The following is a 55520-nucleotide window of genomic DNA, read 5'->3' on the forward strand; positions in this document are numbered from 1 at the left end:
GTTACCTGAGCACCGAGGAATTCCTCGGCGCGCTGGACGTCAACCTGGCTCGTGCTCTGAAGTGATGTAGCCCCGGTTCGCAACCGCGAATCTGCACGGCTGTGAAAGCGCTCGCATCGAATCCGATGCGGGCGCTTTCTGCGTCTGTACCCGGCGGTTGTTCCCACGGTGGGGTAACTCACGCTCTGCTCGGGTAGCGAACGGGTACCCGTGCCCGTTGCATGGAAGCGTGACTTCTTCCATCGCAGCCCCCGATCGTCTCGACGTGCCACGCACCAGCTGGCATGTCCCGGCGATGCTCGCGTTGGCGCTGGGTGGATTCGGGATCGGCACCACCGAGTTCGTGACCATGGGGTTGCTGCCCGACATCGCGCGGGCTTTCGATATCTCCGAGCCATCGGCCGGGCACGCGGTGTCGGCGTACGCGCTGGGTGTCGTTGTCGGTGCGCCGCTGATCGCCGCGTTGTGTGCCCGGGTGGCGCGCAAGAAATTGCTCATCGTGTTGATGGTCGCGTTCACCATCGGCAATATCGGGACCGTGCTCGCGCCGACCTTCGGCACGCTCGTGCTCGCCCGCTTCGTGTCCGGTCTGCCGCACGGCGCGTACTTCGGTGTCGCCTCGCTGGCGGCGGCCACCCTCGCGCCCGTCGGGCAGCGAGCCAAGGCGGTCGCCGCGGTGATGCTCGGGCTCAGCGTGGCGAATGTGATCGGTGTGCCCGGCGCGACCTGGCTCGGTCAGCACCTGGGTTGGCGTGACGCCTATGTGGTCGTCGCCGTGATCGGGGTGGCGACAGTCGCCGCCCTGTGGCGCTACGTTCCCGCACTGACCAGCATGAAGATCACCAACCCGATGACCGAACTCGGTGCGCTGCGTCGCCCGCAGGTGCTGCTCACCCTGGCCGTCGGCGCGATCGGCTTCGGCGGCATGTTCGCCGTCTACACCTACATCGCCACCACCATGACCGATGTCGCGGGGATGCCCATCGGCGCGGTGCCGATCGTGCTCGCACTGTTCGGCCTGGGCATGATCGTGGGCAATATCGGCGGCGGCATCCTCGCCGACCGCGGCGTCGACCGCTCGATCTTCGTCGCCATGATCGCGATGGTGGTGATCCTGGCCGGCTTCGTCCTCGCTGCCCACAACCCGATCACCGCCTCGATCGGCGCCTTCCTCGTCGGCGCCTCCGGCGCGGCTCTGGCACCCGGCCTGCAGACCCGCCTGATGGACGTGGCGGCCGACGCCCAGACTCTCGCCGCCGCCCTCAACCACGCCGCCTTGAACATGGCCAATGCCGCGGGCGCCTGGCTCGGCGGCCTCGTGATCGCCGCGGGCCTCGGCTACACCGCCCCGGCCATGGTCGGCGCCGTCCTCGCCGTAGCCGGTGTGCTCCTGTTCACGCTGACCGTCTTCCTCCAGCGCCGCTCCGTGCACGACGCGCCATAGCGATCGGGATCCCCGCGTCGCTAGCCCCCGGCGGGCCTGGCCCAGCCGACGCTGAGTTGGACGGCTCGCTGCCAGCGTTCGTATTCGTCGTCGCGGACTCGGCGATCCGGGGAAGGGGTCCACTGGGCGGCGACCTTCCAATTGCGGCGCAGACCTTGAAGATCCGGCCAGTAGCCCACGGCCAGCCCCGCCGCGTAGGCAGCGCCGAGAGAGACCGTCTCGGTGACGAGGGGGCGCATGACCGGAGTGTCGAGGACATCGGCGATGACCTGCATCAGCAGGTTGTTGGACGCCATGCCGCCTGCCACTCGGAGGGATTTCGCTCGGAGACCGGCGTCGGCGTTCATGGCTTCGACCACGTCGCGGGTCTGCCAGGCGGTGGCCTCCAGGACCGCGCGGGCCAGGTGGCCTTTGGTGACATAGGAGGTCAGGCCGATGAGCAAGCCGCGTGCGTCGCTGCGCCAATGGGGGGCGTAGAGGCCGGAGAAGGCGGGGACGAAGTAGCAGCCGCCGTTGTCGTCGACGGTGTTCGCGAGAGTTTCGATTTCGGGGGCGGTGGCGATCAGGCCGACGATGTCGCGCAGCCATTGGACCAGGGACCCGGTCACCGCGATCGGGCCTTCCAGCGCGTAGACCGGTTCGGAGCCGACCTGGTAGCCGATGGTGGTGAGCAGGCCGTGTTCGGAGCGGATCAGTTCGGTGCCGGTGTTCATCATGAGGAAACCGCCGGTGCCGTAGGTGCATTCGGTTTCCCCTGGGGCGAAGCAGGTTTGGCCGAACAGGGCCGCGTGCTGGTCGCCGAGAGCGGCGCCGATCCGCACGCCCGGCACGATGGTGGCGGCGGTGCCGAAATCGCCGGTCGACGGTTCGATGCGGGGGAGCATGGCGGGCGGAATATCGAAGAACCGCAACAGTTCCGCGTCCCACTGGCGGGTGGCGAGGTTCATCAGCAGGGTTCGGCCGGCGTTGGTCACGTCGGTGACATGCTCGGCGCCGCCGGTCAGGTTCCAGATGAGCCAGGATTCCATGGTGCCGAACAGCACGTCGCCGCGTTCGGCTCTGGCGCGAAGGCCGTCGACATGGTCGAGCAGCCAACGCAGGCGTGGTGCGGCGAAGTACGTGGCCAGGGGCAGCCCGCTCAACTCGGGAATACGCTGTGCCCCGGGCAATTCCTTCATCCGATCGACCAGCTCTTCGGTGCGCACGTCCTGCCAGACGATGGCCAGTCGCACCGGCAGTCCGGTGCGCCGATCCCACACCACGGTGGTCTCGCGCTGATTGGCGATGCCGATCGCGGCCACCTGGTCCACGGTGATTCCGGCATCGCGCAGCGCCGCGGGCACGATCCGCTCGACCGTCCGCCAGATCTCGAGCGCGTCTTGCTCCACCCATCCCGACCTGGGGTAATGCTGGCGATGAGTCCGCTGTGCCAGGCCGGCCAGCCGGGCATGCTGATCGAAGACGATGCACCGGCTCGAGGTGGTGCCCTGATCGATAGCGAGCACGAAACGTTGGGTCATCGTCGTCTGCTCTCGTTGTCGGCCGATGCCGCGGCGGCGGGAATACCGGCCCAGCTCATTGCGCTGCCGTCAGGTCGCGGTGCACGGCGAGAGCAGCGGCGCGAACCTGCTCGACCGCGGCCGGACGCACCTGTAAGCGGTTGTCGCACAGCTGATCCGTCGGCCCGGTGATGCCGATAGCCGCGACGACCAGCCCGCCTCTGGCTCGAATGGGCGCGGCGATTCCCGCTTCGCCCGAGCGGTGCTCCTCGACTTCGTCCGCCCAACCCCGCCGCCGAACCTCGGCGATCGCAAGGTCGAGCCTGTCGCGTTCGGTGATCGTCCGCTGGGTGAACCCTTGGAGCGCACCGACTTCCGCCGCGGCGTCGTAGGCCAGCAGTACCTTGCCGAGCGCGGTCGCGTGAGCGGGAAGTATTTCGCCGACCGTCAAAGCTTGAACGCTGTTGTCGGGCCGGAAGACGTGATGGATGACCGTGATCCCGGTGTCCCGCGCCACTGCGATGCGCACCGATTCCCCGGAACGGGAGGCGAGGGCGTCGGCTCGGTGGATCGCCCGCGAACGCAACTCGTTCACATCGAGCCGATCGGTCCCGAGTTCACCGATCGCGGGGCCGAGTAGGTACTTGCCGGTGAGTGCGTCCTGACCGACGAACCCGACCCCGAGCAGTGTCCGCAGGATGCCGTGCGCGGTGGGTTTGGCCAGGTCGAGCGCGGTCGCGATCTCGCCGACGCCCAGCGGTCCCGATCCGCGCGCGAGCAGCCGGAGCACGGCGGCGGCGCGTTCGATCGACTGGATCGGCCCAGGCATGGCCCCGAACCTACCACCGTTCAGCATTGTCGAACGGGGCGTGTGGTGTCCGCGTCCGCGCGTTCCTAGCGTGGGTTCCGGGCCCAGGTGCCCGATCGACGGACTCGATGGCGAGATCCGGGAAGGACGACAAATGAACCGGTATGTGGGCGCGATCGACCAGGGTACGACTTCGACGCGATTCATGGTTTTCGACCACAGAGGCACCGTTGTGGCCCGCCATCAGCTCGAACACTCCCAGATCATGCCGCAGCCGGGCTGGGTCGAACACAATCCGGACGAGATCTGGGAACGCACCCGCACCGTCGTCAAGACCGCCCTCTCGCTCGCCGATCTCACGGCCGACGACCTCGCCGCCATCGGCGTCACCAACCAGCGCGAGACCACGGTCGTGTGGAACCGCCACACCGGCCGCCCCTATGCCAACGCCATCGTCTGGCAGGACACCCGCACCGACCGCATCATCGCCGACCTCGACGCCGCCGGGCACAGTGCGCTCATCCGCGAGAAGACCGGCCTGCCACCCGCGCCGTACTTCTCCGGCGGCAAGCTGAAGTGGATCCTGGACAATGTCGCGGGCGTGCGCGCCGACGCCGAGCGCGGTGACGCCCTGTTCGGCACTCTCGACAGCTGGCTGATCTGGAATCTCACCGGCGGTGTGCACGTCACCGACCCCACCAATGCCTCGCGAACCATGCTGATGGATCTCGAAACCCTCGACTGGGACGACGAACTCCTCGCGGTCTTCGGCATCCCACGCGCCATGCTGCCGACCATCGCCCCGTCGGCGAACCCGGAACTGTTCGGGACCACGAAACCCGACGGCCCGTTCAAAGGGTCGGTGCCCATCGCCGGCGTGCTCGGCGACCAGCAGGCCGCGGGTGTCGGGCAGGTGTGCTTCCGGCCCGGCGAGGCCAAGAACACCTATGGCACAGGCAATTTCCTGATGCTCAACACCGGCACGGAGATCGTCCGCTCGAACCACGGCTTGATCACCACCGTCGCCTACCAGTTCGGCGACGACAAGCCCGCCTACGCGCTGGAGGGTTCGATCGCGGTCACCGGCTCCGCGGTGCAGTGGTTGCGCGACCAGATGGGCATCATCGCCGGCGCCGCGCAGATCGAGGACCTCGCCGGTCAGGTGGCCGATTCCGGCGGCGTGTACTTCGTGCCCGCGTTCTCCGGTCTGTTCGCGCCGTACTGGCGACCCGATGCCCGCGGCGCGGTCGTCGGGCTGTCGCGCTACAGCAACAACGCCCACTTGGCCAGGGCCACCCTGGAATCCATCGCCTACCAGACCCGCGATGTGGTCGAGGCCATGCAGCGCGACGCGGGCGTGCGACTGGCGACGCTGCGGGTGGACGGCGGCGTCACCGTGAACCAGCTGGCCATGCAGATCCAAGCCGATCTACTCGGCGTCCCGGTCTCGCGACCGGTCGTCGCCGAGACCACCGCGCTCGGCGCCGCCTACGCCGCGGGACTGGCCGTGGGTTTCTGGAGCGGCACCGACGAACTGCTCGACAACTGGTCCGAAGATGTCCGCTGGTATCCGAGCTGGTCCGACGAGCAACGCGAACACGGCTACCGCCGCTGGCTCAAAGCCGTCGAGCGCACCCTCGACTGGGCCGAAATCTGAGTAAGCACAATACTTTCGAGAAGGAGATCATCGTGTCTGTGCAACTGGACCCCACCTACCGTGAGAAGGCTGTCGGCACGCTCGACACCGCCGAGGTCGATGTCCTGGTCATCGGCGGTGGCGTGACCGGCGCCGGTGCCGCGCTCGACGCCGCATCGCGCGGCCTGTCGGTCACCCTGGTCGAGGCACGTGATTTCGCCGCGGGCACCTCTAGCCGCTCGTCCAAGCTCATCCACGGTGGCCTTCGGTACCTGGAGCAGCTGGACTTCGCGCTGGTGCGCGAGGCACTCAAAGAGCGTGGGCTGCTGCTCAATACGCTCGCGCCGCACCTGGTGCATCCGGTGCCGTTCCTGTTTCCGCTCCAGCACCGCGTGTGGGAGCGCGCCTACATCGGGGCCGGCATCGCGCTGTACGACACCCTCGGCGGCGCGCGCACCGTTCCGATGCACAAGCACCTGACCCGTTCCGGCGCACTGGAACTCGCGCCCGCGCTGCGTGCGGACGCGATGACCGGCGCCATCCGTTACTACGACGCGCAGCTCGACGACGCCCGCCACACGATGATGATCGCCAGGACCGCCGCCGAACACGGTGCCACGGTGCTGACCCGGACCAAGGTGATCGGGCTGGAACGCGACGGCGACAAGGTCGTCGGCGCGCGCGTGGAAGACCTGGAAACCGGCCTGACGCATACCATTCGGGCCCGTACCGTGATCAGCGCGACCGGTGTGTGGACCGACGACATGATCAAGATGACCGGCGTGGACTTCCCGTTCCACGTCCAGATGTCGAAGGGCGTGCACATCCTCGTGCCGCGCGACCGGCTGAACCTGCACACCGGCATGATCATGCGCACCGAGAAGTCGGTCCTGTTCGTGATTCCGTGGGCCGAACACTGGATCATCGGCACCACCGACACCGAATGGGCCCTGGACAAGAACCACCCGACGGCCACCGCCGCCGACGTGCAATACATCCTCGACCACGTCAACGCGCTGCTGCGCGAGCCGTTGACCAGGGCAGACATCGTCGGCACCTACGCGGGCCTGCGCCCACTGATGACCGGTGCCACGAAGGAGACCGCGAAACTCTCGCGCGAACACGCCGTCGCCGAACCCGCGCCGGGTCTGTTCGTGATCGCGGGCGGTAAGTACACGACCTACCGGGTGATGGCCGCCGATGTCGTCGACGCGGCCGTCGCGCGCCTGGGTGGGGATATCCCCGCCTCGTCGACCGCGCAGTTGCCTATCGTCGGCGCGGCGGGCTACTTCGACATGCTCGCCGAGGTGACCGACCTGTCGGTGTCACAGCGACTACCCGTCGACGTGGTCGAACACCTGCTCGGCCGGTACGGTTCGCTGAGCACCGACATCTTCGGCCTCATCGCCGCGGATCCCACCCTGCGCCATCCGATTCCGGGTGCCTCGGAGTACATCGCCGCCGAGATCGTCTACGCCGTCACCAACGAGGGCGCCCTGCACCTCGACGACATCCTCACTCGCCGCACCCGCATCTCCATCGAGGTGCCCGATCGCGGCCTCGCCGCCGCACCGGAGGTCGCGCGCCTGATCGCGCCCCTGCTCGGCTGGAACGAGCAGACCACCGACGCCGAGATCAACCGGTACTACGACCGGGTCCACGCCGAACTCGCCGCCAACGAGGCGGGCGACGACGCGGCGGCCAACGCGGCGAGGCTGCTCGCGGCCCGCTGAACTCCGCCGACAGCACCGCGGCCGCGACATCGTCGCCGATCCTCGACCACCACGGCCGCGCGATGGTTAGCGTGGGCACATGGAATCGCGAATCACCCCCCGACGAACCCCGGCGCTGTCGTGAGCCGGGGCACCATCCTGATCACCGGCGCCAGCTCCGGACTCGGCGCCGAGATGGCCCGCCAGTTCGCCGCGCTCGGGTACGACCTCGGCCTGTGTGCTCGCCGGACCGAGCGTCTCGACGAACTACGCACGCAGATCCTCGCCGCACACGCCGACCGCGTCGTCTCGGTGAAGCAACTCGATGTCACCGACGACGCGGCGGTGTTCACCGTCTTCGACGAGTTCGCCGAGGAATTCGGCACCATCGACCGGGTGATCGTCAACGCCGGCCTCGGTAAGGGCGCGCCGCTGGGCACCGGGTCCCACAAGGCCAACCGCCAGACCGCGATGGTGAATTTCGTTGCCGCCCTGGCGCAAAGCGAGGCGGCGCTGCAGATCTTCCGCGCGCAGGGCCGCGGCCATCTGGTGATGATCTCCTCGATCTCGGGCCTGCGCGGCATGCCCAAGACGCTCACCACCTACGCGGCCACCAAAGCGGGCGTCGCGGCGCTCGCCGAAGGTGTTCGCGCGGAAGCGATTCCGGGTGTCGACGTCTCGGTGATCTACCCCGGTTACATCCGCTCGGAGATGAACGACCGAGTCAAGCATCAGCCGAAGTTCATGGTGGACACCGAAACCGGCGTCCGCGCGATGATCGCCGCGATCGAGAAGCGTCGCGCCAATGCCTACGTGCCCGCTTGGCCGTGGGTACCGATGGGCTTCGCGCTGCGCACCCTGCCGCTACCGCTGGTCCGCAAACTGATCTGAACACGACGAAGGCCGTGCCATCGGGCACGGCCTTCGCGGGGGATCTCAGTGCTGACGGGGCAGCAGGTGTCTGCCGTCCTTGTCCGTGGACAGTGCCAGCGAGCTGATGTACTGGATCTCGCCTTCGGGACCCGGCACCGCCGAGGCGATCATGTCCGGGCGCTCGAAGTCCATGCCGGTGACGTGGCAGGTGAGCAGGTCACCCGAGGGGTTGCCGTGTTCGTCGAACATCGGTGCCTCGATGCCGTCGTCGGCGCGTCGCAGGTAGTACTTGCCCTTGGTGGCGATCGCGGTGAGCGGGGTCGCGATAAAGGCGACCAGCACCGCGACCAGCGGCGAGTACGGCTTCAGCAGCTCGCCGAACAGGCCGAAGAAGGTCATGATCGACAGCACCGCCGACAGCCCGAAACCGACCAGGCCCACCGGGTTGAAGTCGTAGAGCATGCCGCGCCGGAACTCCGGCACCTTCGGCGAGATCTTCAGCAGGTACTTGTTCACCGCGATATCGGTGGCCACGGTGACGATCCAGGCGATGCCGCAGTTGGCGTAGAAGCCGAGGATGTTGTTGAGGAAGTCGAACATGTTCGCTTCCATCAGCACCAGCGCCACACCGAGGTTGACCACCAGGAACACCAGCCGACCGGGGTAGGTCTTGGTGACACGGGTGTAGGAGTTGGTCCAGGCCAGCGAGCCCGAGTAGGCGTTGGTCACGTTGATCTTGACCTGGCTGATGACCACCAGCACCACTGCCAGCGTCATGGCCAGCCAACCCGGCACCATGTCCTTGTAGATCTCCAGGAACTGGTGCACCGGCTGGTTGGCGATGCCCTGCGCGGCGGGCAGATTCGCGATCAGGTACACCGCGAGGAACAGGCCGACGACCTGCTTGGCCGCACCGAACAGCACCCAGCCCGGACCTGCGAGCAGCATCCAGCCCCACCACTTGGCCCGGTTCTCCGGGGTACGCGGCGGCATGAAGCGCAGGTAGTCGATCTGCTCGGCGATCTGAGCGATCAGCGACAGACACACGCCGGCGGCCAGCAGCGCCCCCGAAACGCTCACGCCCTCACCGTTCTCCCCGCCGTAGGCGAAGAACGAACCCACCGAATCGGGGTGGCGCACCAGCAGGAAGCCGAACGGCGCCACCATCAGCAGCAGCCACAGGGGAGTGGTCCACACCTGGAGTTTGGCCAGGGTGTTCATCCCGTAGATGACCAGCGGGAAGATGATGATCGTGGAGGCCAGATAGCCGAGCCACAGGGGAATTCCGAGGCCCAATAACAGGCCCTGGGCCATGATCGAACCTTCGAGCGCGAAGAAGATGAAAGTGAACGACGCGAACACGATATTGGTGATCACGGATCCGTAGTAACCGAATCCGCTTCCGCGCGTGATCAGGTCGAGATCGATGTTGTAGCGCGCCGCGTAATAGGCGAGCGGAAATCCGGTGAGCATCACGACCACGGCGAAGATACCGATGCCGATCAGGGCGTTTCCGGTGCCGTGGGCGATGCCGATATTCGCGCCGATCGCGAAATCGGCCAGATAGGCGATGCCGCCGAGCGCGGAGATGCCGACGACCGCGGGGCTCCATTTGCGGTAGCTCCGCGGGGCGAAACGCAGCGTGTAGTCCTCGAGTGTTTCTTTGGCGGCAGTATCTGCTCCGGCCATTTCCCTCTCTCCTTCATCCGCTGCCGCCCGTAACCGGCGACTCACAGACGGTCCTGCATAGATGTAGACACGAATTTTCCGATCCGTTACGCCGCTGTTACGCGGCTGGATGGTGACCGGGGTCACCGAAACCGTCGCGCAAAAACAAGCACGCGTGTATGTTTTTGGGCGGAGCGAGCGTCAGGAGACGAGAGTGTTCGAATGGTCCGAGACCGATCTGATGATCCGCGACGCCGTACGGGCGTTCATCGACAAGGAGGTCCGGCCGAATCTGGACGCCCTCGACAGCGGTGAGATGCTGCCGTATCCGATCCTGCGCAAGCTGTTCAGCCAGTTCGGCATCGATGCGATGGGCGAGGACGCCGTCGCGAAGATGCTCGCCAAGGAAGCGGCAGGTCCGCGCGAGGACGGCAAGAAGCCGGGCAGTCCGTTCGGTGATCAACAGTCGATGATGGCCGTACTGATCAGCGAATTGTCCGGCGTCTGTATGGGTTTGGTGTCCGCACTGGGGGTGAGCATCGGACTCGGTGCCACCACCATCATGTCGCGGGGCACCCTGGCCCAGAAGCAGCGTTGGCTGGCCGACATCGTCACCCTGCGCAAGGTGGCCTCCTGGGCGATCACCGAACCCGACTCCGGCTCGGATGCGTTCGGCGGCATGAAGACTCGCGTCGAACGCGACGGCGAGGACTACATCCTCAACGGCCAGAAGACCTTCATCACCAACGGCCCGTGCGCCGACGTGATGATCGTCTACGCCAAGCTCGACGAGCGCGACGGCACCGACAAACGCGACCGCAAGGTGCTCACCTTCGTACTCGACAAGGGCATGGAGGGCCTCACCCAGGGCAAACCGTTCAAGAAGATGGGTCTGCACTCCTCGCCGACCGGCGAGTTGTTCTTCGACAATGTCCGGCTCGGCAAGGATCGGTTGCTCGGCGAGACCGAAGAACACAAGGGCGGCGACGGAAGAGAAAGCGCCAGAGCCAGTTTCACCGCCGAGCGGATCGGCGTCGGGTTCATGGCGCTCGGCGTGATCGACGAATGTCACCGGCTCTGTGTGAATTACGCCCGCGAACGCACGCTGTGGGGCCAGGAGATCGGCCGCTTCCAGCTGATCCAGCTCAAGCTGGCCAAGATGGAAGTCGCGCGAATCAATGTGCGGAACATGGTGTTCAATGTGCTCGAGCGTGGTCGCGCGGGTAAGCCGCCGAGCCTGGCCGAGGCCTCGGCGATGAAGCTGTACTGCTCAGAGGCCGCGACCGAGGTGGCGATGGAGGCCGTGCAATTGTTCGGCGGCAACGGCTATATGAGCGAATACCGGGTCGAGCAGCTGGCCCGCGACGCGAAGTCGCTGATGATCTACGCGGGCAGCAACGAGATCCAGGTGACCCACATCGCCAAGGGTCTACTCGGGAAGTGAAGCGGACCCGGCCGCGAACATGTCGTCGCGGCCGGGATCTCGTCACACCGCGCGCAGGTGTCCGCGGCTGGCGTAGATGTGCTCGGCGATCAGCGTGGCGATCCGGTCCGGTGCCTCCAGCATCGGCACATGCCCCACTCCGTGCACCAGGATCCGATCCGCCGACTCGGGGAGTTCGCGCAGGTAGCGGGTGGCGTAGACGCTGTTGGGGATGATCCGGTCGTATTCGGCGAGCAGCATCCGCACCGGGGTACTCAGCTCACCCAGGTCGTCCATGCCCGGCGCCCGCAGGCTGCCCAGGATCAGCGGGATCATCGCGTCACAGTGCAGGACCGCGGTGAGCGTCGTCGCGAGATCACGGCGGGCGACGGCACCGGTGTGCTTGGTGACCAGCATCGCGGCCACCTGCTGCACGAGCGGGTTGTTGATCGCCACACCGCCGAGGCGCTTGCCGATCTCGATGAAGGGAATCATCGACGCGAACTTGATGCCGACCCTGACCTGGCTCAGCGACGGCGACGCCCAACCCCCGGCCGCGGCGATCGTGGTGAGCGTGCGTGCCCTGCCGCGTCGAGCGAGCTCGAGTCCCACCCAGCCGCCGAGCGAATTGCCCGCGATGTGACAGGTGCGCCAGCCCAGCTCGTCGAGCTGGTCTTCGATCTGATCGGCCAGGGCGTACACATCCAGTGCCCAGCCCTCGACCTTCGGGCCACCCCAGTGCCCGGCGAACGCGGGCGCGTACACCTCGCAATGGGCCGACATTCGCTGTGCGACCTGCTCCCAGCAATGTGGCGAGAGCAGGAACCCGTGCAACAACAACACCGGGTCGCCGGACCCGATGTGCAGCGCCGCGACGGGCGCGGGGCGGGCGGTGGACTTGGCGGTGCGTGACGTCATCGTCAATCACCCCTTCCTGGACGACAGTGTCCGGGGGAGCATCCCTGCCTGCATTGTACGGTCGTACGGTGCCGATAATCCTCTCGACTGTGAACGTTAACGGGGTCCGTGCCGCATCGACCAAGGGCATGTTGGCCTGGTTGGCGGCGACCGAAGCCGACATCGTCTGCCTACAGGAGACCAGAGCGACCGACGCGCAGACCGCCGCGGCGTTGGCTCCCGCACTCGACGCGGGTTGGGTGCTCTCACATGCCGAGCCCGAATCCAAGGGCCGCGCCGGGGTGGGGATTCTGTCGCGGCGCGCACCCGATGCCGTGCGCGTCGGGTTCGGCAGCACCGAGTTCGCGGCGTCGGGCCGCTATATCGAGGCCGATTTCGACGACATCACCGCGGCGAGCGTCTATGTGCACTCAGGGGAGGAGAACACCCCCAAGCAGGACGAGAAGTACCGGTTCATGGCCGAGCTCGGCGCGTACCTGAAGGCGCGCACCGGCGAGTTCGTGGTGAGCGGCGACTGGAATATCGCCCCCGCCGAGGTCGACCTGAAGAACTGGAAGGGCAACCAGAAGTCGGCGGGCTTCCTGCCCGAGGAACGCGCCTGGATCGCCGAACTGCTCGCCGCGGGCTACGTCGACGTGGTCCGCGCCCTGCACCCCGACGTCGCGGGCCCTTACAGCTGGTGGTCCTACCGCGGCCGCGCCTTCGACAACGATTCCGGGTGGCGGATCGACTACCAGCTGGCACTGGGCGAGCTGACCGGTCGCGCCAAGCAGGCCGTCGTCGAACGCGCTGATGCCTACGACCAGCGCTGGTCCGACCACGCGCCGGTTACTGTCCAATATCGATGAAACTCTCACGCAAGACTCTCAGCCTGCTCGGTGGACTCGTTCTCGTCCTGGCGGCCATCGGGCTCACCCTGTTCGGCGGGAGTGGTACCGACAGCACCACCACGACCACCAGTACGCGTGCCGTCGCAGGGGTCACCACCACCGCGAACGCGCCGAAACCGGGTCCGCCCGTCGGGAATTCGTCGGCCTCGCCGGTCACCAAGACCGCCGGTGTGCCCGATCGCGCCTACGTGACCCTCGTCGAAATCGATGCGGGTCGCTGGCCCGGCTCGGCGAACGCGCAGGGCACCAAGGGCGGCGAGCAGTTCATGAACCGCGGAACCAAACTGCCGCCCAAGGATTCGGCGGGCAAAGCGGTGAAATACCAGGAGTGGGATGTGAATCCCAAGCAGCCCAACCGCGGTCGTGACGCCGAACGCATCGTCACCGGCAGCGACGGCTCCGCCTGGTACACCGGCGACCACTACGAAACCTTCACAAGGATGCGCTGATGACTCCGCGAATGACGCTGTCGCAGTTCCTCGCTCGTCCCAGCGCCGAGGCGCCGGCCGCCACCACGGCACCGGTACTCGGCGCATTGGCGGTGGATGCCAACCAGTTCAGCGGCGTCCGCTACGACGCCCCCGCCGACTACCGCGTCCGCGAACTCCGCGGCGCCAAGATGCGCACCATGGCCGAGCTGTTCGACGAATTCGCCGCGGCCTTCCAGTTCCCGTACTACTTCGGCGCCAACAAGGACGCCTTCGACGAATGCCTGCGCGACCTGGACGATTTCGTCGGCGACGCCCCCGGCTACGTGGTGATGGTGCGCACCGCGGACGACCTGCTCGCCGAGGACCCCACCGAACGCGCCTGGTTCGACAGCGCCATGCGCGACTGCGCCGCCTACTGGACCCGCCGCGACGTCGCCTTCCGCGTTGTCCTGCAGGGAGACCCGGAAACCTTCGGCGCGGTCGCCCTGTCCGCCTGACCCGATTCCGGTGCCACCGGAATTCGCGGCTGCCGCACCGTGATCAGGCCGCCTAGCGTCCTCGACTGTGCGGCCATCCATGGCCTCACGGCGAGGAGACACGATGAAGCGAGTACTGGTCGGCGCGGGTATTTTCACCGCGATCATGGCGGCGGCCACCGGCATGAGCGCGGCCGATGCGGGCCCGGCACCGCAAACTTATGCCCAGCAGGCGAATGTGGGGCTGATCGAGGAACCGGCTTCGGGATCGAGCGCGATCATCGACGGGATTCTCCTCGACATCGTCGAGATAGCCTCCGGCTCCTCCGCGAAGTGCCCCGGCCCGCTCGCTGTCTGCACGCCGTACTGACGTCAACTGCACAGGTGTAGCCGATCGCGGTGGGTCGGGGTCGGGCTGCCCTGAGCTCGGTGTTCCGGCCCGAGCTCAGCGGTGGCGGCGTTCGGTGCGATGGCTCAGATCGACGCGAGTTCCTGTCCGTAAGGTTCCCTATCCGTAACTCGCGTGGCTAGGGTCGATTGCTGGTGCGTCGAGATGCGGCGGATCGGAACGGAGTTCGGCCCGCGTGATGCGTTGTGCGAAGATGATCGGCCTCGGCGCGGTGGCAGTGATCGGCCTGCTGCCGCTGACGGTTCCCGCGCAGGCCGCGCCGACAGCTGCCCGATACGCGCCGACCATGCTGGTACTCGACGCCTCCGGTTCGATGCTCGCCGCCGATCCCGGTGGTGGCACCAAGATGGACGCGGCGAAGACCGCGGTTCGCAGTTTCGTGCAGACCGCGCCCGCTGAAGCGAAGGTCGGACTGTCGGTCTACGGCACCGGCACCGGGTCCACCGAAGCCGAAAAAGCCGTGGGCTGCCGCGATGTCTCGGTGCTCGAACCGGCCGAAACCATCGACAGGTCCGCACTCACCACAGCCGTCGACGCCATCACACCCAGCGGGTTCACCCCGATCGGCGCCGCACTACGCACAGCGGCGAGCGCCCTGCCGACCGAGGGTCCGCGCTCGATCGTGCTGGTCTCCGACGGACTCGACACCTGTGCACCGCCCGACCCGTGCGAGGTCGCGCGTGAACTCAGCAGCCAGGGCGCCGATATCGTCGTGCACACCATCGGTTTCGGTGTCGACGATGCCTCCCGTGCCCAGCTGACCTGCGTCGCGGAAACCACCGGCGGCACCTACACCGACGCCGCCGACGGCAAAAAGCTCGAGCAGGTGCTACCCCGCGTGAGCACCGCGGCGCTGCGCGAATACGCGTCGGCGGGCACACCGGTCGAAGGTGGCCAGGTCTACCAGAACGCACCGGTGGTAGCGCCGGGGCAATACCTCGACACCATCGGCCACAAGAAGCCGCGCTACTACGCCGTCGACGTTCCCGAGGGGGCCACCGCCTACTTCAGCGGCACGGTGTCCTTTCCGCTCGGCGAAGACGCGGTGCGTGCGAACAACAGCTTGTACATGCGGGTATTCGGCGCAGAAGGCAAGGACTGCAACGTCTTCGAACACGAGAGCGCCGTGCGATCCACTGATGGTGTGGCGCTCACGGTCAACTCGACATGGACCGGCGCGACCGAACCGAAGGACAGCACGGAGCGCACCGAACAGTGCAAGGGCGGCGGCCGGTACTACTTCACCGTGGAATGGGCCGGCGTCGCAGACAGCGCACCGGCGACGTTGCCGCTGGAACTGAATGTCGCGGTCGAACCGGGTGTCACCGACGCGGGCCCGGCGGCGCAACCCGAACCGGTGTCGTTCACCTTGCCGAGCAGTCCGGTCGTACCGGTGGCAGGCGGCGGCTCGTTCAACGTGGCGACCGCGCTCGACGGGCCCGGTGTCTACAGCGACACCGTGCAGCGCGGCGAATTCGTGTTCTACAAGGTGAAACTCGACTGGGGTCAGGGCTTGGCCTATCGGGTGCGGTTCCTCGAGTCGCCGGGTCGGGGCCTGGACAATGTCTCGGCCGTCACCACCACGCTGTACACGCCGTACCGCAAGGAGGTCGACTACGAGTTCTCGTCCTACAACGGTTCGCCCGATATCGTGCCCAACAGCAAGGAAGCCTTGGCCATCCCCGAGGTCCGCTACCGAAATCGCGAATCCTCGGAAAAAGAGGTGTCGGAGAACGCCATGGCCGGCTGGTACTACATCGCCGTGCAGGCCGCCCCGACCGTGCACGACCGCGGTGCCGTCCGTCCCGTTCCCATCGAGCTGGACCTGGCAGTGACCGGAACGCCGGAGCCCGGCCCCACTTATCAGACGGTGCCGGGGTCCACTGGTAGCTCCGCCGGGAACGTACCGGACACCGCACAGGCCACCGACTCCGACGACGACAACTCCCCTGCGCTGCTCGGTACCGGCATCGCCGTTGTCGCGTTCGTGCTCGTCGTCGGCGGCATCATCACGTTCATCCTGCTGCGTAGGCGTCGCCGCCGATAGCCACACATTCGATGCCACTGGAATTGGCGGCTGCCACCGCGTGATCAGCCCGCTTAACGTTCTCACCGCGCGGCTGCGGAGGCCGCCGATGAGGAGAACTTGAAACGATGAAGCGAGTATTGGCGAGCGCGGGCATTGCCGCCGCGATCATGATGTCGGGTGCCGCGATGGCCTCGGCCGATGCGGTGCCGGCTCCGGTCGCGGGGCCCACGACCGGATCGTCCGGCGGTGCCCTGATCGAGGCTCTCCTGCGGCAGATCGGGCTCGGTTCCTCCCAGCCGTGCGACGGCATCATGCTCGATACGTGCATCCCCGTCGGCGCCGCGAGCGCGCCGCAGGCGGTGCCGGTGGCCGACAGCGGATCGGCGCTGCTGACACCGGAGGTCGTGTCGAGCATCGATTACGCGCTCGCCTGGTTGTCCAACGGATCGTCGGGGCCCTGCGTCAGCCCGCTCTGCGGGATGGAATGAGCAGTACCTCGCGCTCGGTTCCGCGCAACCTGTGACGGGACATGCTCGACACGGTGCATCCCGATCAGCTAGGAGTCGAGTGCTCTCAGCGGTGGCGGTCGGCCAGGTCGTCGCCGAGTAACACGAAGACGTCGGTGATCTGGTCGATCAGCTCTTCGCGCGTGAGGTCGAGATCGCCGGCCAGCCAGGTCGTGAGGGCCTGGGTCAGGCCGCCGACCAGGTAGATCGCCCGGAAGTCGACCAGTTTCTGTGGGACGTCACCGCCATAGAATCCGGTACCTTCGGCGGCGACCAGACGGGCGAAGGCGCGCACCGTTCGGGCGGTGCGCGCGCGCAATTCCGGGGTCGCCATCCCGGCGATCAGGGCGGCGTGTGCCTTGCGTGGATCGTCGGTGAGCACTGAGATGCCCGCGTCGATCGCGGCATGGGCCTGGGTGCGGCTGTCGGGGGCAGCGGTCGCCAGTGCTGTCGCGATCGCCGTGGTGAGTTCCTCGGCGATCCGGTCGAGTAGTGCTTCCAGCACGCCGTCGCGCGTTTCGAAGCTCTCGTAGTAGTAGCGCTCGTTGAGACCGGCGCGGGCGCACAGCCCGGCGACGGTGAGTTTGGCCTGCCCGTCCTCGGCGACGATGTCGAGCGCCGCGTCCAACAGTGCGGTGCGCCGCTGCGCCTGCCGCTGCGGCGCCGAGACGCCGCCGTATGTCCGTTGTGCTGCCACGGCTTCCATTCTGCGCGCCGCCGTCCTCCGCTGTTGTTCTGGTAGAAGCTCTTGCCAGAATACCAATTCTGGGGGATTCTATTGCCAGATGCACTCTTGCCTCGACCAAGAAGAGGAGGCGCAGCATGGCTGTACGACAGGGCGAACCCGGATATTTCGCCGACGATTCGATGATCCGGCGGGTGATGAGCAAGCGCGCGGTCGGTCTGACCTACGGCGTGCGGGCGCTGGTGATCGGTGCGGTGCACCCGCTGCTGTTCGTCGGCACCAGCGAACACACCGCGCACCGGGAGACCCCCTACACCCGGCTGGCCATCACCGGTGCCCTGTTCGAAGCGGTGTTCCTCGGCAGCAAGGCTGAGGCAGATCGCGCGCTGGCCTTCACCAGGCGCAAGCACGACGCGGTGGTCGGCGCCCTGCCCGAAGACGCGGGCGCCCACCATCCCGCGGGCACCGCCTACGCGGCCCATGACCCGCACCTGATGTTCATGACCATGGCCTTCACCTTCGATTCGGCCGAGGTGATGTACGACCGGCTCGTGCGCGAACTCACCGCCACCGAACGCGAAGACCTCTACCAGGACTACGTCCGCTGGGGCGAGCTGTTCGGCATGCCGCGCGACGCCGCGCCCGCCGACTACCCGGCCTTCCGCCGCTACTTCGACACCTATCTGAACTCCACCGAACTGTTCCTCACCGACGAGGCGGCCCTGGTCGGTTCCTTCCTGGCAGGCCACCGCAAGGCCTACCGGCAGCGTCCGCCCGCCGAGCAGGTCGGCACGGCGCTGTATCTGCTCGTGCAGGGCAGCCTCCCGGCCCGGATCCGACAGATGTACGGCATCGAGTGGGGCATCGCCGACGAACTCGCCCACCGCGCGCTGTGCACCGGCATCCGCACCGCCCACCTCGCCCCACCGTTGGCGCCCCGGGTGCTCGCGAGCACCCTCGCCGGACCGAGCGCCCCCTCCTACCAGCTGCTGGCCCGTCGCGAACAGCACATGGTGAAGACGGGGCACCCGAGCATGCCCGGCGTCGATCCGCGTAACTGGGTGCAGAGAAATTCCGCTTGATGCCCATGGAAAGATTGGGGCATGTCCAGTCCTGCCCCGGCCGCGACGGCCGAACGTAAGCAGCGGGTGCTGTCGGGCATCCAGCCCACCAGCGACTCCTTCCACCTCGGCAACTACCTGGGTGCGCTGCAGTACTGGGTGACGATGCAGGACGAGTACGACGCGCTGTACTTCATTCCGGATATGCACGCGATCACCGTCAGCCAGGACCCCAAGGCACTGCGCGCGCGCACCAAGTCCGCCGCGGCCCAGCTGCTCGCGCTCGGCATCGACCCGGCCAAGTCCACCCTGTTCGTGCAGAGTCAGGTGCCCGAGCACGCCGAGCTGTCGTGGGTGCTCAGCTGTATCACCGGTTTCGGTGAGGCAGGTCGGATGACCCAGTTCAAGGACAAGTCGGTCAAGCAGGGCGCCGAGAACGCGACCGTCGGCCTGTTCACCTACCCGGTGCTGATGGCCGCCGACATCCTGCTCTACCGCCCGCATCAGGTGCCGGTCGGCGAGGACCAGCGCCAGCATCTCGAGCTGACCCGAAACCTGGCCCAGCGCTTCAACACTCGCTACAAGAAGACCTTCGTGGTGCCCGAACCGCACATCGTCAAGGGCACCGCGAAGATCTTCGATCTGCAGGACCCCACCGCGAAGATGAGCAAGTCGGCGTCCAGCGACGCCGGGCTCATCAACCTGCTCGACGACCCGAAGGTCACCGCCAAGAAGGTGCGTTCGGCGGTCACCGACACCGAGCGCGAGATCCGCTACGACCCGGCGAACAAGGCGGGCGTCAGCAATCTGCTGGTGATCCTGAGCTCGCTGCGCGAAACCCCGATCGTTGACCTCGAGGTGAATTTCGAGGGTAAGGGCTACGGTGATCTCAAGGCCGAGGTGGCCGACGCGCTGGTCGAATTCGTCACGCCCGTACAGAAGAAGGTCCAGGACTACCTGTCCGATCAGACAGAACTGGACCGGATTCTGGCCGCGGGTGCCGAACGGGCGCGTGAGATCGCAGGCAACACACTTGCTCAGGTGTACGACCGGGTTGGCTTCCTCGCTCGCTGACCCGTTGCGCACCTGAGGTTTTCGCTGAAGGGGCGCGTGTCATGCAGTTGATCGACAACATCTCGGCAACCGTCGAGAAGCACATCGGGCGCAGGCCCTGGCTGGATCATCTGGTCAGGGCCGGTGGGCGGTTCCAGAGCCAGCGTGGCGACTTCTTCGCCGCGGGCATCACGTATTTCACTGTGCTGTCGCTGTTTCCGCTGCTGATGGTGGCCTTCTCGGTGGCCGGTTTCATCCTGGCCGGGCAACCGGAACTGTTGACCGAGCTGCAGGAGAAGGTCGTCGAGAAGGTTCCCAGCTCCTTCGGTACCCAGATCAACGACCTCATCGAACAGGCGATGAATTCCCGCGGCACGGTCGGCGTCATCGGCCTGCTGGTCGGGCTCTACACCGGGCTCGGCTGGATCGCGAACCTGCGGGCCGCGCTCACCGAGCAGTGGGACACCCAGAGTCCCGACAAGCCGTGGTGGCTGGCCAAACTGTCGGATATCGGTGCGCTGGTCGGTCTCGGGCTCGCCTTCGTGGTGTCGCTCGGTCTGTCGGCGGTCTCCGCGAGCGGGTTGGGCAAGGGGGTGCTCGAATTCCTGGGGACCGACCATCTGCCCGGCGCCTCGCTGGTGTTGCGGTTGGTATCGATCGCGCTCGGTTTGCTCGCGTCGTGGGCGGTGTTCGCGTGGATGATCGCGCGGCTGCCGCGCGAGCCGGTGTCGTTGCGCAGCGCGGTGCGGGCGGCGATGCTGGCCGCGGTGGCCTTCGAGATCTTCAAGATCATCGCTGCGATCTACCTGCGCGTGGTGCTGTCCAGCCCGGTGGGGGCGACGTTCGGTTCGATCATCGGTCTGATGGTGTTCAGCTACATGTCCTATCGGATTCTGCTGTTCGCGACCGCGTGGGCGGCGACCTCGCGCGACAACGAGCCTGCTGTGACGATCGCGCCGCCGAACGCGGTGGTCATCCGGCCGCGCGTGGTCGAGCACGGGATGTCGACAGGGGCGGGCGCCGCCTATTTCGGAGCAGGCGCGGTCGCGGCGCTCGCGCTGTTGCTGGTCGGTAGGCGCAAGTAGCGCCCGGTCAGCGCCTGCGCCGGAATGCCCGGCGCGCCAACAGCAACAGCACCACGACAAACACCGGACCGCCGATCAAGGTGGCGATGCGTGCGCCCTGATGGGTGGACCGCTCCGGCTCGGCTTGGGAACCGTCGGCGCGCGGCGGTGGGGAGGCCAGCGGCACACTGGGTTGTATCGCCTCGCTGCCTGTTTCGGGCAGCTTGCCGATCCTGGCGTCGGTGTCGAGGGCGAAACCGTAGTCCAGCAGGCGCGCGGCCTGTTCCCACGGCCGGATCGGGCGTACATCGGCCTTGAGCAGGGTGACGACCAGACGATGTCCGTCGCGTTCGGCGGCGGCGACGAAGGTCTGGCGAGCATCGTCGGTGAAACCGGTCTTGCCGCCGATCGCGCCCTCGTAGTTGTAGAGCAGCTGGTTGTCGTTGGCGATCGGGAAGCCGGGGTGATCCTTGTCGCCGGGGATCTCGGGGTCGGCGGGAAAGCCGGGGAAGTCGACCTGTTCGGTGTGGATCAGTTCGGCGAACAGCGGGATGTTCATCGCCTCGCGGAACAGCACCGACAGGTCGTAGGCCGAGGTGCTCATGCCGGGCCCGTCGAGGCCGGACGGGGTCGCCGCGCGAGTGTCCAACGCGCGCAACGACTTCGCCACCTCGTTCATCTTCGCCACGGTGGCCTTGTCGCCGCCGAGCTGGGTGGCGATGGCGTGGGCGGCGTCGTTGCCCGAGCACATGATCAGGGCCTGCATGAGCTGGCGGTTGGTGTAGCGCCCGCCGGGGCCGATGCCGACCTTGGTGCCGTCGACGTCGGCGTCGGCCTGCGTCCCGATCACCACCTTGTCCAGATCCAGGCTGCGCAGCGCCACGATGGCGAGGGCGACCTTGATGGTGCTGGCGGGGCGGTAGCGGCCGTGCGGGTCCTTGGCGGCGAGTACGCGACCGGTGTCGAGGTCGGAGACCATCCACGCGGTGGCCGAGATCTCGGCGGGCACCGGGGGCGTGCCGTCGGGCGTGACCACCCCGCAGTCTCCCATCCGCTGACCACCGATAGCGGGGGAGGGAACAGGTATCCGGCTCGGTGTCGGTTCGCCGGGGGCAGGCACCTCCGAGGTGTCGATCGGTGCGGGCGGCTGCGTCTTCTGTGGGCAGTCGTCGGTGTTCGGCGTGGTGAACGGGGGCGTGGTCGTCGCGCCCGGTGCGGGGGCGCTGGTCGGCGGCCCGGCGGTGTCGGGTACGGCGACGGCGGGAGCGCCTGCGAGGGCGGTGACGGTGACGGCAGCGCCGAGAAAGCATGCGGCGCGCAGGCCGACTTCGCGAATCCTCATCGCCTCGCAGCCTAATAGTCGCTGCCGCGCGGCGTTCCTCGACCCACGCATCTATTGACACTCACTAGCAAATGAGAGTTACTATCAAAAAGTAGACACTCTCATTTTGGAGGAGATATGCGGACGGAAGAAACCCGCCGCTGGCTCGCGCTCGGCGCGCTTGCCGTGGCGATGCTCACCATCGGACTCGACGTCACCGTGCTCACCGTCGCCATCCCGACGCTCGCGGTCGACCTGGACGCGAATACCGCTGCGCTGCAATGGTTCAGCAGCGCCTACACCCTTGCCCTCGCCGCGCTGATGCTGCCCGCGGGCGCGCTCGGCGACCGCTACGGCCGGAAGAAGGTGCTGCTCGCCGCGCTGGTGCTGTTCGGTGTGGCCTCGCTGGCCTGCGCGTTCGCGGGCTCGTCGGGTCAGCTGATCGCGGCACGAGTGGTGCTCGGCATCGCCGCCGCCGCCCTGGTGCCGCTGTCGATGTCGGTGCTGCCGGTGTTGTTCACCGACCCCGTCGAGCGGCAACGCGCGCTGACGATCTGGGTCACCTCGACCGCCATCGGCCTGCCGCTCGGCCCGATCCTCGGGGGTTGGCTGCTGCAGCACTTCTGGTGGGGTTCGGTGTTCCTGATCAATGTGCCGCTGGTCGTCATCGGCGCACTGGCCGTCGCCACTCTGGTGCCGGAATCGCGCAGTGACACCATTTTCCGCGTCGATCTCCTCGGCGCGCTGCTCTCCGCGGCAGGCATGCTCGGGCTGACCTACGGCTTCATCCGCATCGGTGAACGCGGCTGGGACGATCCGATCGGCTGGCTCGTCGTCGGTGCCGGGGCGGCGACGCTCGCGGTGTTCCTGTGGTGGCAGCGCCGCGCCGAGTATCCGCTGATCGACCTCGCGCTGTTCGCCGCGCCCGGCTTCCGGTGGGGCACGGCGATTTCGATCCTGGTCAGCTTCGCCATGTTCGGCATGTTCTTCACCGTCCCGCAGTACTTCCAGGCCGTGCTCGGCGTCGACGCGCTCGGCAGTGGGCTGCGACTGCTGCCGTTGATCGGCGGACTCGTCGTCGGCAGCAGACTGGTCGACCTGCTGCTGCCTCGGCTCGGCGTGCGGGTGGTGATCACCGCCGGACTGCTCGTGCTCGCCGGTGGCCTCGGACTCGGCGCGTTCACCACGGTCGACAGCGGCTACGGGCTGACCGCACTGTGGACGACGGTGCTCGGCGCCGGTCTCGGCATGGTGATGCCGGCGGCGGTCGGCCTGGGGATGGGTGAACTGACCGCCGAACGTTCGGGCTCGGGTTCAGCACTGCTGCAAGCACTTCGGCAGGCGGGTGGCACCATCGGCGTCGCCGTGCTCGGCACCGTGCTGGCCACCCGGTACCGGGCCGACCTCGGTGCGCTCGACCGTGCGCCGATCTCCGACGGCGTCAATGCGGGCGTCGCGGTGGCGGGGGAGACCGGCGATCCGGCGATACTGGCGCAGGTGCAGCAGGCCTTCGTGGCGGGCATGGACACCATGCTCGGACTGTGTGCGGCGCTGTGTCTGGTCGCCGCACTCGTGACCGCAGTGTGGCTGCGGCGACCGACAGCACCGGTTACCGCCTCGGATGCGGCAGAATCGATACATGTCGGTTGAGATGTCGCTACGCGAGCGGAAGAAGGAGCGGACCCGCCGAACCATCAGGGTCGAGGCGTTCCGGCTGTTCCGGGAACAGGGCTACACCGAGACCACGGTGGAGCAGATCGCGGCGGCGGCCGAGATCTCGCCCAGCACCTTCTTCCGCTACTTCCCGACCAAGGAACAGCTGGTCATCGCCGACGACCAGGACCCGGTGATGATCGAGGAGCTGGCCACGCTTCCGCGCGGCCTGAATCCGATCACCGCCATCCGCACCGCGACCGCGGCGGTGTTCGGCAGGATGTCGCCCGCCGACCTCGCCTTCGAGCAGGAACGGCAGGCGCTGCTGTTCCACGTGCCGGAACTACGCTCGGCGATCGGTTTGGAATTTCTGCGCAGTATCGAACTCGCCGCCCAGATGCTGGCCGACTACACGGGTCGGTCCGCGGACGATTTCGACGTGCGGGTAGCCGCGGGCGCGATGATCGGCTCCATGCTCGCCATCGCGCCCGCCACTCCGATGAATGTCACCAACGTCAGTGCCGCCCTGACATTCCTGCAGGCCGGCCTGCCGTTCGACGATCCGGCCTGATTACTCCGACTTGCCGTGCTGCACAGGGCAGCCGTGTGCCAGCGGGCCCAACAGTTGGTTGTTGTCGTAGAAGTGTTCCAGCTCGAGGATGCGCAGATCCTCGCTGACGCGGGCGATGGTCACACCGAACATCTCGATCTGCTCACCGGTGGGCTGGTGGCCCTTGTACTCGCCCTCGAACTTGCCCCAGTGTCGCCAGCGGAAGCTCACCGACGGCGGGCCCGACAGCACTTCCTGGACCTCCCAGAAGAACCCGCCGGGGAAGGCGGTGTGGAAGATGTGGTGCGAGGAATCGAAGGTCTCGTTCGCGGCGTCGTAATACGGGTTGTCGCCGATCAGAATGTTGTAGCTGCCGATACGAGCGAACTCCTCGGCGTCCTGCCACGTCCCACCGTTGACCCGGCCGCGGTAGTGCTCGGCCACCACCGACAGCCAGGTGGCGGGGTCGGCCTTGTGCGAGACCTCCATTTCGAAGACCTTCACCAGGTCTTCGACGATCGCCTCCAGGGATCCGGGCGCGTGCTCGACGCTGCGCTCGCGCGGGATCACCTCGTGGCTCAGTTCGTAGTCGGGAACGTTGCCGCGCCATTCCTCCGGCGCTGCGGCGGCGATCACGGCTTCCCGGCCCTGCAGCCACAGGGGCGCCTCCGGTTCCGGGTTCTGCTCGGCCTGCGTATCTGTCACGTCCACAGTCATTTTCGGTCTACCCGACCCTTTCAAAAAGCTCGAAGAACGGGTCGAAGGTAACAGTCGCGCATCGGTCGCGCGTGTCGGGTCCCAACAAGTGAGAAACACGAAATGTTGAACTGTGTTCTGTAGCAAGGTTTTCGAGGATAGCTAGGATACCGGCTGGGTGGGGTGGCCGAGCCTGGCCGGTGTCTCGTCGTCCATGGTCGCGAAGAATTCGCCGAGCACGCCGACTATCTGATCCACCGAATCCGCGCAGTACAGCACCGGTTGGTAGTGGGTGATGTCGTAGGCGATGGCGCCCATCTCCGCGACGTCGAGCGGCCGCAGGCGCGCGTGCCGGAACTCGTCGATCTCGCCGTAGGACGACAGCAGTCCGGCCCCGTAGCAACGAATTTCGTCGTTCTCGCGGACCACACCGAACTCGAGCGAGAACCAGAAGACATCGGCGAGGAATTTCAGCGCGATGTCGGTCTCCAGCCGGGCCACCGCGGCGCCGACCGTCTCGTACAGTGCCGCGAAACGTGGGCTGGCGATCTGGCTGGCGTGGCCGATGATCTCGTGGATCGCATCGGGTTCCGGGGTGTAGAGCGGCGCGGAGTGGTGACGGATGTACTGGGTGGAGTGGAAGGTGCGCTCGGCGAAGGAACCGAAGAACTCGCGCAGCGGAACCAGGCCGGCGGCGGGCACGTACCGGAAGCCGGTGAGGGGGGTGAGCAGCCGCGATACCTCGTCGAGTTGCGGGATGTGATCGTGCGGAAGGGCAAGGTTTCTCGCTGCCTCCCGCACCTCACGGCAGGCATAGATCTCGTGTTTGCGCGCCAGCTCCGCCGACGCGATCCGCCACACCTGTTGCTCGTCGTCGGTGTAGTCGATGTGCGGTGCGGGGGCGCCGGGGGAGTGGTCGAGTGCGAGCGCGGCGATGGCGTTGCGGCGCGCGCGGTAGTGCTCGTCGTGCACGCCGGGGTGGTCATCGCTCAGGTGCACTGTCACGTCGCCGTCACGCTCGCGCGTCACCGGCGAGTAGAGCTGGGCCTCGGTGAACATGACTCCAGGCAAGCACCGCATTTCCGTCGCGACAACAACCACGCCGACAACTACGCAAACTGCACAGTTGCAGGGTGCGTCGCGGTCGGATTCCGGCGGTGAACTGTGTTTTCTGTGTGCTTGCTGACGTTGTCGCGCAGTGCTGTGCGGACTTGCGAACACGCGGCTTCGGTAACGACGCGGTGAATTAGCGGACGAGCCGAGCGGCCATCGCGCAAAATTGCGATCGTAGAAGAGGAGGTTGTGTGCGCACCCTGCGAATAGATCTCGATCAGCGCCTGCTGGCCGCTGCCGCCGACATCATGGGCACCGCCGACAGCAATGCCACCGTCAACGAGGCGCTGCGCCGCATCGTGGTGCACGAACGTCAGCTACGGAATTTGGAACGCCTGATGGCAGATTCGGTATTCAGCACAGATCCGCCTACCGACCGGGGCAGTGCCCTTGATCCAGATTCGGTATTCAGCACAGATCCGCCTACCGACCGGGGCAGTGCCCTTGATCCAGATTCGGTATTCAGCACAGATCCGGCTGCCGATTCCGTTCTCATCGCGGAGTCGACCTAGGGGGACAGGTCCAGGTTCGGGTTCGTCACCGAGGTGGTGGCCGAGGGGTAGCCCGAGTCTGTCGGTACCCCCTGCGATCATCGGAGTCAGTCACCGATCCGCAGGGGGATACGATGTCGGTTCCGATCGCGAGTTTGCCTGTCGCCCAACGTCCGCGCGAACGATTGCTCATGCTCGGCCCACACGCGCTCAGCGACGGCGAGTTGCTGGCGCTGCTGCTCGGCCAGGGCACACGTGGCCGATCCGCACTGGAAGTCGCCGCCCAATTGATCGGCGATTACGGCGGTTTGGCCGAACTCGCCGCCGCCCGACCGGAAGAACTGGCCGTCCACGCCGGCATCGGCCCAGCCAAAGCCGCCACGGTCGTCGCCGCCTTCCACCTCGGTACCCGCTCGCGTGCCCCTACCGAGTCGCTACCCCAGCTCACCACCCCCGAAGACATCGCGGCCGTAGCGATCCCGCTGTTCGCGGGTGCCCGCGTAGAGCGCTTGCTCGTCCTCATCTGTGACACCCAAAACCGCCTACGCCACCGGGCTTTCGTCGCCGAAGGCGCCATCGACCACGTCGCCGTCCCCGTCCGCGAAATCCTCAACACCGTCCTCCGTCACGACGGCCGAGCCTTCGCGCTGGTACACAATCACCCCTCCGGCGACCCGACCCCGAGCCCCGACGACCGCCGAGCCAGCACCCTGCTCCACCAAGCCGCCCGCACGGTGGGCCTGCGCTACCTCGACCACCTCGTCGTAGCGGGCGAAACCTGGTCCACCGCCGCACCTTTCCCGTGACCGAGGGGAGGTTCTCTCAGCCGGCGAAACCTGTGGTGCGGGCGAGGTCGGCGAGCATGGCGTCGAACATGATCTCCGGGTCGGCCAGGGGGATCGGGTAGTTGCCGAACACCTCGAGGGTGACGTGGCCGAACAGGCGGGCCCAGATCTGCACCATCAGATACGTCACCCCGAGGTCGAGTTTCTCGGCGGGGAACTTCTGTCCGGATTCGGAGAGCATGGCGAGCAGGTCGGTCTGGAAGCCGACGAGGTCGTCGCGGAGCGCGGCCGGGATGGTCTCCCCCGGTGGGGTGGCGATCTCGAAGTTCGCCAGGAGTCCGCCCGCGGCGGCGAGGAAGATCCGGCCGAAGGGTTCGTCGAAGCGGTGCATCATCGACCGTTGCGAGGTGGGCGAGGCGAACACCAGCGTGAATTCCCTCGGGTTCGCCAGCGCCCAGTGCCGGAAACCCCGGCAGATGGCAAGGAACCGCACCGCGCCGTCATCGGGCAGCGGCTCGATCTCGGTCGAGAGGAACTGGGCGAGATCGGCGCAGAACTCCACCCGCATCCGCTCGATCAACTCGTCGCGCGACGAATAGTGCCGATACAGCGCGGGCGCGGTGACGCCGAGTTCGCGCGCGATCGCCCGCAGGGTGACCGCGTCCGCGCCCTGCTCGGACAGCAACGCCCGGGTGACCCGCCGAATATCGGCATCGGTCACCACCGGCGCACGGCCACGTGCCTTGCCCGTCACCCGGCCACCCCCTCGATCACACGTCGGTTCAAGCGTATTCGACCTCCCAGCGCTTGATGCCGTTGAGCCAGCCGCTGCGCAGCCGCACCGGCTCGGCGACCTGGCGCAGGTTCGGCATCGCGTCGGCAATGGCATTGAACATCAGGTCGATCTCCAGGCGGGCCAGATTCGCGCCGACGCAGTAGTGGGTGCCGGTGCCGCCGAAGCCGACGTGCGGGTTGGGGTTGCGCAAGATGTCGAACCGGAACGGGTCGACGAAGGCCTGCTCGTCGAAATTGGCCGAGCTGTAGAACAAGCCGATGCGCTGGCCCTTCGCGATCCGCTGCCCGCCGAGTTCCAGGTCGCGCGTAGCGGTGCGCTGGAAGGCGGTCACCGGCGTCGCCCACCGCACGATCTCGTCGGGCGCGGTGCGCGGACGCTGCTCCTTGTAGAGCTCCCACTGATCCGGGTTGTCCACGAAGGCCTTCATGCCGTGGGTGATCGAATTGCGGGTGGTCTCGTTGCCCGCTACCGCGAGCAGGATGACGAAGAACGCGAACTCGTCCGAGCCGAGGTGCTCGCCGTCGACGTCGGCGTTCACCAGCTGGGTGACGATGTCGGCCGCCGGACACCCGCGGCGCTGTTCGGCCATGTTCCAGGCGTAGCCCATCACCTCGGCGGTCGCGGTGTGGTGGTTGCCCTCGAACTCCGGATCGTCGTAGGAGATCATCTGATTGGTCCAGTCGAACAGCTTCATGCGGTCCTCCTGCGGCACGCCGATCAGCTCGGCGATGGCCTGCAGCGGCAGCTCGCACGCGATCTGCTCCACGAAGTCGCCGCGACCGACCTTCTTGGCCTCCCACACGATCCGCTCGGCCCGCTCGGTGAGTGCGGCCCGCAGGTTCTCCACCGCGCGTGGGGTGAAGCCCTTCGACACGATCCGCCGGATCTTGGTGTGCTGCGGCGGGTCCAGATTCAGCATCAGCATGTTGCCGAGCATGTCGATCTGCTCGCGCGTGGTCTCCTCGTTGAACCGGATGATCGCGGTGTTCTCGTGCGAGGAGAAGTCCTCCGGATTCTTCGAGATCTCCTTGATGTCGGCCAGCGTCGACACCACCCAGTACCCGCCGTCGTCGAAGCCGCTGGCGCGGTCCGGCTGCGCGCACCACCAGACCGGTGCGGTGCGCCGCAGTTCGGCGAACTCTTCGATCGGCAATCGGCTGGCGAGGAGATCGGGATCGGTGAAATCGAATCCCGCGGGGATGTTTGTGCTGGTCACGGCAGTCTCCTTCGATCCGGTGCGCGGATGTCGCACCGTGATGTGGAACACGTTCTCCATGAATGAAACCACGCCGATGCTGTTTATGAACAGTGTTTAGTAATACCTGTTCACAAACTGGTCCGATCGATTCGGGACACGCGGTCCGGGCCTGGGATCTCTCGATTCGCCGACCGCCGCTGGCCGTCCTGGGCAAGATGGCGGCGTGGACCTGCCGTTTCTGCGTGCGAACCCGCACCTGTTGCCGACGTTTCTCGCTCATCAGCGGCTACGGACGACGCCTGTCGCGGGTGGGTCGATCAGTGTCGCCGAGCGGATCGCGCTCGACGATGGAACGCATCTCTTCCTGAAGACCTGGCCCGGCGGGGTATCCGCCGCCCCGACCGTCGAGCCCGCGCCCGCTCCGCCCGGGCTTTTCGCGGCGGAAGCGCAAGGGCTTCAATGGCTGCGAGAGGCGGGTGGGGTCGCGGTCCCGGAGTTGTACGCGCAGACCGACGAACTGCTGTTGATGCAGTGGATCGACCACGCCGAGCCGAGCGCCGTTGCCGCCGAACGGTTCGGTGCCGGACTGGCGGTCACCCATGATGCGGGCGCCCCCGAATTCGGCGCTGCCACCGAGGGTTTCCTCGCGGGACTACCCCTCGACAACACCCCCGGCCACGACTGGCCGACCTGGTATCGCGAGCGCCGAATCCTGCCGTACCTGAAACTAGCCGTCGACGCGGGCGCCCTCGACCCCGCCGACGCCACCTACATCGAATCGATCCACATCGAAGCCCCCATCGAACCCCCCGCCCGAATCCACGGCGACCTCTGGCCGGGAAACATCCTCTGGGGCCCCTCCGGCATCCCCTGGCTGATCGACCCCGCCGCCCACGGAGGCCACCCCGAAACCGACCTATCCACCCTGTCCCTCTTCGGCGGCGCCCCCTACCTCCCCCGAATCATCGCCGCCTACAACGAAGTCCACCCCCTGGCCCCCGACTGGCAAACCCGAATCCCCCTCCACCAACTCCACCTACTACTGGCCCACGCCGTCCTCTTCGGCCGCTCCTACCGAACCGCCGTTATGGACGCGGCTTCCCATTACCGCTAGTCCATTGCGACGGCAGCGGGACTTGTTGTGTCAGAACGAGATGGGCGCACTGGTACGTGAATAACAAAGGCCACCAACATCATTCGATGGTGATGGCCTTTGTCGGATCTGTGTTCAGATTGTCGACGGTTCCTGCTGTCGCACTGCGGGCAGGACGCGAGGTGCCGAACGGGTGGCCCAGATCGCGAAGCCGATATACAGCACCTGTTCCGGGATCCGCTGCCACAGGGGTGAGGCCGGCTCTCCCGCGAAGGGGATGTCGTTGAGGGCGGCGTAGATGTTGGCGGGCAGTAGCAGGAGGAACAGGGGGACCAGGGCCCAGCCCGCGAGCCAGCGGGTGCGGGTGAGGATCAGGCCGATCGCGGCGAGCAGTTCCAGGATGCCGCTGGCCAGGACCGTGAAACCGGGGAACGGCACGAAGGGCGGGATCATGGCGACCATGTCGGCGTAGTTCGGCATCACAGTGACGCTCGCGGGCATGAAATGCGCGGTTCCCGTCATCACCAGCATGACGGCCAGCGCGTGGGCGGCGCTGACGGACCACGAGGCGAATCGGGTCACGCCGAGTGCTCCGAGCGTGCGGAAGACGACGAGCGAGCCGATCAGAGAGACGAGGGTGATCATAGGTACTCCCAGAATGGATACTGATACTATCTACTATGGATAGTAATACTATCCGTCCTGCTGAGATTCCCGCAAGTGTCGACGAACGACAAAGGCCGCCCACACCTTTCGGTGTAGACGGCCTGTGCCGAGCGGGAAAGATCAGCGGGTGAAGAGCAGGGCCCGCTTGACTTCCTGGATCGCCTTGGTGACCTCGATGCCACGAGGGCACGCGTCGGTGCAGTTGAAGGTGGTGCGGCAGCGCCAGACACCTTCGACGTCGTTTAGGATGTCGAGGCGCTCGCGGGCGCCTTCGTCACGGCTGTCGAAGATGAAGCGGTGCGCGTTCACGATCGCGGCCGGGCCGAAGTAGCTGCCGTCGGTCCAGTACACGGGGCACGACGTGGTGCAGCAGGCGCACAGGATGCACTTGGTGGTGTCATCGAAGCGGGCCCGGTCGGCCTGGCTCTGGATCTGTTCGCGGGTGGGCTCGTTACCCGAGGTCATCAGGTAGGGCTTCACCGCGCGGAACGCGTCGAAGAACGGCTCCATGTCGACCACGAGGTCCTTCTCCACGGGCAGGCCGCGGATCGGCTCGACGGTCATGGTGAGGGTCTTGTCGCCCTTGGGCAGCAGGTCCTTCATCAGCACCTTGCACGCCAGGCGGTTCACATTGTTGATCCGCATGGCGTCGGAGCCGCACACACCATGGGCGCAGGAGCGCCGGAAGGTGAGGGTGCCGTCCAGGTAGGACTTGATGTAGATGAGCACGTTGAGGAAGCGGTCGGTCGGCAGGACCGGCACCTGGAACGAATCCCAGTAGGCGCCCTCGCCGTTCTCCGGGTTGAAGCGGGCCACCTTGACGGTGACCATGACCGAGCCCTCGGGCACGGGCGCCGGCTTCTGCTTTGCGGTATCGACTGCAGCAGTCATCAGTACTTACGCTCCATCGGCTCGTAGCGGGTCTGCACCACCGGCTTGAAGTCGAGGCGGATCTCGGAGATGAGCTCCGGCCCCTCCTTGTACGCCATCGTGTGCCGCATGAAGTTCACGTCGTCGCGGTCCGGGTAGTCCTCGCGAGCGTGGCCGCCACGCGATTCCTTGCGGTTGAGCGCGCCGACGACGGTGACCTCGGCCAGCTCGAGCAGGAAGCCCAGCTCGACGGCCTCGAGCAGGTCGCTGTTGTAGCGCTTGCCCTTGTCCTGCACCGTGATCCGGGTGTAACGCTCCTTGAGCGTGTGGATGTCGGTGAGGACCTTCTTGAGGGTTTCCTCGGTGCGGAACACGCCCGCGTTGGCATCCATCGTGGCCTGCAGCTCGCTGCGGATGTCGGCCACGCGCTCGTTACCGTGATCGGACAGGATCAGCGCGAGCCAATCCATCACCATCTGCGACGGGTTCTCCGGCATCTCGACGAACTCGGTGCGGTTGGCGTACTCGGCGGCCGCGATGCCGGCGCGACGGCCGAACACGTTGATGTCGAGCAGCGAGTTGGTGCCGAGACGGTTCGCGCCGTGCACCGACACACAGGCGCACTCACCGGCGGCGTAGAGGCCGGGGACCACGTCGGTGTTGTTGCGCAGGACCTCGCCACGGATGCGGGTGGGGATACCGCCCATCACGTAGTGGCAGGTCGGCATGACGGGTACGAGCTCGGAGACCGGGTCGACGCCGAGGTAGGTGCGCGCGAACTCGGTGATGTCGGGCAGCTTCTCCTCGAGCACGTCGGCACCGAGGTGGGTCACGTCGATGTAGACGTAGTCCTTGTTCGGGCCGGCGCCACGGCCTTCGGCCACCTCGAGCACCATCGAGCGGGCGACGATGTCGCGCGGCGCGAGGTCCTTGATGGTGGGGGCGTAGCGCTCCATGAAGCGCTCGCCGGAAGCGTTGCGCAGGATGCCACCCTCACCACGAACAGCCTCGGAGATGAGGATGCCGAGGCCGGCGAGGCCTGTCGGGTGGAACTGGTGGAACTCCATGTCCTCGAGCGGCAGGCCCTTGCGGAACACGATCGCCATGCCGTCACCGGTCAGCGTGTGCGCGTTCGAGGTGGTCTTGTACATGCGGCCCGAGCCGCCGGTGGCGAACACGATCGACTTCGCGTGGAAGATGTGGATCTCGCCGGTCGACAGCTCGTAGGCGACGACGCCGGTGGCGACGGGGCCACGATCGGACTCGGTCATCACCAGGTCGAGCACGTAGAACTCGTTGTAGAACTCGACGTCGTGCTTGACGCAGTTCTGGTAGAGCGTCTGCAGGATCATGTGACCGGTGCGGTCGGCGGCATAACACGCGCGACGCACGGGCGCCTTGCCGTGGTCACGGGTGTGGCCACCGAAACGACGCTGGTCGATCTTGCCCTCGGGCGTGCGGTTGAACGGCAGACCCATCTTCTCCAGGTCCATGACCGCGTCGATGGCCTCTTTGGCCATGATCTCCGCGGCGTCCTGGTCGACGAGGTAGTCGCCACCCTTGACGGTGTCGAAGGTGTGCCATTCCCAGTTGTCTTCTTCGACGTTGGCCAGCGCGGCGCACATGCCGCCCTGGGCCGCGCCGGTGTGGCTGCGGGTCGGGTACAGCTTGGTCAGGACCGCGGTACGAGCGCGCGGGCCGGCCTCGATCGCCGCGCGCATGCCCGCGCCACCGGCGCCGACGATGACCACGTCGTAGCGATGCTCCTGAATCGGACGGGATTCACTCATGCGAGGTGGCCTGTTCCTAACCTGTGATGTTGGGGTCGAAGGTGAAGATGACGTACGTGCCGACAGCGACGACCAGGACCATCGAAACCACGAGAATGGTCTTGAGCCAGAACCGGGTGGAGTCCTTGCGCGAGTAGTCGTCGATGATGACGCGCAGACCGTTGCCGCCGTGCAGCTGAGCCAGCCACAGCATGGACAGGTCCCAGAACTGCCAGAACGGACTGGACCAGCGACCGGCCACGAACGCGAAGTTCAGGCGGTTCACGCCACCGTCGATCATCAGCATGATGAACATGTGGCCGAGCACCAGCACGATCAGGAACAGGCCCGAGATGCGCATGAACAGCCATGCGTACTTCTCGAAGTTGCCGTTCGACTTGCCACGCGGCGAGCGCGGGGAGTCGAGGCTGGCCGGGCGATCGTAGGACTTGCCGAGGACAGGTGCAGACATATCAGTGCTCCGTCAGCAGGTAGAAGAACTGGCGGCCGATGCCGGCGGCGGAGACCAGAATCCAGATGGCGAGCACTACCCACAGCATCTGCTTCTGGAATCGCGGACCCTGTGACCAGAAGTCGACCAGGATGACCCGGACGCCGTTGAGGGCGTGGAACAGGACGGCGACGACGAGACCCATCTCCATCAACGCCACGATCGGGTTCTTGTAGATCGCGATCGAGTGGTCGTAGGTGTCCGGGTTGACCCGGACCAATGCCGTGTCCAGCACGTGCACGAAGAGGAAGAAGAACAGCGTGACACCGGTGATCCGGTGCAGCGCCCAGGACCACATGCCGGGGTCGCCGCGGTACAGCGTCTTCCGCTTCGGCTGGGCCGGAGCCGGAGCTTCTATCGTGGTCATAGAGTGCGGTGCCTCCAACGTCGTTGATGGACCCGGTCACAGATCCGACGCCGGCATGCGTGGAGAGGCAAATGCCCAGGTGGCTGCGCTGTATTCTCGAGCGCTAGCCCGCCGCCGGGAACCTGAACCGATCTTCGCTGAACTCTAATCCCCTCTGTTTCGCGGAACTAATTCGGCGTGCCGCGCGTTGCGCGTAAAACAGGCGAGTTAGGTTTACCTTTCCCAATGCCGAATACTGGTGTTTCGGCCCCTGTTTCCCTGTGTTCGGCGGGATCCGCTGGAGGTTTTCGATGCCCGAAATCGACTGGAATACGTTGCATGACATGGCAATTCGAGCTATGGGGTCGGCGTATGCCCCGTACTCGGGTTTCCCGGTCGGCGCCGCTGCTCTCAGCGCGGATGGCCGAATTGTGAGCGGATGCAATGTGGAAAATGTCTCATATGGGCTAACCCTGTGTGCTGAATGTGTACTCGTCGGTAACTTATTCGTGTCGGGTGGCGGGCGTCTCCTCGCCGTCTCCGTGACCGATTCCCGCGGCGAAATCCTGATGCCGTGTGGGCGCTGTCGTCAGCTGCTGTTCGAACACGGCGGGGGCGAGTTGCTGGTCGATCACGCCGACGGCCCGAAGCCGCTGTCGGAGCTCCTGCCCTATGCCTTCGGACCGGATGACCTGGCAGCCGGACAGCAATAGTCGGATCGCAGTGCCAAACTTGGCAGCATGACGGCACTGGATGCGGTTTCAGTCATTACTACCAAGCGCGACGGCGGAGAGCTGTCCGACGCACAGATCGACTGGGTGGTGGACGCGTTCACCCGGGGGATCGTGGCCGACGAGCAGATGTCGGCGCTGGCCATGGCGATCGTGTGGCGGGGGATGACCCGGCGCGAGACCGCGCGGTGGACGGCGGCGATGATCGGGTCGGGTACCCGGATGGACTTCACCGACCTGCCGCGACCGACCGTCGACAAGCATTCGACCGGTGGGGTCGGCGACAAGATCACCCTCCCGTTGGCTCCGCTGGTGGCCGCGTGCGGGGCGGCGGTGCCGCAGTTGTCGGGGCGTGGGCTCGGGCACACCGGCGGGACGCTGGACAAACTCGAGTCGATCCGCGGCTGGCGGGCCGACGTGACGGTGCCCCGGATGCGCGAGATCCTGGCCGATCCGGCGATCGGCGCGGTGATCTGCGCCGCGGGCGCCGATCTCGCTCCCGCCGACAAGCGGCTCTACGCGCTGCGGGACGTGACCGGCACGGTCGAGTCGATTCCGTTGATCGCGAGTTCGATCATGAGCAAGAAGATCGCCGAGGGGACGGCGGCGCTGGTGCTGGACGTGAAGGTCGGCTCGGGCGCCTTCCTCAAGACGCTCGACGGCGCTCGTGAACTCGCCACCGCGATGGTCGAGCTCGGACGTGATGCGGGTGTGAAGACCGTCGCGCTGCTCACCGCGATGGATACACCGCTCGGGCGCACTGCGGGCAATGCGCTGGAAGTGGCCGAGTCGGTGGAGGTTCTCGCAGGTGGGGGGCCTGCGGATGTGGTCGAGCTGACGTTGACGCTGGCGCGGGAGATGGTCGCGCAGGCGGGGCTGCGGATCGATCCCGCCGATGTTCTCGCTGACGGTCGGGCGATGGATCACTGGCGCGCGATGATTCAGGCGCAGGGTGGGGACCCGGATGCGCCGTTGCCGGTCGCGCGGCACAGCGAGATCGTGCGGGCGGAATCGAGCGGGGTGCTGACTCGGCTCGATGCGATGGGGGTGGGGGTCGCTGCGTGGCGGCTCGGTGCGGGGCGTGCTCGGCAAGGGGAGAAGGTGCAGGCGGGGGCCGGCATCGAGATGCATGCCAAACCTGGGGATTCGGTGGTGGCGGGGCAGCCGTTGTTGACGCTGCACACCGATACGCCGAAGGCGTTCGCCGGCGCTTCGGCTGCTCTCGCCGATGCTGTGACGATCGTTTCCGCGCCCGACGGGAAGCCAGGGGAGTTGGTGCTCGGGCGGATCGAGTGAGTGCGAGCCTCGGGGTTCGCGCACGCCGGATGGCCCGCAATAGTCCTTTGCGGGACGGATAATCAACGAGACGGTTGCCACGTGGGGACTTCGCTGCCGGGATCGGCGCGGGCCGCTACCGTCTATACATGACTGGACCGGCGCCCCTTGACCTTGCTTCGATCCGACGCGCACCGAAGGCCTTGCTGCACGATCACCTCGACGGTGGTCTGCGGCCCTCGACGGTGCTAGAGCTGGCCGCTGACTGCGGCTATGACGAATTACCCGCTTCCGATGCCGAGAGTCTGGGGGCGTGGTTCCGCGACGCCGCCGACAGTGGGTCGCTGGAGCGGTATCTGGAGACGTTCGCGCACACGGTCGCGGTGATGCAGACCCCGGAGGGGCTGCGCCGGGTGGCGCGGGAGTGCGCCATCGACCTCGCGGCCGACGGGGTCGTCTACGCGGAGGTGCGGTTCGCGCCCGAGCAGCATCTGGAGAAGGGCCTCACGCTCGACGAGGTCGTCGAACACACGCTCGCGGGATTCCGGGAGGGCGAGGCGATCGCGGCGGAGCAGGGCAATGTCATTCGGGTGACGTGTCTGCTCACGGCGATGCGGCACGCGGCCAGGTCGCGCGAGATCGCGGAGCTCACCGTCCGATTCCGCGACAGCGGCGTCGGCGGGTTCGATATCGCGGGCGCCGAGGCGGGATTCCCTCCCACCCGGCACCTGGACGCTTTCGAGTATCTGCGAGCCAACCACGCGCACTTCACGATTCACGCGGGTGAGGCGTTCGGCTTGCCGTCGATTCACGAGGCGCTCGCCTTCTGCGGCTGTGATCGGCTCGGCCACGGAGTGCGGATCACCGACGACATCAGCGTCCCCGGCGACATCGAGGACGCGCAGCTCGGCCTGGTCGCGAACTATGTGCGCGATATGCGGGTGCCGCTGGAACTGTGCCCCTCGTCGAATGTGCAGACCGGCGCGGTGCCCTCGCTGGACAAGCATCCGTTCGACCTGCTCGCCCGCCTGCGCTTCCGGGTCACCGTCAACACCGACAACCGCCTGATGAGCGACACCTCCATGAGCGAGGAGATGCGCAAGCTGGTCGACACCTTCGGCTACGGCTGGAGCGACCTGGAACGCTTCACCATCAACGCCATGAAGTCGGCCTTCATCCCGTTCCCGGACCGGCTGAAGATCATCGACGAAGTGATCAAGCCCGGTTACGCGGTACTGCTCGGTTGACATGGATCAGGGGTGGCACCGCATCGGCGCCACCCCTGATCTGTCGAGAACTATTCGCTGACGAGGCGCGCTTCGAACGCACGCTGCAGGTCGCGGAACTGCTGGGCCTCCGACGCGTACGGCGGGTTCGGCGCCATCCGGTTCGGATCCGGGTTGAGCAGGTACGAGACGTACCAGCCGAGCGGATTCGACTGCGCGAGAGCGGTTTCCACGCTGTCGTCGTCGGCGTAGTCGGCGGCGTCGCTGAACAGTTCGACCGCGAGATCGAGCTGTTCGATGTCGACCGCCTCCGGCCCCTCGGCCAGATCGTCGACCAGACCGGTGAGCACGTAGACGTTCTCGTCGGTCACCTCGACCTCGAGCGAACCGTCCACCGCGGCGGTCTGCACCTCGGCGAAGGTCGACACCCGGGCCAGCTCGTGCTCGTGATCGTCGGCCAGGTAGCGGGCCAGTGCGCGCTCGGAACCGAAGACGGTGATGCTGCGGCCGTCACCGAGGAAGATCGGCTCGTCGTCGAGGTAGCAACGCAGGGTGAACTGCTCGCCGTCGGAGGTGACGATCTTGACGGGGTCGATGCCGACCTCGTCCCAGAAGGACTCCTCTTCGTCGTCGTCGGTGGCGGTGAGGTCGACGTTCTCGAACTCTTCCTCCTCCTCGGCGACATCGTCGGCGTCGACCTCGTTCTCCTCGGCCGCCAGCAGCTCGGCCTCGGCGACGGCGACCGCGGCCGCGTCGACCTCGGGGGTGCTCACGACGCCGTCGATCGCGTCGAGCACGTTGTCCCAGCCCTTGACGATCGCGGCACCGACCTGGTCCCACAGCTCCTCGCCGTCGCGGCCGACGAACGTGCTCGCCCCGCTGGCCAGTGCGCCGAGCACCGGGTTGTTGCCGAAGAACTTGGTCACCACGTCGAGCTCGCACACCTCGGCGATATTGCGCACCATCGCCAGGGTGTCTTCGAGCTCGCCGATGACGTCGACGTCCGGTTCGCCCGCGGCCAGTTCCGGCACGGACACCAGATCGAAGCTGAAGTTCTCCTCCGGCTCCAGCTCAGCGGCCGAAAGACCGACGATGACCGCCCAGGACGGGTGGTCGACGAGGTCGTTGTCGGAGTTGGTGCGGATGAACGCCGCCAGCTCCGCAACGGACTCGAATCCGTAGAGGTCGTCCTCGTGACCGAGGAACGCCTCCCACTCGTCGTCACCGTCGCGCCAGCGCGGTGCCCACAGGGTGACGAGATCGCCATCGGTCAGACCGAGCTCGATCGGGACGATGTCTCCAGAAGCCATGACGCGAAGCCTAGCTAGCTCGAGCGCCGGGCACTATCCGGCCCGGGTGCTAATTGCCCGTCGGGCTGTGCACTCGGTCCGGTGAGCGATTCGTTCAGTGTCGCAATGATGTTGGAACGTGCCTCACCGGCGGTCTCGGTGGCCTGTTTGCAGGCGGCCAGGATGAGCGCGGCGGCCTCGGTGGGCGCCAGCGTGGTGATGCCTTCGTCCAGTGTCAGGGCAACGAGGGCGCCCTCGCTGTTCACCTCGGCGGTGACCAGTCCGTCCTCGGTGGTGAAACGACCGTTGACCTGCTTCAACCCGTACAGCGCCGCTTCGAGCGCCTCGAGCTTTCCGGTGACGCCCGCGACCAGGGCGTCCATTTCCGCACTCACAGTGGCCTCATCCAACTCGTCTGACCGGTGTCGGCGTCATCGATGCGATCGAGCTCGTCGACCGCCTGACGCCGGGTGGGCAGGTTCATCTTGTCGAGCAGTTCATCGGGGATCTGCGCCTGCTCGCTGTAGACCTCGCGAAGGCGGGCGGCGGCGGCGATGGTCGAGCGCCGGGTCAGGCGCAGGATCTCGTCGGCCAGCGCCTGGGCGCCGAACTGGTATTCGCTGCGCTCGAACTTGATCGCGATCGGCAGACCCATGCTGGTCGCGCGGACCGAGATCGTGCCCGACCGGTTGGTGCTGACCGCGGACTCCACATTGGGCACCTCGGGGATCGGCGTGCCGCTCATTCGGTGGGCCTGTAGAAGCCGTAGAACTCCATGCCACTGTTCTCCGTTCGGATGGAACTGATCGAAACCGGATCGCCCGCCTCGACGAGCTGCCCGTTGCCGACGACCATGGCGACATGGCCGTCCCACACGGCCAGATCGCCCGGCATCAGGTCACCGGGGGATACCTGAGGATTGCCGACGTGCTGTTCCTGCGCCAGCCGCGGCAGTTCGACCCCGGCCTCGCCGTAGGCGTACTTGGTGAGCCCGCTGCAGTCGATGCCCGCTTGAGGGTCGTTGCCGCCCCACACGTAGGGGGTGCCGACCGCGCCGATGGCGGAGCGGACCGCGGTCGCGGCTTTCTCGTTGGGCGCCTCGACCGTGCTGCCGTCGGGCAGGGTGATCTTGACGCCGGTGCCGTCGGTCGACGAACCGGCGGATGACCCCGTCGATCCGCCGGTCGATCCGCCCGTGCCCGCGCCCGTGCCGCCGGTGGTGGTCGACTTCGAGCTGCTGCTGCTGTTGCTGCCGCCCATCGCCGTCGACAGACCCGAGCCCATGGCACTGAGCACCGTGCTGCCGGTACTCGCCGCGGTCGAGAGCAGACCGGAACTCGACGCCGAGGACACGAGGTTGCTCGCGCCGGACGAGACGCTCGCCAGCGACGTGCTCGACGGTGCGGGGGTGAGTTCCTGGATCGCGGCGGTCTGGGTGCCCATTTCGTCCTGCACCCGGCCGACCACGCCCATGCCCTGACCGATGTGGTCGATCGCCGAGCTCACCACGGCGGTCAGACCGGCTGGTGTGCCGAGGGTGGGGCTGAGCGCGGACACCTGGGACAGGAACGAGTTGACGATCCCGTCGAGCTCTTTCTGCCCGGTCTGCACATAGGCGGCGGCCTGGTCGACAACGGTCGCCATCTCGGTGCCGTTGTCGGACAGGGTGGCAGAGGACGTCTGCACGCGCAGCGCCTTGGACGTGGCCGCGTCGACGGCCTGGCCATCCCACGCGGTGTTCACGTTGTTGATGCTGTAGCGACCCTGTTGATAGATCTGGTCGAGGTTGGTCGAGGTCGAGCGCAAGCCGTCGGAGGCGCCGCCGGTGCCGAGCACGCCGGTGCCGAAGCTCGACAGCAGATCGAGGAGGGGCTGAGCCAGTCCGGTGAGGTCGATCATGCGTCGGTACCGATATCGCCTGCGGTGGCGGTGATCCCGGCCGCGTTGTTCAGATCGGTCTCGACAAGAGTTGTCGCGGCGCTGGCGGTGGCCAGCCCCATGCTTCCCATGACCGCGGACAGCTGGGCGATCGACGCCACGTGACCAGCGTGCGCGGCGGAGTAGGCGGCGGTGAAATCGCCGCCGATGAGTCCCATGATGGGGCCGAGCAGAGTGGGGTCGGAGGCAACCGAACCAGCCGCCGCAGTGGCCAGTTCCGTGGCCATCACCTCAGCAGCCGCGCTGTACGCGACGATGCCCTCGGCATCGGCTGACATTTTCGTCATCGAACTTCCCCCAATCCTCGAGTTCCCGGGCAGAGTACGTCACTCAGTATCTTGGACGCACCGACTCCGCATTCGGTTCCCTCGACCGCGAAAATATTTCCCCAGCGGTCGTAGGCGCGAAGCGCCAAGCGACCCTATCGTCTTTTCATGCGCACCGACACCGTCGACCATCCACTCGCCGCAACCCTGCTCAGCACCATGCGGGACGCCCGTACCGACAACGCGACCTTCCGCAATGCTCTGGCCGATCTCACCGGCATCCTCATCTACGAGGCGCTGCGCGACGCGCCGGTGGTGCGCGAACCGATCGACACGCCGGTCGCGGTCACCGACGGCGTCCGATTGGCATCGCCGCCGCTGCTGGTGCCGGTGTTGCGGGCCGGCCTCGGCATGGTCTACGCCGCAGCCGAACTCGTCCCGCAAGCCCGCGTCGGTTTTGTCGGCATCGCCCGCGACGAGCAGACCCACGAGCCGGTGCCGTACCTCGAGTCGCTGCCCGCCGACCTCACCGGCCTGCCCGTCTTCGTCCTGGACCCGATGCTGGCCACCGGCGGCTCCATGCGCCACACCATCGAACTCCTCGTCGCCCGCGGCGCCACCGACATCACCGCCATCTGCGTCGTCTCGGCCCCCGAAGGTGTTGCCGCCCTCGCGGCCTCGGGCCTACCGGTCCGCCTGGTCACCGCCGCCGTCGACGAGAAACTCAACGAGAACGCCTACATCGTCCCCGGCCTCGGCGACGCGGGCGACCGCCAGTTCGGCCCACGCTGAACTATTCGTTGCCCCCTGCCAGCGACTGGCAGAACGTGGCGAGCTGAGAGAGTCGCTGTGCGGCAGACTCTCTCGCGTTGTTCAGCTCGTCCGGAGCGGCCACCGGGGCGAAAACCTCCAGGTAGCACTTGAGTTTCGGTTCGGTACCCGATGGTCGGACGACGATCCGGAAGTCGTCGGCGTCGAAGATCAGTGCGTCGGTGCGCAGTCGGCCGCGTACCTGCGCCTGGTCGGTGAATTTCACCGGGGTGCCTGCGATTTCGCTGGGTGGGTTCGCGCGCAGGGCGGCGACCAGCACGGTCGCGGTGGCCTGGTCGGGTAGGCGCAGCGAGACCTGGCCGCCCGCGTGCAGGCCGAATTCGGCAGCGTAGGAGTCGAGTTCGCCCTGCAGCGTCTTGCCATGAGCTTTCAGCAGGGCGACGAGGTCGGCGGCGGCCACCGCGGCGGAGATGCCGTCCTTGTCGCGGACTTTCGAGGGGTCGACACAGTGTCCGATGGCTTCCTCGTAGGCGTAGACGAGTCCGTCGCCCGCCCTGGCCAGCCATTTGAAGCCGGTGAGGGTCTCGGCGTAGCGAGCCGAACGCGCGGCGGCCAGCTTCGAAAGCAGTCGCGAGGACACGATGGTCGTGGCGACCAGCGGATCGGTGGGACGCGTACGCAGCACGTAATCGGCCAGCAGCACGCCGGTTTCGTCACCGCGCAACATGTGCCAACCGTTCGGTCCGGGCACGCCGAGCGCGCAACGATCGGCATCGGGATCGAGCGCGATCGCCACGTCGGCCTCGATCCGCTCGGCCAGCGCGAGCAGCAGATCGGCAGCGCCCGGCTCTTCCGGATTGGGGAAGGCGACGGTGGGGAAGTCGGGGTCGGGGGCGAACTGCTCCTCGACCACATGCACGTCGGGGAACCCCGCCGCGGCCAGCGCGCGCACCGCGACCTCGCCGCCGACACCGTGCAGCGCGGTGAGTGCGATCCGCACACTCGCCCGTTCGCCGGGACCGCCGAGCAGGCCGGGCAGTTCCGCGACGCGCGCGAGATAGCGATCGACCAGGTCCGCCCCGGAAACCGAAACAGTCTCCCGCGCAATAGGTTCGACAACCGCCTCGATGTGCTTCTCGATCTCGCTGTCGGCGGGCGCGATCAACTGCGACCCGCCGTCGAGATACACCTTGTAACCGTTGTCGGCGGGCGGATTGTGCGAGGCGGTGATCTGCACTCCCGCCACCGCACCCAGCTCGCGCACCGCGAACGCCACCACCGGAGTCGGCACCGGATCCGGCAGCACTGTCACGGGAAAGCCTGCGGCAGTGAAGATCTCAGCGGTCGCCGTGGCGAACTCGGCCGACCCGTGCCGCGCGTCCCGTCCGACCACGACGGCCCCGCCGCCGAGGCACCGCTCACGCAGCCAGTCGGCCAGCCCGGCCGTAGCCCGCGACACGGTCGTCACGTTCATACCGTCCGGGCCCTCGCGCAGCGGTCCACGCAGGCCTGCGGTCCCGAAACGCAGCATCTACACGCGCTCCAGAATGCCGCGCAGCAGCTTGCCCAACCGGGGCGCCGCGGCCTGCCCTTCGGCCAGCACCTCCGCGTGCGAAAGATGTTCCCCGGTCACGCCCGCGGCCAGATTGGTCACCAGCGAGATGCCGAGCACCTTCGCGCCGAGCGAACGCGCCTCGATCGCCTCCAGCACCGTCGACATGCCGACCAGATCGGCGCCGATGGTCGCGAGCATGCGGATCTCGGCAGGCGTCTCGTACTGCGGACCGATGAGCCCGGCGTACACGCCTTCGGTCAGACTCGGGTCGATTTCCCTTGTCAGCGCCCGCAATTCGGGATCCCAGGCGTCGATCAGGTCGACGAATCGCGCACCGACCAACGGGGTGCGCGCGGTGAGGTTGATGTGATCGGCGATCAGCACCGGCTCACCCACCTGTAGCCCGGCCCTCAGCCCGCCCGCGGCGTTGGTGAGCAGCACGATCTCAGCGCCCGCCGCGATCGCCGCGGTCACCGGATGCACCACCTGCTGGGGCGTATAGCCCTCGTACAGGTGCTGACGACCCATCAGCAGCAGCACGTCGTTGTCGTTCACGGTGACCGAATGCACCATGCCCCCGTGCCCCTGCGCACTGGGTTTGCCGAAGCCGGGTAACTCCGTCATCGGGATCGAGGCATGCGGCGCGCCGATCTCGGCTGCTGCCTCCTGCCACCCCGATCCCAGCACCACGGCCACGCGATGACGCGGCACTCCCGTACGTTCGGCAATCGCCGCAGCGGCCTGTTCGGCAGTCATGAAGGGAGTCTAAGCCGCGTGGGCGGTGGGTGTCCCCGGCCTGAGCGGCAGTGGCGCCACGATGCGGTCCGCACGAGTCGTACCCGCGAGTAGGTACGCCGTCCGTCGCGGTTTATTCTCCCTGCATGCCGTATTTGGAGCGCTCTGGTGATGTTTTCGTCCTGTACCTCGGCAACGAGGGTGAGACAGACAACGAGAACCGTTTCTCGCCGGACTGGATCGATGCCTTCCATGCCGCACTCGACAAGGTCGAGGCGTCCGAGGGTGCTGCCGCACTGGTCACCGTCGCGACCGGCAAGTACTACAGCAACGGCCTCGACACCGATTACGTCTTCGGCAACCTCGACAAGATCCACGGCTACCTCGACCGGGTGCACTCCCTCTACACCCGCCTGCTGACCTTCCCCATGCCGACGATCGCCGCGGTCAACGGCCACGCGTTCGGCGCGGGCGCCATGCTGGCCACCTCGCACGACTTCCGCGTGATGCGCGGTGACCGCGGCTTCTGGTCGCTGCCCGAGGTACACCTGGGAATGCCGTTCACCATCGGCATGAACGGCTTGCTGAAGGGTCGCCTGAGCAACCAGGTGTGTGTCCAGGCGATGACCACCGGCCACCGCTTCAGCGCCGACGAGGCCATCGCCGCGGGCATCGTCGATACCAAGGCCGACGCCGACGAGGTGCTGCCCGCCGCGATCGCTCGCGCCGCCGCGCTCACCGGCCTGCGCAAGCCGATCGCCCCGATCATCAAGGCCGCGCTGCACGCCGAGACCCTCGCCGCGCTGGCCACCCCCGTTACTCCGGAGAATCTTCCCTTCGGCAACTGACCCCGCTCGCCGGTGCGCCGCTGTCGGGCACTGATGCAAGACTGGGGGTATGGCACCCTCGCGCACCGGCGAACTCACAGCCACCGCCTCCGACGCCGCGATTAGGGCTGCCTCGGACGAGCTGATCGGGCTCTCGCACGCGATCCACGCCGAACCCGAGCTGGCCTTCGCCGAAACGCGTAGCGTCGCCAAGGTCCTCGCGCCGCTGGTCGAGCGCGGATTCGCGGTCACGACGAACGTCGCCGGGCTGTCGACGGCCTTTCGCGCCGTGTACGGCAGCGGCCCGCTGACGGTCGGTATCTGCGCCGAGTACGACGCGCTGCCTGAGATCGGGCACGCGTGCGGGCACAACATCATCGCCGCGTCCGCCGTCGGCGCCGCCATCGGACTGGCCGCCGTGGCCGACGCGCTCGGCCTGACCGTGGTCGTGCTCGGCACGCCCGCGGAGGAGAGCGGTGGCGGCAAGGTACTGATGCTGGAAGCGGGCGCCTTCGACGACATCGCGATGGCGATGATGGTCCACCCCGGCCCCCTCGATATCGTCGGCGCGCGTTCGCTGGCGCTGGCCGACCTCGCCATCGTCTTCCACGGCCGCGAGGCCCATGCCAGCGCGGCGCCCGAACTGGGCCGCAACGCGGGCGACGCGGTGACCCTGACCCAGGTAGCTGTCGGCTTGCTACGCCAGCATCTGCGGCCCGGTCAACAGCTGCACGGTATAGTGTCCGACGGTGGCGTAGCCCCCAACATCGTGCCCGGACGTGCGGAGTTGCTGTACTACCTCCGCGCGGCCGATTCCGACTCCCTCGACGACCTGATGCGCCGAGCGAAGGCGTGTTTCGAAGCGGGCGCCCTGGCAACCGGCTGCACCCACGACATACGGACGCTCGCGCCCACCTATACCGAGCTCACCCCCGACCCGGTTCTCTCCGCTGCCTACCGCGCGCAGATCACCGGGCTGGGACGGACGCCGATCGCGCCCGAGCTCGAGGTGCTGCGACCGCTCGGGAGCACCGACATGGGCAACGTCACCAACGTCATTCCCGGTATCCACCCGGTGATCGGCATCGACGCGGGTGGTGCGGCGACCCATCAACCCGCGTTCGCCGCCGCCGCGGTGAACGCCTCGGCGGACCGGGCGGTGCTCGACGGCGCGCTCGCGTTGGCACGTACCGCTGTCGCCGTGGCAGGCGATGAAGTACACAGGGACAGGTTGTTGCAACGGCTGATCGAACGACAGGAGGATATTCGGTGACCATTTCCGGCCATCCGGGCACCGCACGCGCAGGCTCCGACGCGCTATCGATGGGTGTGGGAACCCAGTCGATGGCACGCGAGACCGCAGCGTGTCCGACCACGCCGGACACCGAACCAACTCTGATGTCGGGAACCGAGATCGTTGACGCATGGCTGGCCGAGCACACCGGTGACCTGGTGCAATGGCGCAGGCACATCCACGCCAACCCCGAGTTGTCCCGGGCGGAGTTCGCCACCACCGAGTTCGTCTCGGGCTGGCTCACCAAGGCCGGATTGAGCTGGGAAGTGCTGCCGGGCGGCACCGGCTTGATCTGCGACTTCGGCCCCACCGATCGTCCGCGCATCGCCTTGCGCGCCGATATGGACGCGCTGCCGATGCAGGAATTCACCGGTCTGACCTTCGCCTCGACGGTGCCCGGTGTGTCGCACGCCTGCGGGCACGACGCGCACACCACGGTGCTGCTCGGTGCCGGGCTCGCGCTGGCCGAGGCTCAGGACACGTTGCCGGTCGGGGTGCGGTTGGTGTTCCAGCCTGCCGAGGAAGTGATGCCAGGTGGTGCGCTCGATGTGGTCGCGGCCGGCGGGATGACCGGGGTCGATCGGATCTTCGCCCTGCACTGTGATCCACGTTTGGAGGTCGGCAAGGTCGGCGTGCGAACCGGAGCCATCACGTCGGCGGCCGATACTGTCGAGTTGGTGCTCGATTCGCCGGGTGGGCATACGTCGCGGCCGCATCTGACCAGCGACTTGGTCTACGCGATCGGAACTGTCATCACGGGTCTGCCCGGATTGCTGAGCCGACGCGTCGATCCTCGAACCAGCACGATCATGGTCTGGGGTGCGGTGAGTGCGGGCAAGGCGCCGAATGCGATTCCGCAGACGGGCATGCTCACGGGCACCGTGCGCACCGGCGATCACGCCACCTGGCTGCTGCTGGAGCCGCTGGTCCGCGAGATCGTCGACGGCTTGCTCGCGCCGACCGGTGTGCGCTACCAGCTCAACTACAAGCGCGGTGTGCCGCCGGTGGTCAACGACCCGACTTCGGCATCGATGTTCGAGAACGCGATCTCGGGAGTGGGCGAGGACGCCCTGGCCGACACCAAGCAGTCGGGCGGCGGCGAGGACTTCTCCTGGTACCTGGAGGAAGTGCCCGGCGCCATGGCCCGGCTGGGTGTCTGGTCCGGCGTCGGCGAGCAGTTGGATCTGCACCAGCCGACGTTCGACATCGACGAGCGCGCGTTGGCGGTCGGCGTGCGAACCCTGACGAACATCATCCTGCAAGCACACTGAGCGGTCCCGCGCCGGTCACGTGACCGGCGCGGGACCGCTCAGGCTCCGGGTCCGACGTTCTTGCTGTTGCGGGTACGCAAGGAGTGGACGTAGTCCTCTGGTGCGCCTGCTTTTTCGGCTGCGTCGGCGATGACGCCGATGTAGCGGGCCGAGGGCAGGCCGCCTTCGTAGGCGTCGAGGACGTAGAGCCAGGCCAGGCGGGACTCGCCCTGGGTGCCGGTGACTCGGATTCGGATCTTCTTGTGGATACCGAAGTCGGAGCCCTCCCAGCGGTCGAGGCTGTCCTCGTCCTCTGGGGAGACGTCGTAGAGCACGACGAATACCCGCGAGCCGGGGTCCTCGACGACGGTGGCCAACGGCCCTTCCCAGCCGATGTCGTCACCGGCGAAGGTCAGCCGCCAACCCTCCAGCCACCCGGTCCCGGACATGGGCGAATGCGGGCAGCGTTCCAGCATCTGCGTCGAGTCCATGTTGGACCCGTAGGCGGCATAGATCGGCACCATGGAACTGTAGCCAATAACCACGGGGGAATTCCCGTCTCCCTCCCAGATCGGCTGACCGTCACACTTGCCGGTGGCACAGAACACGGCGCGGAACACGCGCACCGTTGTTCACCGATCCGACCCGTCCATGTCACATCGCACCTGAAATGATGAGTCGACAGCACGGACGAGCCCTCACAAGGGGCAGGTCCGATCAGGCGAGCACAAGGAGCGTGACTGGTGGCACGGATTGCGATCATCGGTGGTGGACCGGCCGGATACGAGGCGGCACTGGTAGCCGCCCAGCACGGGGCCACGGTGACCCTGGTGGACGCCGACGGTATCGGTGGCGCCTGTGTGCTGTGGGATTGCGTGCCGTCGAAAACCTTCATCGCCTCGACGGGTCTGCGCACCGATCTGCGTCGCGCGCGCGACCTCGGCATCAATATCGATGCCGACCAGGCGAAGGTGCACCTGCCCGAGGTGAACGCGCGCGTCAAGGCGCTCGCCTTGGCGCAGTCCTCCGATATCCGCGCCAAGTTGCAGGCCGCGGGTGTGCAACTACTTCCCGGCTACGGCGAATTGGTCGGGCCCGCACCGGGTTTGGCGCATCGCGTGCGCGCGAACCTGGTCGACGGCGGCTCCGAGGAGTTCGAGGCCGAGGTCGTGCTGATCGCGACCGGCGCGAGCCCGCGAGTACTCCAGGGCGCCGAGCCCGACGGTGAGCGGATCCTGAACTGGCGTCAGCTCTACGACCTGCCGGAACTGCCGGAGACGCTGGTCGTCGTCGGATCCGGTGTCACCGGCGCCGAATTCGTGTCCGCGTACACCGAGATGGGTGTGCGGGTGAAGCTCGTGTCGAGCCGTGACCGCGTGCTGCCCGGCGAGGACGCCGACGCGGCCCTCGTGCTGGAGGAAGCCCTCGCCGAACGTGGCGTCGAGCTGGTCAAGCACGCCCGCGCCGACGCCGTGGAACGCACCGCCGAAGGCATCGTGGTGAAGCTGTCCGACGGCCGCACCGTCACCGGCTCGCACGCGCTGATGACCGTCGGCTCCACCCCGAACACCCAGAACCTGGGCTTGGATCGGGTCGGGATCGAACTCGATCGCGGTGGATACCTTCGCGTCGACCGGGTTTCGCGGACCTCGGTGCCCGGCATCTATGCCGCGGGCGACTGCACGGGTCTGCTGCCGCTGGCTTCGGTGGCCGCCATGCAGGGGCGGATCGCGATGTATCACGCGCTCGGCGAGGGCGTGAGCCCGATCAGGTTGAAGACGGTGGCCTCGGCGGTGTTCACCCGCCCGGAGATCGCGACCGTCGGCGTGAGCCAGACCGCCATCGACAACGGTGAAGTCCCCGCGCGCACGGTGATGCTGCCGCTCAACACCAATCCGCGCGCGAAGATGTCGGGGCTGCGGCGCGGCTTCGTCAAGATCTTCTGCCGCCCGGCCACCGGTGTGGTGATCGGCGGTGTGGTGGTCGCGCCGATCGCCTCGGAGCTGATCCTGCCGATCGCGCTGGCGGTGCAGAACAATCTGACGGTCACCGACCTGGCGCAGACCTTCTCGGTGTATCCCTCACTTACCGGTTCGCTCACCGAAGCCGGACGTTTGCTGATGCGTCACGACGACCTCGACTGAGCCCACGGTGTCGGAATGTGAAACGAATCACAAGGCTTCCGGGTTTCGAATTGTGTTGTTCGCCAACGTCGCTCGTCGCTTCTCGGCAACCGCCACGCCAGGTGTTTGCGCAGGCGGCACCCGGTGAACTCGAAACCTGGTGCTGCGTTGCCTGTCCCGCACTCATGTGGTTGACTCACGGCCGAGGCGCGATCAAGTTGTGATCGCGTGGTGGATGCAGTGGGGGATTCCCTCCGGGAAAGGGATTACGAAAAGTGAAGCATCGTAAGCCGAGTCGGGCGCAGCGAGCGATGGCAAGCACGTCATTGCCTTTGGCTGCCGCGGCAGCAGTGGCAACCCTCCTCGCGGCGCCGGCCGGTGCGGTCCCCAGCGACCAGCCGACCACCCCCGCGACTCCGGCTCCTGCGCAGCCGGGCCAGCCTTCGGGTGAAGTAGAAGCCCCGGAGACCCCGGATACCCCGGAGAGTGTGAAGCCGGGTCAGACGAAGCCGGGCGAGACCAAGCCGACGCCGGCCCAGCCGGGTGTCACCAGCCCCGCGCCGGGTCAGCCGGGGCAGGAGACCCCTGCCAAGCCGACGCCGAGCCAGCCGGGTGTCACCAGCCCGCGTGTCGCGCCGCTGCCCGTGCCGGGACAGGCACAGCCCGCGGTCCAGCCGGAGCGCGCAGGCGCGACGCCCGACCAGCCGGGTACCGCCAAGCCCGAGACGGGCACCACACCGAGCCAGCCGGGCGCCACGCCGGGCCAGCAGCAGACGCAGCCCACCGTGCCGCAGGGCACCGGGAACGGCACCGAGGCCGAGGTCGAGTCTCCGGACACCCTCATCCAGGAGCCGAAGGAACCGGCTTGGCAGGCACCGCGCCTGGCCAACGCGCCCGCCGCGCCCGTTGTCGAGATGGAAGGCCCGCGTCAGGAAGTCGGCGTCACCGTCGACGGCGCCGGGATCCTGGCCAACACCCACCACTACAACAACGCCTCGGGCTACGTCGGCACCGTCGGCTACCGGACGCCGGGTGGCGGCTTCGGTGATGCCGGTGTCTCGGTCGAGTACGTCGGCGCGAACGAGGTCAAGGTCACCACCTTCAACGGTGGCGACGGCCGCAGTGACAACACCACGGTGACCGTGCTCGACACCACGCAGGCCAACCTGGCCAAGGCCGCCGTGGAGAACTGGATCAAGGCGCAGCCGGGCGGCACTGCCGCGCTCGATGCGGCCGCAAAGGCTACACTTCCCGTGCCGGGGGAGCTGCTTCAGACGTTGAACGTCGCGGGTGTGAACACCCAGTGGGGTGGCTCGATCCAGTACTGACACGCAGTTTGTCGTGTGGGGCGGTCGCCTTCGACCGCCCCACACGTGTGTCCCGGGAAAGGATTGGACTTGGGCACCGAGGGCGACGACAACGAACGCGGCGATCAACGACCTGCTGCGGAATTCGGGCCCCCCGTAAGCGGATTCGGGCCGCCGGTCGATGACGCCGGTTTCGGTGGGCCTGTCCCCGCCGCGCCGCCGCCCGCGCCGTCCGGGGTTCCGGAGCGGGGTTGGCGACCGGCTGGTCCGCCGGCCGCTACACCTGCGCCCGGTCCATTCGGTCCGCCGGCCGGTGCACCCGCGCCGGGTCCGTTCGGTGGACCTGTTGCGGGTCAGCCGCCCGTGACTCCGCCGCCGGGTCCGCCAGGGGCTCCGTTCACCGGTTCGGTGCCACCGGGACCGCCCGCCGGTCAAGCTCCACCTCGGCTACCCGATGGTCGCCGTTCCGCGCCGACTTCCGTCTTCGGTGACGCGGTGGCGACGCCACCTCCTACGCCGCCCGCCGGGCCGGGCCCACGCAACGCGGCACCGTTCGGTGGTCCCACCACTGCCGGTGGGGATGCGCCCGCAGGCACCGGGTCGCGGGAGTCCGCACCGTTCGGCGGTCCCACCCCCGGTGGTCCGCCTGCTGCCGACCCGACGGTGCGTTTCGGTGGCGAGCGGGCGCGCGGTGAGAGTTCTGTCTTCGGCGACTCGGTGTTCGGTGATTCCGTGCCGGTGACTTCCGGTCGTGAGCTCACCGAGGTGATCCGTCGTGGTCGTCCCGGCCCCAAAGACGCTGTGCCGCAGGCGCCCTCGCGCGACAGCGGGCTTGTCTCGGAACCGGTGCGGCCGCCCGAGGGCTCACGCACCCCCCTGGTCCCCGATAAGCCGAGGCCCGCCGCCGACAAGGCGTGGTGGGACAACCCCGACGATGACGGCGCGATCCCGAAGCCGCCGTCCGAACCCGGCCTGTCGTGGGCCGACGACCCGATCGCGCGCCGTCTCGCGCCGAAGACGCCGATCACCCCGGCGCCGGTGGAGGAGGAGCCCGACAACAAGCGCCTGCGCTGGATCATCGGCGGGGTGGCCGCGGCCGTCCTGCTCGTGGTGGCCCTTGTGCTGACGATCGGTCTGGTCAAGCGCGGCGGCGGTGCCGATCCCGGCGTCACGGCCGCCCCGATTCCCTCGATCGCGTCCGCCTCCGAATGCCAGACTGTCGCAGAACAATCCGTCACCGTCGGCAACGGGCCGGGTGACACCACCACCGGCGCCAGGGCCATCCTCGGCTTCCAATACGCCTTCTACACCAACCGATCCGGGGTGAAGGTGCGCGAATTCGTGGCGCCCGACGCCGAGAACATCTCGCCTGCCGAGACCATCCAGCAGGCGATCGACAGTCTGATCCCCGCGGGCACCACCCACTGCGTGAAGATGCGCGAAACCACCCTGGGTCGCTATGACGTGGAACTGCGCGAAATGCACCCCGATGGTTCGGCGGTGGTCTACAAGCAGGAAATCATCACCACCAACACCGACGGAAAGTGGCAGGTCAAGTCCATCACCGCTCGGTAGGGTCTCATTATTTGAGACTACAATTTCACATTCTGGTAGGCGATATGCAATCGTGGGATGATTGCTTCTCTTGGCGTCCCCGGAGGTTCCCATGTCGCTGACCATTCCAGCATTGGCGGGCAAGCTCGCCGGCCTGCAGAGCTCGGCGATCAGAGACCTGCTCAAACTCACCGCTCGCGACGACATCATCAGCCTCGCGGGCGGCCTCCCCGACGCCGCCCTGATGCCGCGTGCACGGATCGCCCTCGCCGCCGAGACCGCGCTGCGCGACACCGCCGTGCTGCAGTACACCGAGTCGTCCGGCTGGCCCGCGCTGCGTGCGGTGATCGCGGCCCGCGAATCGGCCAAGATCGGCCGCACGGTGCCGGTCGCGGAAGTCTTCATCACCCACGGCTCCCAGCAGGCGCTCTCCCTGCTGGCCGAAGTCCTCCTTGACCCCGGCGCCCTCGTGATTGTCGAAGATCCCGCGTATGTGGGTGCCCTGCAAGTGTTTCGAGCTGCCGGCGCCCGAATCGTCGCCGTTCCCTTGGACAGCGAAGGCATGCGCCTGGACGTCCTCGAAGACCTTCTCGCGGCAGGCGAACGCCCCGCCGTGGTCCACACCGTCTCCACCTTCCACAACCCGGGCGGCGTCACCCTTACCCCCGAACGTCGCCAACGTCTCGCGAAACTGGCTGAAGCGCACGGCTTCTGGATCATCGAAGACGACCCCTACGGCGAACTCTGGTTCGACACCCCGGCCCCGGCGCCGGTGGCCTCGTACTCACCCCAGGTGATCCGCCTGTCCAGCGTCTCCAAAATCCTGTCCCCCTCCCTCCGCGTCGGCTGGATGATCGCCCCCGAAAGGGTCTGTCGCGCAGTGGAACTGCTCAAACAGGGCGCCGACCTCTGCGGTTCGGCCCTGACCCAACAGATCGCCACCGACCTGCTCACCGACACCGACTGGCTGTCCACCCACATAGCGTCGATCCGCACCACCTACGGCACCCGAGCCAGAGCCCTCGTCTCGGCCGTCCGCGCCACCTTCGCCGACCGCGTCCGCTGTACCGACCCCACCGGCGGCATGTTCATCTGGGCCGAATTCACCGACAACACCAATACTTCCGCGCTCCTGCCCACGGCGCTCGAAGCCGGCGTCGCGTACGTCCCCGGCGCGGCCTTCGCCGTCGCGGACACCACCCCCAACACCTTGCGCCTGTGCTTCACCACCTCGGACGAAGCCACGCTGACCGAGGCGGTCAGCCGCTTGTCGAAGGCAGCACAGACTACGAACTGAACGCGCCGAATGCGAGCAGGGCGAGGATCGCCCGCGCTGGTTGGCGTTTTCCCAGTTCAGGGGCGGTCTTCTCGATCGTGGTGCTGGACGGATGCGAGTTGGCGGCGGGGCCGGTGGCGCTGATGCTTGACGTATGGAATATGTGGAGTACGTGCGGTTTCTGCCTCAGCGGTATCGCGATGAGGTGATGTTCGAACCGGTGGCGAGTTGGTTCGCGTGGCGCGGAAATCGGGTTCATGTCGCGCGTGCCGGTGCGGATGACGCTCCCGTGCGGGTGCTGGCATTGCACGGGGCGGGCGGGCACGCGGGGTTGCTGTGGCCACTACTCGGTGTCGTTGCGGCCGAAGGGTTTTCGGTGATGGCGATGGACCTGCCGCTGTACGGCGACACCGTGGCGGCGGATCCGCGCGGGGTGCTGTATCGCGACTGGGTCGAGCTGGTGTGTGATTTCGTGGCGGCCGAGACGGAATCCGACGATCGTCCGCTCATCGTGTTCGGGGCGAGTCTGGGTGGGATCCTCGGCTATGAGGTGGCCGCGCGGACGGGTCGGATCGCGCAGGTGGTGGCGACCTGTCTGCCGGACCCGGCCGATCCGGCGACCCGACGGGCCATGGCGCGCTGGGGTCCTGCCGGGGCGATGTCACCGCTGATGCTCTCCGGTATCGCCGCGGTCCTCGGCCGGGTGCGGGTGCCGATCCGCTGGCTCGTCGACATGGCGAATATGAGCCTGGACCCGTCGTTGTCGCGGTTGTGTGCCACCGATCCGCGCGGTGGCGGAGTGCGCATTCCGCTCGGATTTCTCATCGACTTCCTGCGATTCCGGCACACCCCGCCGGAAGAATTCGTCGTGACGCCGGTGACGTTGGTCCATCCCGCCGCGGATCGATGGACCCCGCCGGAACTGAGCCTGCGTTTCCTCGATCGCATCAACGCGCCGACCACTGTCACGCTGCTCGACGGGTGTGGCCATTTTCCGGTGGAGGAACCGGGCGTCACGCAGCTCGCCGACGCGCTACGGGCGCTCCTCGCCGAGGTCGGCGGCACGCGGCGGTGACGCAGTGAGGGCCGACACCAGCGCCGTCAAGCTGTCGGCGCTCACGGTGTGACGGGTGAGGACCCGATGTACCTGCGCGTCCACCGCGTGAACGAGCGTTCGCGCGGTGAGCAGGGGGTCGGGTCCGCCACGGTCGCAGCGCCGCAGCTGATGTTCCACCTCGGCGACGAGGTAGTCCTCGAAGGCCCGGACCGCCGCGAGTTCGATCGGCAGGCTCAACGCCACCCGGTGCAGCAGCGCGTGCAGGGCGGGGCGATCGCGGTGGAGGTCGGCGACCACCTCCATGATCGCGCGCATGCTCTCGTCGAACGGCGGTTGTTCGACCCGCAGACGCGTGAAGACCTCGCTCAGGCGCTGTCCGCCGTCGAGGAAGTGGCGTTCGGCCAACGCGTGCAGCATGGCCTCTTTGTTCGGAAAGTATTGATACAGCGTGCCGATCGACAGGCCCGCTCGTTCCGCGATGCGATTGGTGGTCGCGGTCGCGCCCTCGCGGGAGAACACCTGGGCAGCCGCTTCGAGCAGCGTGTCCACGGTGTTCCTGGATCGCTGTTGCCGAGGCACCTTGCGCGGTCGGTTCATACCCAG

General features: G+C 67.2%; 57 protein-coding genes (2 of these 57 cut by a window edge). 32 read left to right on the top strand and 25 right to left on the bottom strand.

Annotated features, from left to right (window positions below; all coding sequences use genetic code 11):
- Both IBJ82_RS12340 and IBJ82_RS12345 read left to right on the top strand, forming a co-directional pair.
- Positions 1 to 65, top strand: partial view of an NADP-dependent isocitrate dehydrogenase gene (locus IBJ82_RS12340; RefSeq protein ID WP_194825997.1) — the end only. The gene continues 1153 nt to the left of window position 1, outside the view; 65 of the gene's 1218 nt are visible here — the last part of the coding sequence; the start codon falls outside the window, past its left edge; the stop codon is at positions 63 to 65.
- 230 nt (positions 66 to 295) lie between these two features.
- Positions 296 to 1444 carry an MFS transporter gene (locus IBJ82_RS12345; protein WP_194826246.1) on the top strand — a complete coding sequence of 383 codons (1149 nt, stop codon included), beginning with the start codon at positions 296 to 298 and terminating at the stop codon, positions 1442 to 1444.
- A gap of 20 nt (positions 1445 to 1464) precedes the next feature.
- On the opposite strand, the gene glpK (IBJ82_RS12350) is transcribed toward IBJ82_RS12345, so the two are convergent.
- Positions 1465 to 2964, bottom strand: coding sequence for a glycerol kinase GlpK (gene glpK, locus IBJ82_RS12350; protein ID WP_194825998.1), 1500 nt, complete (start codon positions 2962 to 2964; stop codon positions 1465 to 1467).
- 55 nt (positions 2965 to 3019) lie between these two features.
- Positions 3020 to 3772 carry an IclR family transcriptional regulator gene (locus IBJ82_RS12355; RefSeq protein WP_194825999.1) on the bottom strand — a complete coding sequence of 251 codons (753 nt, stop codon included), beginning with the start codon at positions 3770 to 3772 and terminating at the stop codon, positions 3020 to 3022.
- A 133-nt stretch (positions 3773 to 3905) separates the two neighbouring features.
- Here IBJ82_RS12355 and glpK (IBJ82_RS12360) point away from each other — a divergent pair, with 133 nt between their 5' ends.
- The 3 genes from glpK (IBJ82_RS12360) (at position 3906) to IBJ82_RS12370 (ending at position 7990) form a co-directional block, all read left to right on the top strand.
- Positions 3906 to 5408, top strand: coding sequence for a glycerol kinase GlpK (gene glpK / locus IBJ82_RS12360; protein ID WP_194826000.1), 1503 nt, complete (start codon positions 3906 to 3908; stop codon positions 5406 to 5408).
- Positions 5409 to 5440: 32 nt separating this feature from the next.
- Positions 5441 to 7120, top strand: coding sequence for a glycerol-3-phosphate dehydrogenase/oxidase (locus IBJ82_RS12365; RefSeq protein WP_194826001.1), 1680 nt, complete (start codon positions 5441 to 5443; stop codon positions 7118 to 7120).
- Positions 7121 to 7240: 120 nt separating this feature from the next.
- Entirely contained in the window at positions 7241 to 7990 is a 750-nt protein-coding gene (locus IBJ82_RS12370; protein WP_194826002.1) for an SDR family oxidoreductase, read from the top strand.
- Between the two features lie 45 nt (positions 7991 to 8035).
- Here IBJ82_RS12370 and IBJ82_RS12375 read toward each other — a convergent pair whose 3' ends face one another.
- Positions 8036 to 9661: a cytosine permease gene (locus IBJ82_RS12375; RefSeq protein WP_194826003.1), complete on the bottom strand. Its 1626-nt coding sequence runs from the start codon at positions 9659 to 9661 to the stop codon at positions 8036 to 8038.
- Between the two features lie 193 nt (positions 9662 to 9854).
- Between IBJ82_RS12375 and IBJ82_RS12380 the strand changes: the two genes are divergently transcribed.
- Complete coding sequence (locus IBJ82_RS12380; RefSeq protein WP_194826004.1) at positions 9855 to 11084, top strand: acyl-CoA dehydrogenase family protein; 1230 nt, start codon at positions 9855 to 9857, stop codon at positions 11082 to 11084.
- Between the two features lie 42 nt (positions 11085 to 11126).
- Here IBJ82_RS12380 and IBJ82_RS12385 read toward each other — a convergent pair whose 3' ends face one another.
- Positions 11127 to 11981, bottom strand: a complete 855-nt coding sequence (locus IBJ82_RS12385; RefSeq protein ID WP_056818146.1) for an alpha/beta fold hydrolase — start codon at positions 11979 to 11981, stop codon at positions 11127 to 11129.
- Between the two features lie 68 nt (positions 11982 to 12049).
- Here IBJ82_RS12385 and IBJ82_RS12390 point away from each other — a divergent pair, with 68 nt between their 5' ends.
- The 6 genes from IBJ82_RS12390 (at position 12050) to IBJ82_RS12415 (ending at position 16704) form a co-directional block, all read left to right on the top strand.
- Positions 12050 to 12829, top strand: coding sequence for an exodeoxyribonuclease III (locus IBJ82_RS12390; protein WP_194826005.1), 780 nt, complete (start codon positions 12050 to 12052; stop codon positions 12827 to 12829).
- Entirely contained in the window at positions 12826 to 13320 is a 495-nt protein-coding gene (locus tag IBJ82_RS12395; RefSeq protein WP_194826006.1) for a ribonuclease domain-containing protein, read from the top strand. Before IBJ82_RS12390 ends, IBJ82_RS12395 begins: the two co-directional genes overlap by 4 nt.
- Positions 13320 to 13799, top strand: a complete 480-nt coding sequence (locus tag IBJ82_RS12400; protein ID WP_194826007.1) for a barstar family protein — start codon at positions 13320 to 13322, stop codon at positions 13797 to 13799. Before IBJ82_RS12395 ends, IBJ82_RS12400 begins: the two co-directional genes overlap by 1 nt.
- A 103-nt stretch (positions 13800 to 13902) precedes the next feature.
- On the top strand, positions 13903 to 14148 hold the full coding sequence (locus IBJ82_RS12405; protein WP_194826008.1) for a hypothetical protein: 246 nt from the start codon (positions 13903 to 13905) through the stop codon (positions 14146 to 14148).
- A gap of 217 nt (positions 14149 to 14365) precedes the next feature.
- The gene (locus tag IBJ82_RS12410) at positions 14366 to 16234 is read left to right on the top strand and encodes a VWA domain-containing protein (RefSeq protein WP_194826247.1); all 1869 of its coding nucleotides are present in this window, start codon (positions 14366 to 14368) and stop codon (positions 16232 to 16234) included.
- Positions 16235 to 16341: 107 nt separating this feature from the next.
- A complete protein-coding gene (locus tag IBJ82_RS12415; RefSeq protein WP_194826009.1) occupies positions 16342 to 16704 on the top strand; it encodes a hypothetical protein in 363 nt (120 codons plus the stop codon).
- An 85-nt stretch (positions 16705 to 16789) separates the two neighbouring features.
- Here IBJ82_RS12415 and IBJ82_RS12420 read toward each other — a convergent pair whose 3' ends face one another.
- A complete protein-coding gene (locus IBJ82_RS12420; protein WP_194826010.1) occupies positions 16790 to 17428 on the bottom strand; it encodes a TetR/AcrR family transcriptional regulator in 639 nt (212 codons plus the stop codon).
- Positions 17429 to 17544: 116 nt separating this feature from the next.
- On the opposite strand from IBJ82_RS12420, the gene IBJ82_RS12425 reads away from it, so the two are divergent.
- From IBJ82_RS12425 to yhjD, 3 genes are read left to right on the top strand one after another with little or no spacing between them, the layout of a single operon-like run.
- Positions 17545 to 18489, top strand: a complete 945-nt coding sequence (locus tag IBJ82_RS12425; protein ID WP_194826011.1) for an oxygenase MpaB family protein — start codon at positions 17545 to 17547, stop codon at positions 18487 to 18489.
- Between the two features lie 21 nt (positions 18490 to 18510).
- Positions 18511 to 19542, top strand: a complete 1032-nt coding sequence (gene trpS, locus IBJ82_RS12430; protein WP_194826012.1) for a tryptophan--tRNA ligase — start codon at positions 18511 to 18513, stop codon at positions 19540 to 19542.
- A 41-nt stretch (positions 19543 to 19583) separates the two neighbouring features.
- Positions 19584 to 20606 carry an inner membrane protein YhjD gene (gene yhjD, locus IBJ82_RS12435; protein WP_194826013.1) on the top strand — a complete coding sequence of 341 codons (1023 nt, stop codon included), beginning with the start codon at positions 19584 to 19586 and terminating at the stop codon, positions 20604 to 20606.
- A 7-nt stretch (positions 20607 to 20613) separates the two neighbouring features.
- Here the strand turns inward: yhjD and IBJ82_RS12440 are convergent, their stop codons facing one another.
- Positions 20614 to 21927: a D-alanyl-D-alanine carboxypeptidase family protein gene (locus tag IBJ82_RS12440; protein ID WP_194826014.1), complete on the bottom strand. Its 1314-nt coding sequence runs from the start codon at positions 21925 to 21927 to the stop codon at positions 20614 to 20616.
- Positions 21928 to 22044: 117 nt separating this feature from the next.
- Between IBJ82_RS12440 and IBJ82_RS12445 the strand changes: the two genes are divergently transcribed.
- Entirely contained in the window at positions 22045 to 23556 is a 1512-nt protein-coding gene (locus IBJ82_RS12445) for an MFS transporter (RefSeq protein WP_194826015.1), read from the top strand.
- Entirely contained in the window at positions 23546 to 24130 is a 585-nt protein-coding gene (locus IBJ82_RS12450; protein WP_194826016.1) for a TetR family transcriptional regulator, read from the top strand. Before IBJ82_RS12445 ends, IBJ82_RS12450 begins: the two co-directional genes overlap by 11 nt.
- Here IBJ82_RS12450 and IBJ82_RS12455 read toward each other — a convergent pair whose 3' ends face one another.
- Together IBJ82_RS12455 and IBJ82_RS12460 are read right to left on the bottom strand one after the other, a co-directional pair.
- Positions 24131 to 24814 carry an ester cyclase gene (locus IBJ82_RS12455; RefSeq protein ID WP_370585282.1) on the bottom strand — a complete coding sequence of 228 codons (684 nt, stop codon included), beginning with the start codon at positions 24812 to 24814 and terminating at the stop codon, positions 24131 to 24133.
- 153 nt (positions 24815 to 24967) lie between these two features.
- Positions 24968 to 25864 carry a phenylalanine 4-monooxygenase gene (locus tag IBJ82_RS12460; protein WP_194826018.1) on the bottom strand — a complete coding sequence of 299 codons (897 nt, stop codon included), beginning with the start codon at positions 25862 to 25864 and terminating at the stop codon, positions 24968 to 24970.
- Positions 25865 to 26109: 245 nt separating this feature from the next.
- On the opposite strand from IBJ82_RS12460, the gene IBJ82_RS34660 reads away from it, so the two are divergent.
- On the top strand, positions 26110 to 26430 hold the full coding sequence (locus tag IBJ82_RS34660) for a type II toxin-antitoxin system VapB family antitoxin (protein WP_228536858.1): 321 nt from the start codon (positions 26110 to 26112) through the stop codon (positions 26428 to 26430).
- A gap of 113 nt (positions 26431 to 26543) precedes the next feature.
- The gene (locus tag IBJ82_RS12470; RefSeq protein ID WP_194826019.1) at positions 26544 to 27215 is read left to right on the top strand and encodes a RadC family protein; all 672 of its coding nucleotides are present in this window, start codon (positions 26544 to 26546) and stop codon (positions 27213 to 27215) included.
- 16 nt (positions 27216 to 27231) lie between these two features.
- Here the strand turns inward: IBJ82_RS12470 and IBJ82_RS12475 are convergent, their stop codons facing one another.
- Positions 27232 to 27948 carry a TetR/AcrR family transcriptional regulator gene (locus IBJ82_RS12475; RefSeq protein ID WP_328659470.1) on the bottom strand — a complete coding sequence of 239 codons (717 nt, stop codon included), beginning with the start codon at positions 27946 to 27948 and terminating at the stop codon, positions 27232 to 27234.
- 28 nt (positions 27949 to 27976) lie between these two features.
- Positions 27977 to 29206 (bottom strand): cytochrome P450, encoded by a 1230-nt coding sequence (locus tag IBJ82_RS12480; protein ID WP_194826021.1) that lies wholly within the window; start codon positions 29204 to 29206, stop codon positions 27977 to 27979.
- 205 nt (positions 29207 to 29411) lie between these two features.
- On the opposite strand from IBJ82_RS12480, the gene IBJ82_RS12485 reads away from it, so the two are divergent.
- Complete coding sequence (locus IBJ82_RS12485; protein ID WP_194826022.1) at positions 29412 to 30302, top strand: fructosamine kinase family protein; 891 nt, start codon at positions 29412 to 29414, stop codon at positions 30300 to 30302.
- 114 nt (positions 30303 to 30416) lie between these two features.
- On the opposite strand, the gene IBJ82_RS12490 is transcribed toward IBJ82_RS12485, so the two are convergent.
- The 5 genes from IBJ82_RS12490 to sdhC form a co-directional block, all read right to left on the bottom strand.
- Positions 30417 to 30926 (bottom strand): hypothetical protein, encoded by a 510-nt coding sequence (locus tag IBJ82_RS12490; protein ID WP_194826023.1) that lies wholly within the window; start codon positions 30924 to 30926, stop codon positions 30417 to 30419.
- Between the two features lie 141 nt (positions 30927 to 31067).
- Positions 31068 to 31838, bottom strand: coding sequence for a succinate dehydrogenase iron-sulfur subunit (locus IBJ82_RS12495; protein ID WP_056818106.1), 771 nt, complete (start codon positions 31836 to 31838; stop codon positions 31068 to 31070).
- On the bottom strand, positions 31838 to 33607 hold the full coding sequence (gene sdhA, locus IBJ82_RS12500) for a succinate dehydrogenase flavoprotein subunit (RefSeq protein WP_194826024.1): 1770 nt from the start codon (positions 33605 to 33607) through the stop codon (positions 31838 to 31840). The genes IBJ82_RS12495 and sdhA overlap by 1 nt, the downstream gene beginning before the upstream one ends.
- 16 nt (positions 33608 to 33623) lie before the next feature.
- The gene (locus IBJ82_RS12505) at positions 33624 to 34058 is read right to left on the bottom strand and encodes a succinate dehydrogenase hydrophobic membrane anchor subunit (RefSeq protein WP_194826025.1); all 435 of its coding nucleotides are present in this window, start codon (positions 34056 to 34058) and stop codon (positions 33624 to 33626) included.
- A gap of 1 nt (position 34059) precedes the next feature.
- Positions 34060 to 34464 (bottom strand): succinate dehydrogenase, cytochrome b556 subunit, encoded by a 405-nt coding sequence (gene sdhC, locus IBJ82_RS12510; RefSeq protein ID WP_194826026.1) that lies wholly within the window; start codon positions 34462 to 34464, stop codon positions 34060 to 34062.
- Positions 34465 to 34754: 290 nt separating this feature from the next.
- Between sdhC and IBJ82_RS12515 the strand changes: the two genes are divergently transcribed.
- The 3 genes from IBJ82_RS12515 (at position 34755) to IBJ82_RS12525 (ending at position 37696) form a co-directional block, all read left to right on the top strand.
- A complete protein-coding gene (locus IBJ82_RS12515) occupies positions 34755 to 35156 on the top strand; it encodes a cytidine deaminase (RefSeq protein WP_194826027.1) in 402 nt (133 codons plus the stop codon).
- A gap of 27 nt (positions 35157 to 35183) precedes the next feature.
- Entirely contained in the window at positions 35184 to 36470 is a 1287-nt protein-coding gene (locus tag IBJ82_RS12520; RefSeq protein WP_194826028.1) for a thymidine phosphorylase, read from the top strand.
- A gap of 128 nt (positions 36471 to 36598) precedes the next feature.
- On the top strand, positions 36599 to 37696 hold the full coding sequence (locus IBJ82_RS12525; protein ID WP_194826029.1) for an adenosine deaminase: 1098 nt from the start codon (positions 36599 to 36601) through the stop codon (positions 37694 to 37696).
- Positions 37697 to 37746: 50 nt separating this feature from the next.
- Here IBJ82_RS12525 and IBJ82_RS12530 read toward each other — a convergent pair whose 3' ends face one another.
- The 5 genes from IBJ82_RS12530 to IBJ82_RS12550 are packed head-to-tail and all read right to left on the bottom strand — an operon-like array spanning position 37747 to position 41189.
- Positions 37747 to 38985: a primosomal protein gene (locus tag IBJ82_RS12530; RefSeq protein WP_194826030.1), complete on the bottom strand. Its 1239-nt coding sequence runs from the start codon at positions 38983 to 38985 to the stop codon at positions 37747 to 37749.
- A gap of 14 nt (positions 38986 to 38999) precedes the next feature.
- Positions 39000 to 39359 carry a YbaB/EbfC family nucleoid-associated protein gene (locus IBJ82_RS12535; RefSeq protein ID WP_056818094.1) on the bottom strand — a complete coding sequence of 120 codons (360 nt, stop codon included), beginning with the start codon at positions 39357 to 39359 and terminating at the stop codon, positions 39000 to 39002.
- A complete protein-coding gene (locus IBJ82_RS12540; protein WP_056818092.1) occupies positions 39356 to 39709 on the bottom strand; it encodes a hypothetical protein in 354 nt (117 codons plus the stop codon). The genes IBJ82_RS12535 and IBJ82_RS12540 overlap by 4 nt, the downstream gene beginning before the upstream one ends.
- Positions 39706 to 40863: a C40 family peptidase gene (locus IBJ82_RS12545; protein WP_194826031.1), complete on the bottom strand. Its 1158-nt coding sequence runs from the start codon at positions 40861 to 40863 to the stop codon at positions 39706 to 39708. Before IBJ82_RS12545 ends, IBJ82_RS12540 begins: the two co-directional genes overlap by 4 nt.
- The gene (locus IBJ82_RS12550) at positions 40860 to 41189 is read right to left on the bottom strand and encodes a hypothetical protein (protein WP_228536859.1); all 330 of its coding nucleotides are present in this window, start codon (positions 41187 to 41189) and stop codon (positions 40860 to 40862) included. Before IBJ82_RS12550 ends, IBJ82_RS12545 begins: the two co-directional genes overlap by 4 nt.
- Before the next feature lie 147 nt (positions 41190 to 41336).
- Between IBJ82_RS12550 and upp the strand changes: the two genes are divergently transcribed.
- A complete protein-coding gene (gene upp, locus IBJ82_RS12555; protein ID WP_194826032.1) occupies positions 41337 to 41960 on the top strand; it encodes a uracil phosphoribosyltransferase in 624 nt (207 codons plus the stop codon).
- Between the two features lies 1 nt (position 41961).
- On the opposite strand, the gene IBJ82_RS12560 is transcribed toward upp, so the two are convergent.
- Both IBJ82_RS12560 and IBJ82_RS12565 read right to left on the bottom strand, forming a co-directional pair.
- Positions 41962 to 43470 carry a phospho-sugar mutase gene (locus IBJ82_RS12560; protein WP_194826033.1) on the bottom strand — a complete coding sequence of 503 codons (1509 nt, stop codon included), beginning with the start codon at positions 43468 to 43470 and terminating at the stop codon, positions 41962 to 41964.
- Positions 43471 to 44250 (bottom strand): purine-nucleoside phosphorylase, encoded by a 780-nt coding sequence (locus IBJ82_RS12565; RefSeq protein WP_194826034.1) that lies wholly within the window; start codon positions 44248 to 44250, stop codon positions 43471 to 43473.
- 125 nt (positions 44251 to 44375) lie between these two features.
- On the opposite strand from IBJ82_RS12565, the gene IBJ82_RS12570 reads away from it, so the two are divergent.
- From IBJ82_RS12570 to IBJ82_RS12580, 3 genes are all read left to right on the top strand, one after another.
- Positions 44376 to 45077, top strand: coding sequence for an enoyl-CoA hydratase-related protein (locus tag IBJ82_RS12570; RefSeq protein WP_194826035.1), 702 nt, complete (start codon positions 44376 to 44378; stop codon positions 45075 to 45077).
- Positions 45078 to 45126: 49 nt separating this feature from the next.
- On the top strand, positions 45127 to 46329 hold the full coding sequence (locus IBJ82_RS12575; protein ID WP_194826036.1) for a M20 family metallopeptidase: 1203 nt from the start codon (positions 45127 to 45129) through the stop codon (positions 46327 to 46329).
- 125 nt (positions 46330 to 46454) lie between these two features.
- On the top strand, positions 46455 to 47621 hold the full coding sequence (locus tag IBJ82_RS12580; RefSeq protein WP_194826249.1) for a M20 family metallopeptidase: 1167 nt from the start codon (positions 46455 to 46457) through the stop codon (positions 47619 to 47621).
- A 38-nt stretch (positions 47622 to 47659) separates the two neighbouring features.
- Here the strand turns inward: IBJ82_RS12580 and IBJ82_RS12585 are convergent, their stop codons facing one another.
- The gene (locus IBJ82_RS12585; protein ID WP_194826037.1) at positions 47660 to 48121 is read right to left on the bottom strand and encodes a gamma-glutamylcyclotransferase; all 462 of its coding nucleotides are present in this window, start codon (positions 48119 to 48121) and stop codon (positions 47660 to 47662) included.
- 222 nt (positions 48122 to 48343) lie between these two features.
- Between IBJ82_RS12585 and IBJ82_RS12590 the strand changes: the two genes are divergently transcribed.
- The 5 genes from IBJ82_RS12590 to IBJ82_RS12610 all read left to right on the top strand — a co-directional run bounded on the left by IBJ82_RS12590 (position 48344) and on the right by IBJ82_RS12610 (position 54935).
- Positions 48344 to 49744: an NAD(P)H-quinone dehydrogenase gene (locus tag IBJ82_RS12590; protein WP_056818075.1), complete on the top strand. Its 1401-nt coding sequence runs from the start codon at positions 48344 to 48346 to the stop codon at positions 49742 to 49744.
- A gap of 290 nt (positions 49745 to 50034) precedes the next feature.
- Positions 50035 to 51051 (top strand): hypothetical protein, encoded by a 1017-nt coding sequence (locus IBJ82_RS12595; RefSeq protein WP_228536861.1) that lies wholly within the window; start codon positions 50035 to 50037, stop codon positions 51049 to 51051.
- A 474-nt stretch (positions 51052 to 51525) separates the two neighbouring features.
- The gene (locus IBJ82_RS12600) at positions 51526 to 52605 is read left to right on the top strand and encodes a hypothetical protein (RefSeq protein WP_194826038.1); all 1080 of its coding nucleotides are present in this window, start codon (positions 51526 to 51528) and stop codon (positions 52603 to 52605) included.
- A 91-nt stretch (positions 52606 to 52696) separates the two neighbouring features.
- A complete protein-coding gene (locus tag IBJ82_RS12605) occupies positions 52697 to 53881 on the top strand; it encodes a PLP-dependent aminotransferase family protein (RefSeq protein WP_194826039.1) in 1185 nt (394 codons plus the stop codon).
- 133 nt (positions 53882 to 54014) lie between these two features.
- On the top strand, positions 54015 to 54935 hold the full coding sequence (locus IBJ82_RS12610; protein ID WP_194826040.1) for an alpha/beta hydrolase: 921 nt from the start codon (positions 54015 to 54017) through the stop codon (positions 54933 to 54935).
- Here the strand turns inward: IBJ82_RS12610 and IBJ82_RS12615 are convergent.
- The gene (locus IBJ82_RS12615; protein WP_370585283.1) at positions 54894 to 55466 is read right to left on the bottom strand and encodes a TetR/AcrR family transcriptional regulator; all 573 of its coding nucleotides are present in this window, start codon (positions 55464 to 55466) and stop codon (positions 54894 to 54896) included. The genes IBJ82_RS12610 and IBJ82_RS12615 overlap by 42 nt on opposite strands.
- Before the next feature lie 44 nt (positions 55467 to 55510).
- On the bottom strand, positions 55511 to 55520 hold the final stretch of the coding sequence (gene glpK, locus IBJ82_RS12620; protein ID WP_194826042.1) for a glycerol kinase GlpK. It continues 1487 nt past the right edge of the window; the window shows 10 of its 1497 coding nt (coding positions 1488–1497); its start codon lies beyond the right edge, outside the window; it ends in the stop codon at positions 55511 to 55513.

The organism is Nocardia sp. XZ_19_231, assembly GCF_015355705.1.
GTDB classification, from domain to species: domain Bacteria; phylum Actinomycetota; class Actinomycetes; order Mycobacteriales; family Mycobacteriaceae; genus Nocardia; species Nocardia salmonicida.

Excerpts from the sequence above, each read along its gene's own strand:
- IBJ82_RS12525 (WP_194826029.1), top strand. The coding sequence starts at position 36,599 with ATGACTGGACCGGCGCCCCTTGACCTTGCTTCGATCCGACGCGCACCG.
- IBJ82_RS12520 (WP_194826028.1), top strand. The coding sequence starts at position 35,184 with ATGACGGCACTGGATGCGGTTTCAGTCATTACTACCAAGCGCGACGGC.
- IBJ82_RS12355 (WP_194825999.1), bottom strand. The coding sequence starts at position 3,772 with ATGCCTGGGCCGATCCAGTCGATCGAACGCGCCGCCGCCGTGCTCCGG.
- IBJ82_RS12460 (WP_194826018.1), bottom strand. The coding sequence starts at position 25,864 with ATGTTCACCGAGGCCCAGCTCTACTCGCCGGTGACGCGCGAGCGTGAC.
- IBJ82_RS12575 (WP_194826036.1), top strand. The coding sequence starts at position 45,127 with ATGGCACCCTCGCGCACCGGCGAACTCACAGCCACCGCCTCCGACGCC.
- IBJ82_RS12345 (WP_194826246.1), top strand. The coding sequence starts at position 296 with ATGCTCGCGTTGGCGCTGGGTGGATTCGGGATCGGCACCACCGAGTTC.
- IBJ82_RS12450 (WP_194826016.1), top strand. The coding sequence starts at position 23,546 with ATGTCGGTTGAGATGTCGCTACGCGAGCGGAAGAAGGAGCGGACCCGC.
- IBJ82_RS12445 (WP_194826015.1), top strand. The coding sequence starts at position 22,045 with ATGCGGACGGAAGAAACCCGCCGCTGGCTCGCGCTCGGCGCGCTTGCC.
- IBJ82_RS12385 (WP_056818146.1), bottom strand. The coding sequence starts at position 11,981 with ATGACGTCACGCACCGCCAAGTCCACCGCCCGCCCCGCGCCCGTCGCG.
- yhjD (WP_194826013.1), top strand. The coding sequence starts at position 19,584 with ATGCAGTTGATCGACAACATCTCGGCAACCGTCGAGAAGCACATCGGG.
- IBJ82_RS12490 (WP_194826023.1), bottom strand. The coding sequence starts at position 30,926 with ATGATCACCCTCGTCTCTCTGATCGGCTCGCTCGTCGTCTTCCGCACG.
- IBJ82_RS12545 (WP_194826031.1), bottom strand. The coding sequence starts at position 40,863 with ATGATCGACCTCACCGGACTGGCTCAGCCCCTCCTCGATCTGCTGTCG.
- IBJ82_RS12405 (WP_194826008.1), top strand. The coding sequence starts at position 13,903 with ATGAAGCGAGTACTGGTCGGCGCGGGTATTTTCACCGCGATCATGGCG.
- glpK (WP_194826000.1), top strand. The coding sequence starts at position 3,906 with ATGAACCGGTATGTGGGCGCGATCGACCAGGGTACGACTTCGACGCGA.
- IBJ82_RS12610 (WP_194826040.1), top strand. The coding sequence starts at position 54,015 with ATGGAATATGTGGAGTACGTGCGGTTTCTGCCTCAGCGGTATCGCGAT.
- IBJ82_RS12550 (WP_228536859.1), bottom strand. The coding sequence starts at position 41,189 with ATGACGAAAATGTCAGCCGATGCCGAGGGCATCGTCGCGTACAGCGCG.
- IBJ82_RS12570 (WP_194826035.1), top strand. The coding sequence starts at position 44,376 with ATGCCGTATTTGGAGCGCTCTGGTGATGTTTTCGTCCTGTACCTCGGC.
- IBJ82_RS12415 (WP_194826009.1), top strand. The coding sequence starts at position 16,342 with ATGAAGCGAGTATTGGCGAGCGCGGGCATTGCCGCCGCGATCATGATG.
- IBJ82_RS12515 (WP_194826027.1), top strand. The coding sequence starts at position 34,755 with ATGCCCGAAATCGACTGGAATACGTTGCATGACATGGCAATTCGAGCT.
- IBJ82_RS12470 (WP_194826019.1), top strand. The coding sequence starts at position 26,544 with ATGTCGGTTCCGATCGCGAGTTTGCCTGTCGCCCAACGTCCGCGCGAA.
- glpK (WP_194825998.1), bottom strand. The coding sequence starts at position 2,964 with ATGACCCAACGTTTCGTGCTCGCTATCGATCAGGGCACCACCTCGAGC.
- IBJ82_RS12565 (WP_194826034.1), bottom strand. The coding sequence starts at position 44,250 with ATGACTGCCGAACAGGCCGCTGCGGCGATTGCCGAACGTACGGGAGTG.
- IBJ82_RS12375 (WP_194826003.1), bottom strand. The coding sequence starts at position 9,661 with ATGGCCGGAGCAGATACTGCCGCCAAAGAAACACTCGAGGACTACACG.
- IBJ82_RS12595 (WP_228536861.1), top strand. The coding sequence starts at position 50,035 with ATGGCAAGCACGTCATTGCCTTTGGCTGCCGCGGCAGCAGTGGCAACC.
- IBJ82_RS12605 (WP_194826039.1), top strand. The coding sequence starts at position 52,697 with ATGTCGCTGACCATTCCAGCATTGGCGGGCAAGCTCGCCGGCCTGCAG.
- IBJ82_RS12410 (WP_194826247.1), top strand. The coding sequence starts at position 14,366 with ATGCGTTGTGCGAAGATGATCGGCCTCGGCGCGGTGGCAGTGATCGGC.
- IBJ82_RS12425 (WP_194826011.1), top strand. The coding sequence starts at position 17,545 with ATGGCTGTACGACAGGGCGAACCCGGATATTTCGCCGACGATTCGATG.
- IBJ82_RS12440 (WP_194826014.1), bottom strand. The coding sequence starts at position 21,927 with ATGAGGATTCGCGAAGTCGGCCTGCGCGCCGCATGCTTTCTCGGCGCT.
- IBJ82_RS12420 (WP_194826010.1), bottom strand. The coding sequence starts at position 17,428 with ATGGAAGCCGTGGCAGCACAACGGACATACGGCGGCGTCTCGGCGCCG.
- IBJ82_RS12505 (WP_194826025.1), bottom strand. The coding sequence starts at position 34,058 with ATGTCTGCACCTGTCCTCGGCAAGTCCTACGATCGCCCGGCCAGCCTC.
- upp (WP_194826032.1), top strand. The coding sequence starts at position 41,337 with ATGCGCACCGACACCGTCGACCATCCACTCGCCGCAACCCTGCTCAGC.
- IBJ82_RS12540 (WP_056818092.1), bottom strand. The coding sequence starts at position 39,709 with ATGAGCGGCACGCCGATCCCCGAGGTGCCCAATGTGGAGTCCGCGGTC.
- IBJ82_RS12580 (WP_194826249.1), top strand. The coding sequence starts at position 46,455 with ATGTCGGGAACCGAGATCGTTGACGCATGGCTGGCCGAGCACACCGGT.
- trpS (WP_194826012.1), top strand. The coding sequence starts at position 18,511 with ATGTCCAGTCCTGCCCCGGCCGCGACGGCCGAACGTAAGCAGCGGGTG.
- sdhA (WP_194826024.1), bottom strand. The coding sequence starts at position 33,607 with ATGAGTGAATCCCGTCCGATTCAGGAGCATCGCTACGACGTGGTCATC.
- IBJ82_RS12400 (WP_194826007.1), top strand. The coding sequence starts at position 13,320 with ATGACTCCGCGAATGACGCTGTCGCAGTTCCTCGCTCGTCCCAGCGCC.
- IBJ82_RS12530 (WP_194826030.1), bottom strand. The coding sequence starts at position 38,985 with ATGGCTTCTGGAGACATCGTCCCGATCGAGCTCGGTCTGACCGATGGC.
- IBJ82_RS12395 (WP_194826006.1), top strand. The coding sequence starts at position 12,826 with ATGAAACTCTCACGCAAGACTCTCAGCCTGCTCGGTGGACTCGTTCTC.
- IBJ82_RS12560 (WP_194826033.1), bottom strand. The coding sequence starts at position 43,470 with ATGCTGCGTTTCGGGACCGCAGGCCTGCGTGGACCGCTGCGCGAGGGC.
- sdhC (WP_194826026.1), bottom strand. The coding sequence starts at position 34,464 with ATGACCACGATAGAAGCTCCGGCTCCGGCCCAGCCGAAGCGGAAGACG.
- IBJ82_RS12495 (WP_056818106.1), bottom strand. The coding sequence starts at position 31,838 with ATGACTGCTGCAGTCGATACCGCAAAGCAGAAGCCGGCGCCCGTGCCC.